The 57,671-nt window shown below is 47.0% G+C and carries 35 protein-coding genes (2 of these 35 only partly in view); 16 read left to right on the plus strand and 19 right to left on the minus strand.

Translation table 11 applies throughout. From position 1 onward, the window contains the following. Window positions 1-603: the beginning of an NB-ARC domain-containing protein gene (locus NDI44_RS11900; protein ID WP_348235281.1), read on the minus strand. The gene continues 744 nt to the left of window position 1, outside the view; the window shows 603 of its 1,347 coding nt (coding positions 1-603); it begins with the start codon at window positions 601-603; its stop codon lies off the left edge, out of view. 1,257 nt (window positions 604-1,860) lie between these two features. Between NDI44_RS11900 and NDI44_RS11905 the strand changes: the two genes are divergently transcribed. Continuing rightward, window positions 1,861-5,319 carry a lipoxygenase family protein gene (locus tag NDI44_RS11905; RefSeq protein WP_190414990.1) on the plus strand — a complete coding sequence of 1,153 codons (3,459 nt, stop codon included), beginning with the start codon at window positions 1,861-1,863 and terminating at the stop codon, window positions 5,317-5,319. Between the two features lie 126 nt (window positions 5,320-5,445). Here NDI44_RS11905 and NDI44_RS11910 read toward each other — a convergent pair whose 3' ends face one another. After that, window positions 5,446-5,595 carry a hypothetical protein gene (locus tag NDI44_RS11910; protein ID WP_242037165.1) on the minus strand — a complete coding sequence of 50 codons (150 nt, stop codon included), beginning with the start codon at window positions 5,593-5,595 and terminating at the stop codon, window positions 5,446-5,448. On the opposite strand from NDI44_RS11910, the gene NDI44_RS11915 reads away from it, so the two are divergent. The 3 genes from NDI44_RS11915 (at window position 5,555) to NDI44_RS11925 (ending at window position 7,918) form a co-directional block, all read left to right on the plus strand. Then, window positions 5,555-6,340, plus strand: coding sequence for an SDR family oxidoreductase (locus NDI44_RS11915; RefSeq protein ID WP_339380793.1), 786 nt, complete (start codon window positions 5,555-5,557; stop codon window positions 6,338-6,340). The genes NDI44_RS11910 and NDI44_RS11915 overlap by 41 nt on opposite strands. 468 nt (window positions 6,341-6,808) lie before the next feature. Continuing rightward, entirely contained in the window at window positions 6,809-7,030 is a 222-nt protein-coding gene (locus NDI44_RS11920; protein ID WP_190414992.1) for a patatin-like phospholipase family protein, read from the plus strand. Window positions 7,031-7,339: 309 nt separating this feature from the next. Beyond that, complete coding sequence (locus tag NDI44_RS11925) at window positions 7,340-7,918, plus strand: hypothetical protein (protein ID WP_190414993.1); 579 nt, start codon at window positions 7,340-7,342, stop codon at window positions 7,916-7,918. A gap of 224 nt (window positions 7,919-8,142) precedes the next feature. Here NDI44_RS11925 and NDI44_RS11930 read toward each other — a convergent pair whose 3' ends face one another. After that, window positions 8,143-8,724, minus strand: a complete 582-nt coding sequence (locus tag NDI44_RS11930; protein WP_190414994.1) for a TIGR00730 family Rossman fold protein — start codon at window positions 8,722-8,724, stop codon at window positions 8,143-8,145. 362 nt (window positions 8,725-9,086) lie between these two features. After that, window positions 9,087-11,657, minus strand: a complete 2,571-nt coding sequence (gene leuS, locus NDI44_RS11935; protein ID WP_190414995.1) for a leucine--tRNA ligase — start codon at window positions 11,655-11,657, stop codon at window positions 9,087-9,089. Between the two features lie 428 nt (window positions 11,658-12,085). Between leuS and NDI44_RS11940 the strand changes: the two genes are divergently transcribed. Next, window positions 12,086-12,499: a gamma-glutamylcyclotransferase gene (locus NDI44_RS11940; RefSeq protein ID WP_190526719.1), complete on the plus strand. Its 414-nt coding sequence runs from the start codon at window positions 12,086-12,088 to the stop codon at window positions 12,497-12,499. 56 nt (window positions 12,500-12,555) lie between these two features. Here NDI44_RS11940 and NDI44_RS11945 read toward each other — a convergent pair whose 3' ends face one another. The 5 genes from NDI44_RS11945 to NDI44_RS11965 all read right to left on the minus strand — a co-directional run bounded on the left by NDI44_RS11945 (window position 12,556) and on the right by NDI44_RS11965 (window position 15,302). Continuing rightward, the gene (locus NDI44_RS11945; protein ID WP_242030352.1) at window positions 12,556-13,119 is read right to left on the minus strand and encodes a Fis family transcriptional regulator; all 564 of its coding nucleotides are present in this window, start codon (window positions 13,117-13,119) and stop codon (window positions 12,556-12,558) included. A gap of 386 nt (window positions 13,120-13,505) precedes the next feature. Continuing rightward, window positions 13,506-14,165, minus strand: coding sequence for a sigma-70 family RNA polymerase sigma factor (locus NDI44_RS11950; RefSeq protein WP_190414997.1), 660 nt, complete (start codon window positions 14,163-14,165; stop codon window positions 13,506-13,508). 334 nt (window positions 14,166-14,499) lie between these two features. Next, on the minus strand, window positions 14,500-14,670 hold the full coding sequence (locus NDI44_RS11955; protein ID WP_339380794.1) for a hypothetical protein: 171 nt from the start codon (window positions 14,668-14,670) through the stop codon (window positions 14,500-14,502). Continuing rightward, window positions 14,663-15,034 carry a hypothetical protein gene (locus NDI44_RS11960; protein ID WP_199304963.1) on the minus strand — a complete coding sequence of 124 codons (372 nt, stop codon included), beginning with the start codon at window positions 15,032-15,034 and terminating at the stop codon, window positions 14,663-14,665. Before NDI44_RS11960 ends, NDI44_RS11955 begins: the two co-directional genes overlap by 8 nt. A gap of 100 nt (window positions 15,035-15,134) precedes the next feature. Continuing rightward, entirely contained in the window at window positions 15,135-15,302 is a 168-nt protein-coding gene (locus tag NDI44_RS11965; RefSeq protein WP_199299415.1) for a hypothetical protein, read from the minus strand. A 435-nt stretch (window positions 15,303-15,737) separates the two neighbouring features. Between NDI44_RS11965 and NDI44_RS11970 the strand changes: the two genes are divergently transcribed. After that, entirely contained in the window at window positions 15,738-16,583 is an 846-nt protein-coding gene (locus NDI44_RS11970; protein WP_190414998.1) for a hypothetical protein, read from the plus strand. A 27-nt stretch (window positions 16,584-16,610) separates the two neighbouring features. On the opposite strand, the gene purU is transcribed toward NDI44_RS11970, so the two are convergent. The 5 genes from purU to NDI44_RS11995 form a co-directional block, all read right to left on the minus strand. Then, window positions 16,611-17,465 carry a formyltetrahydrofolate deformylase gene (gene purU, locus NDI44_RS11975; RefSeq protein ID WP_190414999.1) on the minus strand — a complete coding sequence of 285 codons (855 nt, stop codon included), beginning with the start codon at window positions 17,463-17,465 and terminating at the stop codon, window positions 16,611-16,613. Then, window positions 17,462-18,517: a DUF4340 domain-containing protein gene (locus NDI44_RS11980; protein ID WP_190415000.1), complete on the minus strand. Its 1,056-nt coding sequence runs from the start codon at window positions 18,515-18,517 to the stop codon at window positions 17,462-17,464. Before NDI44_RS11980 ends, purU begins: the two co-directional genes overlap by 4 nt. 47 nt (window positions 18,518-18,564) lie before the next feature. Continuing rightward, on the minus strand, window positions 18,565-20,430 hold the full coding sequence (locus tag NDI44_RS11985) for a Gldg family protein (RefSeq protein ID WP_190415001.1): 1,866 nt from the start codon (window positions 20,428-20,430) through the stop codon (window positions 18,565-18,567). A gap of 244 nt (window positions 20,431-20,674) precedes the next feature. After that, entirely contained in the window at window positions 20,675-21,478 is an 804-nt protein-coding gene (locus tag NDI44_RS11990) for an ABC transporter permease (protein WP_190415002.1), read from the minus strand. Then, entirely contained in the window at window positions 21,479-22,531 is a 1,053-nt protein-coding gene (locus NDI44_RS11995; RefSeq protein WP_190415003.1) for an ABC transporter ATP-binding protein, read from the minus strand. It lies immediately after the preceding gene. 99 nt (window positions 22,532-22,630) lie between these two features. Between NDI44_RS11995 and NDI44_RS12000 the strand changes: the two genes are divergently transcribed. Both NDI44_RS12000 and NDI44_RS12005 read left to right on the plus strand, forming a co-directional pair. Continuing rightward, window positions 22,631-24,688, plus strand: coding sequence for an S-layer homology domain-containing protein (locus NDI44_RS12000; protein ID WP_190415004.1), 2,058 nt, complete (start codon window positions 22,631-22,633; stop codon window positions 24,686-24,688). 199 nt (window positions 24,689-24,887) lie between these two features. Next, on the plus strand, window positions 24,888-25,598 hold the full coding sequence (locus NDI44_RS12005) for a hypothetical protein (RefSeq protein ID WP_190415005.1): 711 nt from the start codon (window positions 24,888-24,890) through the stop codon (window positions 25,596-25,598). A 48-nt stretch (window positions 25,599-25,646) separates the two neighbouring features. On the opposite strand, the gene NDI44_RS12010 is transcribed toward NDI44_RS12005, so the two are convergent. Further along, window positions 25,647-26,207, minus strand: a complete 561-nt coding sequence (locus NDI44_RS12010; RefSeq protein ID WP_190415006.1) for a phycobiliprotein lyase — start codon at window positions 26,205-26,207, stop codon at window positions 25,647-25,649. A 137-nt stretch (window positions 26,208-26,344) separates the two neighbouring features. Here NDI44_RS12010 and NDI44_RS12015 point away from each other — a divergent pair, with 137 nt between their 5' ends. Further along, window positions 26,345-26,869 carry a hypothetical protein gene (locus tag NDI44_RS12015; RefSeq protein ID WP_190415007.1) on the plus strand — a complete coding sequence of 175 codons (525 nt, stop codon included), beginning with the start codon at window positions 26,345-26,347 and terminating at the stop codon, window positions 26,867-26,869. Window positions 26,870-26,933: 64 nt separating this feature from the next. Here NDI44_RS12015 and NDI44_RS12020 read toward each other — a convergent pair whose 3' ends face one another. Then, window positions 26,934-27,605: a HEAT repeat domain-containing protein gene (locus NDI44_RS12020; RefSeq protein ID WP_190415008.1), complete on the minus strand. Its 672-nt coding sequence runs from the start codon at window positions 27,603-27,605 to the stop codon at window positions 26,934-26,936. 66 nt (window positions 27,606-27,671) lie between these two features. Here NDI44_RS12020 and ptsP point away from each other — a divergent pair, with 66 nt between their 5' ends. From ptsP to NDI44_RS12035, 3 genes are all read left to right on the plus strand, one after another. After that, window positions 27,672-30,179, plus strand: a complete 2,508-nt coding sequence (gene ptsP / locus NDI44_RS12025; protein WP_190415009.1) for a phosphoenolpyruvate--protein phosphotransferase — start codon at window positions 27,672-27,674, stop codon at window positions 30,177-30,179. 21 nt (window positions 30,180-30,200) lie between these two features. Continuing rightward, window positions 30,201-30,566: a Lin0512 family protein gene (locus NDI44_RS12030; RefSeq protein ID WP_190415010.1), complete on the plus strand. Its 366-nt coding sequence runs from the start codon at window positions 30,201-30,203 to the stop codon at window positions 30,564-30,566. A 161-nt stretch (window positions 30,567-30,727) separates the two neighbouring features. After that, window positions 30,728-32,002 carry a styrene monooxygenase/indole monooxygenase family protein gene (locus tag NDI44_RS12035; protein ID WP_190415011.1) on the plus strand — a complete coding sequence of 425 codons (1,275 nt, stop codon included), beginning with the start codon at window positions 30,728-30,730 and terminating at the stop codon, window positions 32,000-32,002. 118 nt (window positions 32,003-32,120) lie between these two features. Here NDI44_RS12035 and NDI44_RS12040 read toward each other — a convergent pair whose 3' ends face one another. The 3 genes from NDI44_RS12040 to NDI44_RS12050 form a co-directional block, all read right to left on the minus strand. Next, the gene (locus tag NDI44_RS12040; protein WP_190415012.1) at window positions 32,121-33,440 is read right to left on the minus strand and encodes an MFS transporter; all 1,320 of its coding nucleotides are present in this window, start codon (window positions 33,438-33,440) and stop codon (window positions 32,121-32,123) included. A gap of 109 nt (window positions 33,441-33,549) precedes the next feature. Continuing rightward, window positions 33,550-34,392, minus strand: coding sequence for an iron-siderophore ABC transporter substrate-binding protein (locus tag NDI44_RS12045; RefSeq protein WP_199304965.1), 843 nt, complete (start codon window positions 34,390-34,392; stop codon window positions 33,550-33,552). Between the two features lie 385 nt (window positions 34,393-34,777). Continuing rightward, window positions 34,778-35,731: a sucrase ferredoxin gene (locus NDI44_RS12050; protein WP_190415014.1), complete on the minus strand. Its 954-nt coding sequence runs from the start codon at window positions 35,729-35,731 to the stop codon at window positions 34,778-34,780. Between the two features lie 831 nt (window positions 35,732-36,562). On the opposite strand from NDI44_RS12050, the gene NDI44_RS12055 reads away from it, so the two are divergent. From NDI44_RS12055 to NDI44_RS12070, 4 genes are all read left to right on the plus strand, one after another. Further along, window positions 36,563-42,127 (plus strand): non-ribosomal peptide synthetase, encoded by a 5,565-nt coding sequence (locus NDI44_RS12055; protein WP_190415015.1) that lies wholly within the window; start codon window positions 36,563-36,565, stop codon window positions 42,125-42,127. Further along, on the plus strand, window positions 42,120-46,766 hold the full coding sequence (locus NDI44_RS12060; protein WP_190415016.1) for a type I polyketide synthase: 4,647 nt from the start codon (window positions 42,120-42,122) through the stop codon (window positions 46,764-46,766). Before NDI44_RS12055 ends, NDI44_RS12060 begins: the two co-directional genes overlap by 8 nt. A gap of 285 nt (window positions 46,767-47,051) precedes the next feature. Then, a complete protein-coding gene (locus tag NDI44_RS12065; protein ID WP_190415017.1) occupies window positions 47,052-53,897 on the plus strand; it encodes a non-ribosomal peptide synthetase in 6,846 nt (2,281 codons plus the stop codon). 3 nt (window positions 53,898-53,900) lie between these two features. Continuing rightward, on the plus strand, window positions 53,901-57,671 hold the 5' portion of the coding sequence (locus NDI44_RS12070; protein ID WP_190415018.1) for a non-ribosomal peptide synthetase. The gene runs 1,053 nt beyond the window's last position; only the first 3,771 of its 4,824 coding nucleotides appear in the window; the start codon lies at window positions 53,901-53,903; its stop codon lies off the right edge, out of view.

Raw genomic sequence — 57,671 nt, forward strand, 5'->3', positions numbered from 1 at the left:
GAATACCAATAGACAGCGAGAAAGCTTTAAATAACGAATCAGTAGCGAAATTCTCCCGTCTACCGTTGCCGGTAAATCAGTTTCCCGCTCATTTGATAGAAATCGGATTAGCTCTGCTAGCATCTCGTTGATGGGCGGAGCATTGCGTAGACTTCGCCAGATCGCAAACTCGAATCGATCTTGAATTTGATGGCCTAGTTTCACCGACAAACAGGTTTTTCCGATTCCGCCGATTCCTAACAGCGTTACCAGTCGGCAGCGTTCCGACAAAATCCAGTGCGTTAAGGTTGCCAGTTCTTCCTCTCGTCCTGCGAAAACGCCACACTCAGGGATCTCGCCCCAATCTTGTCGAACATTAGCAGTTGCACCTACTCTCTCCTCAACTGCCTCAATCTGAGAACCTGCTAAACAGTAATCACTTTGTTCCAGCTCTAAATCAAAAGCTCTGAAGCAGCGACTCAAGGTTCTCTTGTCAACTCCAACTTCACAAGCAAATACTTTCATCAGCGTATCTGAATCTAAGCCAGTGCGACGACTTAAAGCTTCGAGGGTGTAATGTTTGTCCGAGTTTTTGCAACTTTCCGCTTCAGATTTTGCGGTCACAAGTTTCTCAAAGCCTTGAGCGGTTAGAATTACGCCGCGCTTGCGTTTCTGTTTCACTGAATTTTTCATGCTCATTTGTTATGGCTATATATCTATCGGGCAAGGGAAACGAAGTGGTTGTGCTATTGCTGCAAAATGCCAAGTCTATTTACCCGAATCAGATATGCAGGGTACTGACACAACTGTTCGCGCTTATCTCTAGCTTGAGATAAACGATAGATATGGCTAGAAGATAGACGTTTTATTCTCCTGACAACATAAAATATAATAACAAACGCCCTAACGTGTAACTTTTAAATCAGTTGGAAGAGTAAGTGGCTCAAATATTATTGGTGTAATACTTTTCCTCAAGTTTCATCTCAAAAAAATAAGAATAGCAGGAAAAATAGGGTTTAGTTTTTCTGTCCGGACTGACTCAATTGTTAGAGCCAATACAAAAGCTTAATTAAAAAGATGCGGGGCGAGTATAATAAAAAACCCCAGTTCCGCCTATTGTCTGTAGAGTCGGAGGGATTTGTTAGCAGCAGCTCTTGTTAACTATAAAAAAATTAATAAAAAATCTATCTAATGATTTATAAAAGTTAATAACTTACCATACTGACTACAAGCTCAGCAAAGTTATTTAAGAATTTTAAAAACTTAAAGATTTTTTAAGCTTCTAACCAGTTAACCTTTGCTAATTGCTCAATTTTGAAAAAGCTGAAATCAATACTGGATCTGGCTTTTGAAAGTTTATTCCCAAAAATTCTTAAGTTCGGTACTTAAGTTCCTAAACTTCGGTTGCACAGACTGGTTTGAAAAGCCATGCTGAACTTAACCTAAACGCAAGCCGCATCTGCCTAAAATATGAAATTTTTGCTTGATTAGGCTCGCAGAAGTTATTAAGTGGGTATTGTAGTTGCGAGTCTGGAAACGATATCAACTTCGTTTGCGTACCCGCATCTGTTCTCATCACCGCGATACTTTGCTTTACAAATGAATGCCCTAGCAGATCGGGAAACTAGTACTAAACCCAGACAGTTGTGCTGACCTTTGAAAAAGACAGGAGTTAGAACAAAAGAGGATAAATCAACTGTTTCAACCTCCCAGTATAGATCGTAGCCAAGGAAACTTATAGTTTCCTCGTTGGTGCGCTCGAATAAGTGTGTAAGAAAAGCGAAAACCAAATCACAGGTTGTGTAGCTACCTCAAGAATGTTGAAATTATGACCTTTGCTGTTATAACCAGCCCATCGCAATCGCTTATGGAGACATCACCATGACCTTAGCAAGCAACTTGAATTCAACAGACGACCTAGAGTTCGGCAAACACGTCTCGCGAACAAGTGTCCAGAAAATACCCCTTTCGGTAAACCAGTTCTGGTCAGGGTTCGACGACTACCTCTCGTTACAGAAAGTTCTGGGCGCACACGAGAATACCGAACTGGAAACTGATAATGGAAAACCGCAAAACGGCGTAGGAGCCATCATCCGATTCGAGTTTGGGGGTGGGATCACTCGCGAACGGCTGGTTGTCAAGGACGATCAAAACCACGTGTGGAAGATCGAAATTCCAGAGCCGAATGTGCTGTTCACGTTCTACGAAGCTACCGCACGTGTCTACGACACTGAGACGGGTCCAGAAGCGTCGCTGACTTTCGACGTCGTGATGCGGAGCGAGAACCGAGAAGAGCGGGCAAAAGCACTCGAAATCATGGAGCACTTTCTGCCAACCCGCATTCCTGAAGTCACCAATTTCGTTCTAAAAAGAGACGGCATTAAATGTTCCTTCGAGTTTGATGTCCACTGCCCCGTAGATAAGTTGTGGGCTGTTGTTGGCAATTGGCAGGATGTCTCGTGGGTACAATACGCCACCGGGGTGAACATGGGACCGGGCAATAAGCGGCAGATCCTCTTCCCGAACGGTGGAGTTGTGGAGGAGACCCTTGTGTCTCGCTCGGACGAAGAGCGAACCTTGGTTTACGAGATGACTAAGAGTGTTTCAATGCCTGTCAATCTCTACAGGGGTACGGTAAAGCTCACTAAGGTGAATGCCGAAGTCACTAAGGTGAACTATGACAACATCTTTATCCCACAAGAGGGGGTAGATGCTCAGCAGCTCAAAGCCAACATCGAGAAAATGTTCAACCAGCGATTTGAGTGGATCAAATCACAATTTGACACTAGAAACAAGGAAGACACTAAAAAAATGACTTACAGCGCAGATGTAACAGGTATAGTTCGCGCCCCCATCGACAAAGTCTGGGATGTCTTCAAATCCTTTGGTGAGGAGATTATGAAATGGTGGCCCATTTATGAATGGGTTAAATTGGATGCCCCCGGCAAAGATGAAGTCGGGGCTGTCCGCTCCTTCAAGACTTTTACAAACCGCGAATATAAAGAGCGTCTGGAGATGCGCGACGACCAAAACCACATCTTGAAATACTCCTTTGTCGAAGTCAAACCCAGTTTCCCCATCACAAGTGCCCTCACCACTGTCGAGATGTCAGCTAAGAGTCCGACCGAGACTGTGGTTCATTGGTCTGCCCAAAGTGAAATTAGCAACCCCTTGTTTGCCGGAGTAATCACCAGCGGTCAGGAGAAAACTTACTCCGAAGCCATTAAATCACTCGATAAGTTCTTTAATCCCAGTATTGGCAAGCTGGAAGTTGAACTGATTAGCGGCAAACATTTGCATAAAACAGGCTTGTTTAATCCCGATCCTTATGTCGTAATCGATCTTGACGAGGCAAAGCCACAAGCATCCAAGACTCATTTCCAGAGTTGCAACCCCTCATGGAATCAAAAGTTCACCTTGGACGTGGTGAGCATTGAGGGCATGCTGCGTTTCACCGTTTGGGACGCCAACCTCGGTAAAGATGACTTTATTGGCTATGCCGAAGTTAATCTGCACGAGTTGAAATCCGGTGAAGTAACGCGCAAAACGCTACCACTACAGCGTACCGAGAGTGGAGAGATTGTTGTTTCCTTGCAGATGAACCTGGAATCAGGGGAAAAACTGCCCGACACCAAAGAGATGGAGCAGCAACACTGGATCGCATTCCTCACCAACATTTTGAACGAGGTTAAGGACCAAGCTTTGGAAATCGTGCAGCAGTATGCTGGCGGTGAAGATCAAAAGTATGAATATCAAAGGTATCCTCGTCGGAAGGATGCACCAGATGTGGCAATGGAGAACTTGCCACGGATGGTGAAAGGTCTACCGCCAGGAGAAGCACTACCACCACAGAAACTGGGATTAATTACGCAGCGTGCCCACGAATACCTCTATTCGCAGGTAGGATTTTTACAAAGGCTACAGAAGATCAAGCAGGAGGGCGGCGATCCCTGGACAGCTTTCTACGATGGCTGGATCAAGTCCCCATATAACCTTCCCAAAACTTGGAAGGACGATCTGGAATTCTGCCGCCAGCTGATCCAAGGGGTTAACCCGATGTGCATTACACTCTGCACGGACGAAAGTGTTATCCCCAAAGACATGGCACACCTGACGGCGCAAGGAAAAACTATCCCGGAGCTGATCGCCCAAAAACGGTTGTTCTTGCTGGATTACGGATATCTAGAAGATATCCCTCAACTTGGCAGTAAAGTTTTCTATCCCGCATTCGTGTTGGTATACCGGGAACTATTGGAAGATGGTAAGTCCCGACTTAACATTCTCGGTATCCAACTGACGCGCCACAAAGATCGTAAAAACGAGGTTTACACTCCTAACTCGTCTAATCCCAACAAGTATTTGTTAGCGAAGATGCATGCAACCTGCGCTGACAACCAGTACCACCAGTTTATTTACCACTTGGGCTTCACGCACTTGGTTGTAGAGCCTTTTGCTATCAGCTATCACAACGCTTTCCCTAAAGATCACCCGATTGGTCAACTGCTGAAGCCCCACTTTGAAGACACCATCGGCATCAACTTCTTTGCTCGTCAAACTTTAGTTTCTTACACTGCTGCTTTTACCAATGAAACCTTCGCCACGGGCACGGCGGGAGCGATGCAGCTATTTCTGAAGGCATTGAAGAAGTGGGACTTTTTTGGGATGAGCTTCCCGCAAGAACTCTTATCACGCGGATTTGATGAGCAGGGTTCGGACGGCGTTGAAAACTACTATTTCCGCGACGATGGCTTTAAAATTTGGAATGCCTATACTGAGTATGTTGGTGATGTCGTAGCAGCTGTATATCAGGATGATGCCGCAGTCGCAGCCGATAAAGTTATCCAAGCTTGGGCACAGGAAACTGCCGATCCGGCACGTGGAGATGTTCCCGGTTTCCCGGTTGCTATTGAAACGCGGGAGCTGCTGGTGAAAACCTTAACCAACATTATTTTTCTAGCCAGCGCCCAGCATTCGGCAGTCAACTTCTCTCAAGAGCAATACTTATCGTATATCCCCAACCGACCCAACGTCCTAGATAAGCCAATGCCTGAGACTGAAGGTGACATCACAATGGAATACGTGATGGATGCTTTACAGAACCTTGCAATCTCTCACTTTGAAGTTTCTTTCTCTTACCTGCTCACAACCCCATCGTTAAATCCACTGTTCCAACTACCGTTAGAAAACGAGCAGTTCTCGGATATCCACGCTATTTTTATGGCGAAGCTCAATCTTATAGACGTGGAGATTGAGCAGCGGAACCATCGGTTGCAAAAGGAAGGCAAAACTCCCTATCCCTACCTGTCACCCAAGCGAATTGCTGCCAGTATCGATATCTAGAACTTAGGTAAATAGCACAAAACCTTAGTAGAAGGCACTTAAGCGCCTTCTACTAAGTTGTGCAATGAAGCTATGTCGAACTGGATTAGGGAGATTAGACTAACTAAGTCAGTTTGATTATTATCGTTAGCTGGCAAACAAAACGGGCAGTAGTATTACGGATTCACGGAGGAAAATAATGAATCGGATCGCACTCATTACAGGCACATCATCGGGCGTCGGATTGAGTACGACGGTGTTGCTGGCACAGTCAGGCTTCACCGTCGTTGCAACCATGCGTAACCTTGAAAAGCGTAATCCTCTTGAAACGCGAGCGAAGACGGAGAATGTTACGCTCGACGTGCGTAGACTGGATGTTCAGGACGCAGCCTCCATTGCCGAGTGCGTAAATTCTGTTGTCCGCGATTACGGTCGGATCGATGTGCTTGTCAATAACGCGGGCGCTGGCTACCTGGGAACCCTTGAGCAAACATCGATTGACGATCTAAATCAAACAATGGATGTCAATTTTTTCGGCGTCTGGCGTGTCACCCAAGCTGTCCTACCGCTGATGCGCTCTGCCGGTTCGGGGCGAATCATTACAGTTACCAGCGTCGGCGGTCTCATTGGGCACCCATTCAACGATGCGTATTGCGCCGCTAAATTTGCGGTCGAGGGTTTTATGGAGAGTCTTGCTCCCGTTGTTAAACGCCTCGGTATCTGTGTGTCGCTGATCGAACCGGGCGCGATTAACACGGAGTTCGTCGCATCCGTCCTAGAGACTAGGGCAAATTTGCAGCAACCCGTTCCCGAAGCATATAGTAAGATGCTCGATGCATACCTCGCGGCAACGGAGCAAGTCTTTGCCACAATAGGGCAGACAGGTGACGATATCGCAAAAGTCATTACCGAAGCTGCCACCGCCGATGTGCCACACTTCAGATACCAGACATCCGACCTCATCCGTGGTCTTGTCTCAAGCAAATATGTCGATCCCACGGGCGATTCGGTGGTCGAGTTTTCAGGCGATCGGCTCCCTTGAAGAGGATTTCAAACACCACCTGCGACGCAATTCTTCCCTCGTTCCATGATTGGTAGAAATTGCGATCGCGCCACCGTCACACGATAACTTCAACGAACTTTAATCTGACTGGCATAGCCAGAGCAGGTCTGCAATGTGGTTAAAATCAATCCTTCTTTTAGTGGCTAGTAATAGGTAATTGGTTTCCTTAATGACCCATTACCTATTCTCGATTACCAACATCCAGAAGTGATGTTTAGTTACCGCTCAAGAGGAAATGCTTTTTAGCAACAAGAGACAAGGTATAAGCCGAGATAAACTTAATTTAAAATATTTTTTAGGACTCAGTTAAAACGTTGAAAATTGATAATTTAATGGCTCTAAAAACACCAATTATAACCGAATACATATGCAATCTAAAGCCGTGGGATATTATTTTTTTCACTTGACTTTTAAAAAAAATCCTTAAATAAGGAATAAGCAATAACCTTGAACAAATTGAATTTAAAACGACCCAAGCGCTTAGTGTCAATGGATGGTGGCGGTATTCGCGGATTGATCGTTGCTGAAATTCTAATTAAGTTAGAAGACATACTCTGCAACCAACCTAACTCGCCTTGGAAGTGTTTGGCTGATTACTTCGACTTCATTGGCGGCACGAGTGCAGGTGCAATTTTAGCAGCAGGACTCGCTAAAGGAATGTCAGCGTGAGCATTGCGTGATATTTTTTATAACGATGCTCAGACAATGTTTAGTAAACGTTGGCTGCTCGGGCAACTGTGGTCAAAGTACGATTCAGGGCCGCTAGAGCAAAATATAAAGTCTATTCTAGGTGACATCACCCTTGGATCGGATCAACTGAAAACACTCTTGATGATTGTTTCCAAGAATGTAACAACTGATGGAGCCTGGTTCCTCGTTAACCATCCAAATAACCAATTCTTCAAGAGTAATAGCAAAATTCCACTCTGGCATATCGTTTGAGCAAGTTCTGCTGCACCAACTTTTTTCCCGCCTCATATGTTTGCTGTCGGCAATCAAGAGTATGAATTTGTTGATGGTGCTGTGAGTATGTTTAACAACCCATCATTCCAGTTGTTTGTGGAAGCAACTCAAAAAGAATATGGAATTGGTTGGGAAACGGGTACCGATAACCTCTTGCTGATTTCAATTGGTACAGGGTTCAGTAACCAGTCGATTAAGTTAGGTGAGGCAAAAAAATATACGATGCTCAACTGGGCGGGCTATGCAATCGGAGACTTAATGGAAGACACAAACGTACAGCAAAACGTTTTAATGAAGCTGATTAGCTATACACCTAGATCCGAGCAGATTAATCGTGAGCTGTCAGATGTTTCCGTACCTTCCATTAACGGAATGCAACCGTTAGAAACAGGTAGCTCAAGTCCTGAAACGTCACCCTCCCAGGCGGTTGAGGACTTCAACCGCAAGTTGCTCACCTATCACCGCTATACAACCTCATTTACAAAGAAACGCTTCAAGCAGCTGAAATTACCGCCAAACATCGACCCAAACTCAGTGACATCTATCGACTGCGTAGATCAAGTTGAAGCCTTAGTTTCCCAGTTCCAGCGCTGATGAGGGGGTGAGGGGGTGAGAGGGTGAGGAGGAGAATTTCACCCTCTGGGTTATTTCTGCCACCTTGGTCTAGTCGTCTTCTCTTTCCAACGCTCTAGCCCCACTCCCTAGTGCATCACGGCAGAAGTAAGTGATCAGTTGATAGTCACCCCCTCACCCCCTCATCCCCTCGTTTCCAGGAAGTGGTCAGTTACTTTGCTGTCGCTGCACTAGCGCCTTCTTGGTCAAGTCTCGTTAAGACCAATCCACTTATCGATTAAGAGCGGTTGATATCCAGCCAGCGTATCAAGTAGTAGCATCGGTTCCTGCTCTTCCAGCACAAGCGAACGGTGCTGAGGACGCAAAAACGCTTCGCCAACTGCGCGATCGAAGAACGCAATCAGGTGGTCATAATAACCCTCGATATTCAGCAGACCGCATGGCTTTTGGTGTATGCCTAGTTGTGCCCAAGTCAGCACCTCGCAAAATTCCTCAAACGTTCCATAGCCTCCTGGTAGTGCCACAAAAGCATCCGACAGTTCTGCCATTAAGGCTTTGCGCTCGTGCATTGAACCAACAACTCGCAGATCGGTTAGACCCCTGTGAGCAATTTCCTTGTCCACTAAGGCTTTAGGAATCACACCAATGACCTCACCTCCTGCTGCTAGTGCCACATCGGCAACTATTCCCATTAATCCAACATTTCCACCACCGTAGACTAGACTAATTCCTCGGAGTGCTAGCGCTTCACCCATTTGCTGGGCTGCCTCCGCGTAGGCGGGTCGTAAGCCTTTATTGGAACCGCAAAAAATGCATACGCTTTTCATCCCGATCGCTACCCCAACTCCTAATAAACCTTACCAAAACATTTGATGTGACATCGTGCCTTGCGTAACACCAAATTCTCTTATCCCAGACACTCGAGTACTTCACCCAGCTGACTTACCTGAATGGGTGATTTTTAGACTTGCAACCAGTTATCAAAACTTTCTTCTGATTCCAGAGCAATCTAGTCCAGAGCAAGATTGGTCAGGCAGCTGCTGAAGAACAAGTTTCACCCAAAGACTTTGAGCAGTTCAAGCACGAAGATTATTGAAGAAGACTGGAAGCTTTGATAATTGAATGGAATTGCGATCGCACTCTTTTTCTGAACCGAGATGGCAAGAGGGCGATCGCGTAGCCTCTCTTTTCAACCGACCACAAAATTCACTAACTTTCCAGGCACTACAATCACCTTTTTAATTTCCTTGCCTTCGATGAACCGCTGAGCAACTTCTGACTCGCGGGCATACTGTTCTAAAGCTTCCCGATTCGCATCAGCGGGCACTTGAATCGCCCCACGGGTTTTGCCCATGACTTGAATCACCAGCGTGATTTCATCGACCACCAAGGCAGCCGGATCGACGGTAGGCCAAGTTTGGGTGTGTACCGAATCGCTGTGACCGATTGTGTGCCACAGTTCTTCAGCAATGTGAGGGGCAAAGGGAGCCATCAAGTGAATCAGAGTTTCTATCCCTTCGGCATATACTGGCGAGTCTTTGCATTTGGCGTCAGCTAAAGCATTGCTCAACTTCATTAACTCGGAAATCGCTGTATTGAATTGATACTCGCCTTCTAAATCTTCCGTAACGGCTTGAATCGCACCGTGAATTGCCCGTCGCAAGTCTTTTTCGCCCTTATTCATCTCCCCGCCTTTGTCAGGGGAGCTAAGGGGGATCTGCGCGACAAATTCTGCCACTAGTCGCCAGACGCGGTTGAGGAAGCGAAATTGTCCTTCAACGTCGGCATCATCCCATTCCAAATCTTTTTCTGGGGGTGCCTTGAACAAGATAAACATCCGCGCTGTATCTGCCCCGTACTTGCCGAGGACTTCCTCTGGATCGATGCCGTTGTACTTCGACTTGGACATCTTTTCATAGAAGACTTGCAACGGTTCCCCCGTTTCTGGGTCTTTTGGATCGGCTGGATCTACCTGTGCCGCTGGAATGTATTTGTCAGTGGCAGGATTTTTGTAGGTAGTGCCCTGCACCATGCCCTGAGTTAGCAGGCGTTGGAAGGGTTCGTCAAAGTTTAAAAGACCGCAGTCTCTCAAAACTTTGGTAAAGAACCGCGAGTATAACAAGTGCAAAATCGCGTGTTCAATCCCGCCCACATACTGGTCTACGGGCATCCAGTCATTGGTTTTTGCTGGGTCGAAAACTTGCTGTTCGTTCTTCGCATCGGGATAGCGCAAGAAATACCACGACGAATCAATAAATGTATCCATCGTGTCCGTCTCCCGCTTAGCTGGGGTGCCGCAAGAGGGACAAGGAACATTAACAAAAGCTTCCATCTGCGCCAATGGAGACGCCCCGCGACCCGTGAATTCTACCTCTTCCGGCAATCGAACCGGCAAGTCTTCATCCGGAACTGGCACCGTACCGCAGTTGAGACAGTGAATTGCCGGAATGGGTGCCCCCCAATAACGTTGCCGCGAAATTAACCAATCCCGCAGGCGATACTGCACCCGCGCTTTCCCCCAATCCTGTTTTTCTGCGTATTGAACAATCGCTGTTTTCGCTTCCGTTGAATCCATCCCATTAAATTGGTCTGAATTCACCACAATTCCTGGTTCGGTATAAGCCTGCTGTAAAGACCCAAAATTTCCCGTCTCTACATCATCCCCTGGCGGCACAATTACAACCTGAATGGGGAGATTCTGCTCCTTAGCAAACCGGAAGTCCCGCGTGTCGTGGGCTGGAACACCCATCACCGCGCCAGTTCCGTACTCGTACAATACATAATCGGCAATCCAGATGGGAATTTCTTCTCCCGTAAAAGGATTCATCGCCTTCCCGCCAGTCGGAATACCGCGCTTTGGCTTATCCTCTGCGGTGCGTTCCAATTCGCTTTGTTGGGCTACTTCTTGGATAAATACTTCTACCGCCTCTTCTCGGTCTGGAGTTGTCACTTTGGCAGTCAAAGGATGTTCTGGCGCTAGCACCACGTAAGTCACGCCATAGACGGTATCGGGACGAGTGGTGAAAACCCCAATTTTTTCATCCAACCCGACAATCGGAAATTCTAGGTAAGCGCCAGTGGATTTACCAATCCAGTTCGCCTGCATCAACTTGACTCGTTCGGGCCATCCGCTCAATTTGTCCAAATCGTTGAGCAATTGCTCGGCGTAGTCGGTAATTTTTAGGAACCACTGCCGCAACATTTTCCGTTCGACTTTGGCACCGGAACGCCAAGATTTGCCGTCGATGACTTGTTCATTTGCCAGCACCGTCTGGTCGATGGGGTCCCAGTTGACGGCGGCTTCTTTCTGGTAAGCTAGTCCGGCTTTTAAAAACTGCAAGAAGAGCCACTGCGTCCACTTGTAATAATCCGGCGAACAGGTAGCAACTTCCCGGTTCCAGTCAATTGAAAGCCCTAACTGCTGCAATTGATGCCGCATCTGAGCAATATTTTGATAAGTCCATTTTCCGGGAGCAATGCCCCGGTCAATAGCAGCATTTTCGGCTGGCAAACCAAAGGCATCCCAACCCATCGGATGGAGTACGCGATACCCTTGCATCCGCTTGAGTCGGGCAATCACATCCGTGATGGTGTAGTTGCGGACGTGTCCCATGTGCAGGCTGCCCGATGGATAGGGGAACATGGACAGAGCATAGAACTTGGGCTTAGTGCTATCTGTGGGGGTTTGATCTAAGCTTTGTTCTGCCCAAGTCTGTTGCCACTTTTCCTCGATTGCTGCTGGGTTGTAACGGGACTCCACGGAAAAAACTCCTGCTGGATTAGTAATCGTGTTTGCCTCAATATTCTGACATAATTGTTCACCATAGTCTGGACGGTAGGCTACACTATCGATTTAAATTTTTTTGTTTTTTGCTGACGCCGAAGATATCCACATCCTACGCAGATAGGAGCTGAACTGTACTAAGGATAATCAGTGTTTATCGCGATCCTATTTGATTGAGTGGAGATTTTTTGAAAAAACTGTGTTTGCAGAGCCTGCGCTTTGCCCTTAGAACCCACTAGCGATCGCGTTGCCATGCTCGAAGAGCTATAGTCATGCGTGTTAGCGCTCTGGAACGCCAAGAAAGAGAAAGAATAGAATTTAATCAATCATTTGAGATTGTGATATCCAGGAAGAGTAATATTTTTTTTAGCAGCAATCTTTCACATATCTATCACAAGTACATTTTGAATAATTTACAAGTTTTTGTTTACGGCACTTTGAAACCGGGAGAGTGCAATTACGAGCGATACTGTGCTGGAAAGGTGGTGGAAGAAAAAAGAGCGATCGCATTCGGCGAACTTTTTTCCCTCCCAGCAGGGTATCCCGCAATGATCCCTGGCAATGCAAAAATTCACGGGTTTGTACTCACTTTTCCCGATTCAACTGTGTTACAGAAATTGGATAATCTGGAAGGCTATGACCCTAGCCGTCCAGAGGCACAAAATGAATATAACCGGCATCAAATTGAGACCTATAAACCATCTGGGCAGCCACTAGCAATAGCTTGGGCTTACTTGATGAGCGTTGATCGGGTTAGACGCCAAAAAGGGATTCTGCTGACCTCTGGATGGTGGAGCCGCTTAAAAAACAATGAGTGATGAGTTCATTCCAAAACTCATCACTCATTGCTCAATATTTTTTAAGTCAAAGCGGATTAATTCTGATATCCCTTGGCGTCAGATCCATCTACTGATGGCTTCACAAATTTTTCTGGAGCCGCGACTGCTGCTTTGGGAATCTCCACTGCGGGATGATTCAGGGCAACCATCAAAGGCTCTGCTGCTGTCTCTGAAATGGGAGCTTTTGCTAGTTGGGGACTCAGGGAGTGATTACCCGGAAGAATTCCTGACAAAGCGCCGACAAACAAAGCTGCGATCGCTGCGCCACCCCATGCAGCAACCCGTTGGGAGCGGCGGCGGTTGATGCGTCCGAAAACTTGATTAACAGCCTGTTCTGCTGATTGCTCGGACTCTGGAACGGGAATTGTTTGTAAACCCTGGCGTAATTTCACCAGTCTGGTATACAAACACTGCATTTTGGGGTCACTTTTAAGCCATTCCTGAACTTGTTTGCGCTCGTCAGCGGTTACTTCACTATCTAAGTAGGCACTGAGCAATTCAAAGCGATCGCGTTGCAAAATATCCATCTCCTTAGAGACTTGTGCGTTTGCAGGGCACCGCTGTCCAGAATCCTTACGATTGTTCAAATCAGAGGTCATTTTCACATCACCAGCAAGTCACACAATAGGAAAGCAGAGCAGTCACTAATCTTTGCCACATTCAGTATATACGTAGAAACTTGTATTTCATTACAATCTTAACTGTTTTGCCAAGAAGTAAAACACAAGTAATGGGGAGCTGACTTAATCCGTGACAACCAAGGGTGAACTTAACGATTTACGCTTAGTCTAGTTTTTAGCAAGCGATCGCACCCAGTAAAAATCTACCCTTTTTTCACGACCTATCTGAAATCGTTTCTTGGAAGCCACACCTTGCAGCACTTCAGCGAACAAGGAAGGCTATCCTACTGCTTTAAAGATAATCGGCAACCCCGGAGGTACGAATCCACCGAATAGCTGAAACCAGATTCTATCCCTAAGTTAGATTAATTTCCGTCTAGGTAGTTTTGCAGCTGAGATTGCAGGCGCTGACGCGCTCTAGCAATTCTAGATTTTACCGTTCCCAGGGAGACACCTGTGATTTCGGCAATTTCTTCATAAGCCATGCCTTCGATTTCTCTCAGGACGATGGTAGTGCGAAACACCTCTGGCAGATCGGCGATCGCTTCATGCAGCTGTTCATAAAATTCCCGCGTCGTCATGTCTTCGTCGGGACTTGGATTGTCAGATGCAATTTCCCAATCCATTTCGCCGTCATCCATCATGCGAGGTGCATCTAACGACAGCGGATGAGACACCCGTTTGCGTTTACGCAGCTCATCATAAAACAGGTTCGTGGCAATCCGGCTCAACCATCCCCGGAACTTGACTGGCTCCTGCAACCGCTTAATATTGCGGTAAACCCGAATCCAGACTTCTTGAGCTAAATCTGCCCGATCCTGCCAATCTGGAGCCAGATGGTACAAAATCTTATCGACATGAGACTGATACCGGCGCAAAAGTTCGGCAAAGGCAGCGCGGTCAGGACGCAGCCCCGCCTGACAATGCAGAATTAGATCGTAGTTTGACAGTTTTTCAGGTTGCACCGGCGCTTGAGAAACCGTTGCTTCAGCTGTTGACCAGGATACAGGAATCGATTGAGTCATGGATGGATATAGGGGTTAAAACATCCTAACCCTCCAAGACGCTGCCACTTTGACAATGGTTCCCGCTTGCGGCGGAATGCTAAATGGCGTTCTACACCAATCTAGCGAATCGAAGGATACAACGTCGGGAGTTATTCATATAAATACGAACTTGTAACACTTCATCCGGAAAAGAGGGGCAAACTGGCAGAAGGACAGGGGCGATTTAGGAGAAAGTCATTTCTAATTGGGTTTAGAGGCGAATATAATTCACGCAGTATTTCAGAGAATGAGGAAAATATCATTCCAACGCTACTGCCGCCAGCGCTTTCAGCATCGCTTTCTGCGCGTCTGTTCAACCTGTAACACCAGTAATATTCATGCCTTCGTAGGGTCTTTCACTTGTCAAGGTGTTCAGGCACTCGCCTGTCGCTACATCCCAAAGCTTAATCATTTCATCTTGTCCAGCACTCGCGAGTATTTGTCCATCTGGGCTGAAGCCAACTGACCAAACTCCATTAGATATATCCCTGGAAAGCTTTTAGGTATTTACCGCTACTAACATCCCACAACTGCACAGTGCGATCGCCACTGCCAGTCGCCAAAGTCTTTGCTTCCGGATTAAAAGCAACTGACCAAACCCAGTTGGTAGACACCTGTAAGGTTTGGAGACATTCACCGCTACTGACATCCCACAACCTGACAGTGCGATCGCTACTACTCGCCAAAATTTGATTATCTGGACTAAACGCGACTGACAGTACCCAATTGGGAGATCCCTGTAAGGTTTGGAGACATTCACCGCTACTAACATCCCACAACCGCACAGTGCGATCGCAGCTAGCACTTGCTAGAATCTTACCCCCAGGACTATAGGCAACCGACAACACCCAGTTGGTATCGGCATATTTTCAGGCAATTACCGTCCGAAACATCCCACAATCTCACGGTAGAATCCCCACTGCCACTCGCTAGAATCTTACTCCCAGGTCAATAGGCAACAGACCGCACTCGATTTGTATACCCCCACAAAGTTCTCAAAGCTTGACCCGTGTGGACATCCCATAGCTTTATCGTTCGGTCGTCACTGCCACTCGCCAAGGTGCGACCATCGGGACTAAAGGCAAGTGCCCAAACCTGACTCGCGTGCCCTTGCAAAGTTCTGACACAGCGCCCCGTACTGACATCCCATAACTTTACAGTGCAGTCATCACTGCCACTGGCTAGCTGTATAGCTAACTTGCTGCGAGCTTATTCTTTACCTTTGGTAGTAGACTTCTTACCTACTCTTTCTGGTTGTTTATTCAACCACAATCGGTCTTGCCTGTATGTGGATAGCTAACTTGCTGCAAGCTTATTCTTTACTTTTATCAGTAGACTTCTTACCTAAACCAGGTTAAAACTGTTGTCAAGCAACGACCAGCGTAACAGTTTCAGGCACAAAACGTTGCCAGGAAACCGCTTGTAGGAACGCGATCGTATCTTTTGTACAGTATAAGAGCGAGAAAAATTCAATCGCCTTTAACACAAAATTTACAAGTTTAAACAGGTAACTTAAGCACGATACCTTATACTTTTACAGAGGTTTTAAAAATGACACAAACTAATAAGTTAGACAATCAACAGCTAGAAGCAACTTCCATCAAACAAAACGAAGAAAAAATTTCAACGCAGAAAGGAAACCGTTTCCGGCAATTTTTTTTAAAAAAATTTGAAACCGGTGCAAATCAACAACCAACTCTCTTGGGACATCTCTTGCTCACAAGTAGCTTGCTAATGCTAATTGGCATTGGTTACTTTTCAATGCAATGGTCTGCGAGTAAAAAGGCAAATGAATGGCTGGGAGCTACACAGAATTTTACTCCACTTAGTGAAGGAATAAAAAATGCTTCAGAAGATGAAAAAACGAGGCTAAAGCAGCAATTTGAAGAAATTCAGGCACGAAGTCATCGATACGCGACTATTATGACTTTTTTCTACCAGCAATACTACGTCTCAATTTCCTTGACATCGGCTTCAGCTTTAGTTGCAGGAATTTGTTTGTTCTTTATTAGTAAAAAGGGCTGGGATAGAGTCAATAATGCTGTGATTAACGTCTTTATTGTCGCCTCTGGTTCTGTAATATTTTTTGGTGATTTACCGGGAATTTTTAGGCAAAATGAAAATAGTACGGCAAGCCGGGATTTATATATCGCACACGTCTCTCTAAGAAATAAGGTACTCAGCTATTTAGCAACTGGTGCAACAGTTGGTGCAGAACCGGAAAAGCCGAATGAGTTTAGTCGCCCAGAAACCAGTCGGTTTATTCTTTATGTTGACCAAAAATTAGCAGAATTGAATCAAGTACCGATTGGCTTCGATCCTACAGGAATCAGAGATGTAGAACGGAAGTCAAGATTCGGTCTTCCTGAAAAGCCTCAATCTGGGAATAAACAGTAAAATTATGGTGTTTGAGTAAGCAATATCTTACTCAAACACTACTGTCCGATTCCCGTATACCAGCACACGATTTCGCAAATGCGATCGCACTGCTCTCGCTAATACCACTCGCTCTAAATCTTTGCCTTTGCGAATCAAATCGTCAACCTCATCCCGGTGACTGACTCGCACTACATCTTGCTCAATAATTGGGCCTGCATCCAAGTCGGTGGTGACATAGTGAGCCGTTGCCCCGATAATCTTGACGCCGCGTTCGTAGGCTTTGTGGTAGGGATTAGCTCCTACAAATGCAGGTAAGAATGAGTGATGAATATTAATAATTTGCGGAAATTGACTAATAAAATCAGGGCTGACGATTTGCATATATTTTGCCAGCACAACTAAATCAATGTTGTATTGCCGCAGTAATTCTAATTGTTTGGCTTCCTGCTGTGATTTTGTTTCTTTGGTAATCGGAATGTGATGATAGTCGATGCCAAATTGAGCGGCTACATCTTGTAAATCGGGATGGTTGCTGATAATTAGTGGAATTTCGGCGGAGAATTCTTTTGCTTTATGACGCCAAATTAGGTCAAAGAGACAATGATCTTGTTTGCTTACCCAGATGGCAATCCGGGGTACTGTGTCGGAAAAGTGCAACTGCCAGTTGGCTTGTAGAGGTTGCGCGATCGCGTTAAATGCTGGGCCAATCAACTCACGCGGTAGATTAAAATCTTCTAACTGCCACTCAATTCGGGTGAGAAATAACCCAGCCGCAAAATCGGTGTGCTGATCGGCATGAATAATATTACCGCCATTAGCGTAGATAAAATTAGCAATTTTTGCCACCAATCCTCGTCGATCGGGGCAGGAAACTAGCAGCGTTGCGGTGGGGCTGTTCATGGTGAGAGAGAGGGGCTAGGTTGAGGTGACTTTTCGGTTTTTGAAGTCTCAGTTTTACTATTTTTTGGTGAAGGAGAGGGGCTGGGCTGAGGTGACTTAGCAGGTGTTGCTTTGTCAGAATTTTTGTCCGCAGTATCTTTCTGACTTGCTGGGGAAGGAGAAGGAGTCGGCTTATCTGACTTAGACGGTGTTGCTTTTTCAGCAGGCTGGTTTTTAGTAGTTTTTGGAGAGGGGGAGGGACTAGGTTTATTGGACTGAGAGGGTGTTGCTTTGTCAGAATTTTTGCCGGAAGTATCTTTTTTACTTGCTGGGGAAGGAGAAGGACTCGGCTGAGGTGACTGAGAGGGTGTTGCTTTGTCAGAATTTTTGCCGGAAGTATCTTTTTTACTTGCTGGGGAAGGAGAAGGACTCGGCTGAGGTGACTGAGAGGGTGTTGCTTTGTCAGAGGTTTTATCCGGACTATTTTTTTGAACCGCTTCCTTGGCTTTCCATTCTGACAGAGGGCGTTTTACACCATACTCGAAGTCTATCGGGACTAAAAGCACCTCTAGCTGCTGAGGGGTCTGGGCGGGGGGGTCAACTTGAGCATACAAGAAACTACTATTGAAGTTAGGCTTCCCCAAAATTATCTGATGAGTTTGCTGATTATTTAGCCTTACTTCTACCGTCGCTTGGGGTTTGTCGAGTCCATATTCTTGTAGCTGGTTAGGGAAGATGGAGAGGGTGCGATCGCTCTTGCCATCTACCAGTAAATTTAGCAGGTATGAAACAGATGGATCGCTGGCTGGGACGTCGCTGGGCGATTTCATCTGCCATTGAGAAATACTCGTCTTGTCCACAGCTTCCTGCGTGACTCGCTCAAACTTCAACGTTTGTTCCTGACTTTTAACTGTCAAAGCCTGTATCTGGTCTTTTTCAAAAGAAAAGATTTCCTTTTGTTTTGCCTGTGCTGCTTCTCGCTGGGGGGCACCTTTAATTTCATAAAAATAAACGAATCCCCCCAAACTCAGCGCCAATAGTATCAGAATCCAAGTTGTTCGTTTTAGCTTCATAATCAACACGCGAGTTGATTTTAGATTAAATCCAAAATCTGAAATTACTAACGTCTGAACCACCAAACCAGTCCGGCTGTAAGGAACCCGATTAAGGGCATAATCAACACAGCTATCCAACCCACTAGATTGGCTTGGTCTTGGGACAAGTTGATGCGACGGTCTTTTACTTCTTTGGGACGGATGGATAAAAGTTGCTCATCCTGTTTGCTTAACCAGCTGACGGAGTTGAGAAAGACATCTCCATTTAGTTGCTGCTCAAATAAACCATCGCTAGCAAAATCAGAATTACCGAGGACAACTAGACGGGATTCTGCTGGTTTTTGGTCAGCATTTGCCGTCTTTGCCGGTGAGTTGGTTGGGCTTGGGGACGCGCTAGGGCTAGCAGTTGCGGTTGGGCTGGGAGAAGCTGATGTCGTCGCCGTTGGAGTTGGGGACGCGCTAGGGCTAGCAGTTGCGGTTGGGCTGGGAGAAGCTGATGTCGTCGCCGTTGGAGTTGGGGACGGGCTGGGGCTAGCAGTTGCGGTTGGGCTGGGAGAAGCTGATGTCGTCGCTGTTGGGCTTGGGGACGCACTGGGGGTGGGGCTAGCGGTTGCTCCTGGAGTCGCCCCTGGAGTTGCTGTTGGAGTTGGGGATGGTGCAGACACACTTTGGGGAGGATAGACGCGACTTAGGGCGACGCCGAGAATTAAAGGCCCTTGGCGATCGCTTTCGGGATCAAACTGCAAGCGATCGCTTTCGGGATTGCTCTCAGCCCAACTCTGGTCATTTGTCACCAGCAAAGGCGTCGCCTGGATACCGGCGATGGGAGTCACTTCAATCGGTCGTGCAAACGGGTAGAAAGAACGACCATCCTGAAAATCTTTAGTAATCGGATGTTGACCGTAGCGCGTCACCATAATCACCGCCGGACTCAGTCCCGCCTGACCGCCGGACAAGTCAATGGCAAGACGATTATCCAGCCTCACGCCCCAATCTTTAAGCAAGTTATCCAGACCGGGATTGGTATTCCGGTCTACCATCACCAGTAGCCTACCGCCGCGCTTCAGGTAATCGCTCAAAGCGGTGACTTCAGCTGCAAACAGTGCCCGTTTGGGGCCAGCAATGACGATGAGGTCAGCATCTTGGGGGATTCCTGGAGTTTTCGCCAAATCTAGGGGTTGAGTGGTGTAGCTTTTCTCTCCTAGGCTAGTCACCGCCTGAGAGATGCTTCCTTGCGCCGCTTGTAAGGGCCGTTCGCCGTGACCTTGGAGGAAGTAAACCTTGCCAACGCGATCGCTCGTAATTTGGGCGATCGCATTCGTCACCACTGTTTCTGAAAGGCTCTCCCCGCGCTGCGGATTCACTGTCTGGATGAGCTTTCGTCGTCCCTCCGATTCCAGATAAACTTCCCCTAGAGATTGAAGGTTAAACCTTTGAGCCAGTCCGGGTCGCAGTTGCGGATCGACAAATTCAAAACTAAATTGAGAGCCATATCGTCGGTAATTTTCCAACAATTGTTGGTCTTGAGGATTCGGATTTTCTTCAAATACCCACAACTTGACTGGCTGCGATAAATTTTGCACTAATTGCTGCGACTGGGGGGCAAGGGTAAATAGCTGATTTTCCGTTAAATCCACTCGCACAACACGGCGAACACCCAGAAAATTAATCAGCCCCAAAATCACCAAAACCGCCAGTGTTGCTGCTAGAGCATTGGTTCCCGCCTGAGTTGACCGGCGTCCCCAAAAGCCATTTGGCGAACCGCCCAAAGATAGCAGCCATAACCCAATAATTACAACTCCAGCAACGATTAAACCTACGGGCACAGAACCCCAGCTACTGGATACCAATCCAGCAACTAGACCCGTAATTGTTAGAACTGGGCCAAGCAAAAAGAGATATTTTAAATACTTCCAATTAATGGTTTTCATGTTGGCTAATCAGTAATTGGTAATTGGTAATTGCTGCCAATAGATTTTAGGTAAGTGTTTAGCTTAGGTAACAGTTCATCAATGATAGGTTTGCGGGTGCCGATCTGTTCAATCGAGATGCAGGAAACCTCGAAGGCGGTCTTTGTAGGCGCAAGCCCCACCCTTTAAGGTGTGGGCTACTTGCATCTCACGCATTCGGTCTTCTCATCGCAACCACTCCATTCGCGATTCGCCATTCGTCAATTTAAGAACGCTGATAGCGCAAGGCATCGATAGATTGAGCAGTCAGAAACACGCCTAAGATAATGTAGCTTGCAAACATAATCAAACTGCTGGTATCAACCACACCTTGTACTAGGGTGTTGTAATGTTTGACTAAGGATAAATGATTCCATGCTTCTCCTAACACGCCGCCGGTCAGTTTCGCTAAAAGCTCGATCAGCGAGAAGCATAAAATTAGCACAAAGGTAAGAATTGCTGCCAAAATTGTGCTTTCGGTGAGGGAAGAAATAAACATTCCCAAGCTAAGAATCGCAGCGGCAACCAAGATTAATGCTGCATGACCCAATAGCGGCACCGCCGGGGGTAGGGGTGGGCTTGATGCATTAAAAGCGATCGCTTCGTATGCCAGCAACGGCAGCACCATTGTGATAAAAAATGTCACTACCCCCAACAATTTACCCACCGCCACCGCCCAGTTGGTGACTGGCGAAGTGGCTAATAGCTCTAAAGTCCCTCGCTTGCGTTCCTCGGAATACAGCCCCATTGAGAGAATGGGCAAAATAAATAACGATAAAAAAAACATTGCCCCCAGAAAGCTTTGGAGGGTGTTATAGGCGACATCGATGGGGGGAACGGGTGCGCCAATTTGCTGTCCTTGAAAATAAATATCCAAAGCGCGATCGCTCTCACTTTGCAATGCAGTGAGGAAGAATAATCCAGCTAAAAACCAGAAAGCACCCGCGACGATATATGCCAGCGGCGAAGCGAAATAGCCCTGCAATTCCTTGCGATAAATCGCCAAAATATTACTAATAATTACGCCCATTTATTCAACTCCTCCAGATTGCTCATCTGTGGCAACAATGGCAGCAGCTTCTGCTGGCGAGGGAGGGGATGTCCCATTGCCATCGGTTTCATCCGTATCCATATCGACGACCTTTTCTTGGGTTGTCAGTTCGATAAACACGTCCTCAAGACTAGCGCGAGTGCGTCGCATTTCATACAATGCCACCCCCGCCCCAATTAAAACCGCAGCAATATCACGCGCCGGTTCTGTACCCGGTTCTGATACTACACGGATAAGAGTGCGATTGGGCGGTAATTCCTGGCTGGGGATGGATTCGACAAAACGAACTCCGGGCAAAACTAAGAGCATATGTTGCACAGCTTCTACATCCCCGTCGATTTCCAACTCATAGCCCGATCCGCCCGCTAGCTGTGCTACCAGATTTTCTGGGCTATTCGTTGCCACAAGCCGACCGCGATTGATAATTGCCACTCGGCTGCAAGTCATGCTAACTTCCGGCAAAATATGGGTAGAGAGAATGATTGTGTGGCTACCGGCAAGGCTTTTAATTAAGTTGCGAACCTCGATAATTTGGCGAGGGTCGAGACCAACCGTGGGTTCATCTAGAATAATCGCGGGTGGGTCATGGACGATCGCTTGGGCAATGCCAACCCGTTGGCGGAAGCCTTTAGAAAGCTTGCGGATGAGTACCTTGCGTTTTTCGGTGAGGTTGCAGCGTTCCATTGCTGAATTTACTTGGGATTTGCGATCGCGTCCGGGAACCCCCTTTAGCCGCGCCACAAAATGCAAAAATCCCTCCACGCTCATGTCAGGATACAAAGGTGGCGTCTCCGGTAAATATCCAATCCGCCGCCGTACCGCCATTAAATCTTCATGCACATCGTACCCAGCAATCCGGGCAGTCCCACTGGAAGCGGGTAGATATCCCGCCAAAATCCGCATGGTTGTCGTTTTTCCGGCACCATTCGGCCCCAAAAAGCCCAAAATTTCCCCAGGTTCCACATTAAAGGTGACATCCTGAATGGCTGGGGTCGCGCCATAGATTTTGCTTAAATTTTCAACTTCGATCATTATGGGTCATCGGTCATTGGTCATTGGTTATTGGTCATTGGTCAAAAGCAAACAACTAAGGACAAATGACAAAGGACTAAATTCAAAACTCTTTACTTTATGGGTCAACCAATGCTTTATGTCAACCCAGCAACTGGCAAAGATAACAGTGTCGGGAACTCATCTGCCCCACTGAAGACGCTGACTCGTGCCCTGAAGCAGGCTCAAGCCGGAACTTCGATTCAGTTGGCATCTGGGATTTACAATGCGGCAGGGGGAGAAGTATTTCCTCTGGTAATCCCGGCTGGGGTGACGGTGGTAGGGAATGAATCCAGCAAAGGCAAGGGAATTCAAATCGAAGGCAGTGGGGAATATATTAGCCCAAGCTTTGGCTCCCAAAATATTACCCTGCGGCTGGAAACGGATGCCCAACTGCGGGGAGTCTCAGTGACGAATCGGGGGGCGAAGGGGACAGGGGTTTGGATAGAATCGACATCGCCAAGGCTGGCGAATAATACCTTTACCAGTTGCAGTCGCGATGGCGTCTTTGTCACGGGTACTGCGAAACCGGCAATTTTAGATAATGTATTTACCCAAAATGCCTCCACAGGTCTTTCTCTCGTCCGCAATGCCAAGGGGGAAGTGCGTCGGAATGTGGCAGAGAGAACGGGTTACGGAATTTTGATTGGAGATCAAGCGGCTCCCCTAATTACCGATAATAAGATTTTTGCGAATCGGGCGGGGATTTTTCTGTCTCGTGACGCGACCCCGGTGCTGCGTCGCAATCTCATTGAGAAAAATACACAAGCGGGGCTAATTATCAATGATGGGGCAAAACCGCAGCTAGGGAGCCGTCAAGAGCCAGCAGGTAATATTTTGCGGGATAACGGGGAAGTCGATCTGCAAAATCTGACGCGGTTCGCCGTCGTCTCAGCGGGAAATCAGCTGAATCCAGTGCGGGTGCAGGGAACGGTGGAATTTGTGGCGGCGACGGTTGCCGCTACTTTTACAATGGGGCCTGCCCAGTTTAGCGATGTTGCCGGTTATTGGGCGGAAGCGTTTATTCAGGCGCTAGTGGCGAAAAATCTGATGAGTGGCTTTCCGGATGGGACGTTTCAGCCAGAAGCGGCAATGACTCGCGCCCAATATGCCGCAGCGATCGCGAAAACCTTTAACTTGCCGCCACGACCGGGAAATCAGAGCAGTTTCAAGGATATTCCAGCAGATTTTTGGGCGGCGGGGGCGATCGCAAAGGCGGCATCGATGGGTTTTATTTCTGGGTTTCCAGATAACACCTTTCGACCGGGGCAAAATCTGACGCGGGTGCAAGCGATCGCATCTTTAGTCAGTGGTTTGGCACTTACGGGGGGCAATTCTAGCGTCTTGGGAGTTTATGGCGATCGCGCTCAAATTCCCAGCTACGCCACAGATGCCGTCGCTGTTGCCACCACGAGGCGCATGGTGGTGAATTATCCCCAGGTTCAACAACTCGAACCGATGCGAGACATTACCCGCGCCGAAGTTGCTGCACTCATCTATCAGGCATTAGTCACCACAGGGGAAGTCAAGGCGATCGCTTCTCCCTATATTGTCAATCCGGAAGTGAATCCCGACTCCTCCCTTCCCAGCTTCAGCGACATTCAGGGACACTGGGCAGAGAATTCTATTCGAGGATTGGCAAATCAAAACCTGCTGGGTGGCTTTGCCGATGGCACTTTCAAGCCAGATGATCGACTCAATCGGGCGGGATTCGCGGCTTTATTAGTTAAAGCCTTTAACCCCACTTCCAAACGCCCAGGCATTCAGTTTACCGATATCCCCCCGACTTTCTGGGCGCAGGCGGTGATTCAACAAGCTTATAGCGGTGGCTTCATTACCGGATTTCCCGACCAAACCTTCCGCCCTCAGCAGCCGGTTCTGAGAGTCCAGCTGATTGTCTCTCTGGTGAGTGGATTGGGCTTTGCCTCTGGGGATGAAAAACTATTAGACAAGTACGAAGACCGCGCAGCGATTCCAGCCTATGCCCGCCCTGCTATTGCTGCTGCTACACAAAGAGGTATCATTGTGAACCACCCGGCACCCGCACAACTCAACCCAAATCGAGAAGCCACACGAGCCGAGGCAGCTGCTATGGTTTATCAAGCATTAGTTGCCACTGGGCGATTGCCTGCTTCCTAGGGGCTTTCGCCTTCGGACAAAAAATCTTGGGCGATCGCCATAAATTATCGCCCGTAGGCAAATGCCCTTTTTGTCCAATACTTCTCCTGAACGAGTGCTGAGAGTGCAAGATATAAATATCACCACTGACTAATGACCGATGACAGCTAAACGCTAATCTGCGATTAATATTATTTCTGGTCTGCCAAGTTAACTTCTGATGACAGAGTCAACACAAGACTCAGCTACTGCCTACGCAACGACGCTGCTTCTTTACTATTGTTTTGAACTGATTAGGGGTTACACGGCTGAGGAATTGGTAGCCCATTGGGTTCGCGACTTTGGTGCCGACTGGGTGCCTCTAGCCGTGATTGAGGCGCTTTATCAGGGACGTTACAAAGCGATTTCTGTCGAGCAAATCTTAAATTTCTGGTCTCGGCGCGGTCAAGCCCTGTATCACTTTAACTACGATTTTGAGCGCTTAGTTTGCCGCAATTTTCCCCAAAATTTGACGGAAGCAGCCGAGCCGCTACCGGCAACCTTCGCGGCTAACCCGGAGCCGAGTCTAGAGCGAATCAAGGTTAAAGAGGCGATGAATTCAGTTGAGTCATCCTCAACGGAAGCCGCCACTGCCAGTAACGAGGCGATCGCGATCGCCCACCCAATTGCGATCGCCCAGACGCCTTCCCCAGAGGAGGCTGCTGCTTCCGTCCTGTCAGAACCGACAAACACGGACAACCCTAGGGACGTTGCCAATTCAGAAGACGCCAACGCCAGCCTTGCGCTGCGTTCTAGCCACAAAAATTATCAAGCAAATTGGTCGCGCTGGGATGTCAACAAGCGACCAATACACCAATTCATCCCAACGGCAGATGACTCAGATTTTTACCAAAAACTCAAAGCCGTTGCCCAGAGTGATGAAGAGACTTAAGCCCTTGAAAACAGAAAATTAAAAATGAACAATCCTCATTTTTAATTTTTAATTGTTGGCGACGGTGTCAGCAGCTTTTTCTTGTGGTTTTGCGACGCCCATGCGAATTTCCGAGCAAAAAGAAGCCATTGAGAAGCCGCCAAATCGCTTTAAAATGCTGGCTCGTAGCCGCAAGTTTTCGCTAGCAAACCAGATGCGTTCTTCCGAGTACATCGTTTCATACTCGGTAATCAGCGTGAATGAATTATCGCTACCGATGACATAGCGACCGGCGACCGATGCTTTCTCGGCATAGCCCATGTCGCGCAGCAACTGACCTTCATTCGGCTTCTCTGGGTCGGGAATCGGGACGAGAACGCTAGAACCCGCGTGCTTTTCTTGATCCCATTCCATCGTGCCATCCCAGCTTACGCGAGCGCCTCCCCAAGCTAAGCCTGGGTCAACTTCGTACTGTTCGCAGAGCTTGATCACTTCCGGATCTTCTGCCGAGAGCATCTCGATCTTGATGTCTGACTTGCCACTTTCTGCTTGCTTGAAAGCCAGATGGTGACTAGTACGCTGGGAAAACCATTTGCCTGCACTCAGCTGGAAAAACTCTTGAATATCCATGAATCAAACTCTTCTGGACTAATAATTTTTAACATCACTTTCAATATCTTAGATTGACCAGTCGCTAGAGAGAGTGATAACCGCTGACCTCTACTTTATAAAAGGTTAAAGAGTTTTCGGATGAGTAAACCTGCATCATGTCTAGAATTCATGGCACTCCCAGCGATGACTACATTGAAGCCACCCAGTGCGACGATGTTATTTTTGGGTATGCTGGCGACGATACCCTGGTTGGCAAGTCAGGCAACGATATCATCCACGGTGGGCAAGGAAATGACCTGATTCAAGGGGGAGAGGACGAGGATTCCCTGTATGGCGAAGGTGGGGATGACTTTTTACTGGGGGGTTCGGAGCGCGATCGCTTATTCGGAGGCAACGGCGACGATGTCTTGGTTGGCGGCGAAGGGGACGATCGCTTAGATGGCGGTCCCGGCAATGATGTCTATATTTACGCTCCCGGCGATGGTTTTGACACCATTGAGGATGAGTCGGGAATCGATATCCTACGATTAGACGAAATCTTCTCGAATGAGATTACGGTTGATTTCGTCATCGGTGGTTGGCTGTGCGTATCTTATCAGGGTCAGCCCATCGTCAAGATGCGCGGTGTGGAGCATATTCAGGTAGAAGATGGCTTGTTTTCCGTCGCTCACTGGCTGTAAGCAATTAAAAATGTTCCCATTAAAAATTAAAAATGGAGAATCCCCCATTTTTAATTTCTAATTTTTAATTGTTTTCAGATAGCCGCTTCAGGGAGATGGTGGCAGCGGTAGCAACGTGGGGATGACGGTCTTTTTCCAGGTAATTGAGGGCTGATATACTCTTCGCGCTGGGCAAGTGTCCTAAAGCTTCGGCAAGCCGCTGACGGACAAGCCAATCCTCAGCTTGGGCAAAGCGAAGAATTTGATCGACGGCTCCTACTGCTTTAATTTCACCGAGTGCCGCGATCGCTGCCTGTTGCAACACGACTTCTTCGCTATCTAATGCCCGAACCAGTACGTCGAAAGCGCGGGGATCTTTTAAATTGCCCAAACTAACGGCGGCGCTGAAACGCACCAGCCAATCGGTATCTTCGTAAAACGCTCGCACCAAGGGTTCAAATCCTCTGATATCGCACAGGTAACCTAAGGCACCAGCGGCGTCGGCGCGAATCCCGTAGTCGGGGTCAGTTTCTAGCAATTTCACGAGAATCGGAAAGCATTCTTCGGTCGGTTTAAGACCCAGTGCAAACACCGCCATTGAGCGAATTTGCAGGTTTTCGTCGTCTAAAACCTTTTTGATCAGGGGTACAGCGTCATCTGCCGATACTTCACGCAAAGAGGCAAGCGCCAACATGCGATCGCGTGAATTCGGACTTTCTAGCTGGGCACCAATATTTTCTAAGCTGGGATGAGTCATAAAATCCTAAGCTCTTTAATAAATCTTAACATAATTGAGCGAGTTATCTCAGGAAGTGGTGGAGAGATGGTAGGAATTGTCATCGTATCGCATAGTCAAAAGCTGGCAGAGGGAGTGCAAGCGTTAGTGCAGCAAATGGTTCAAGGTGCCGTGTCGCTGGCTCTCGCCGCAGGAATTGACGATCCGGAAAATCCCTTTGGTACGGATGTAATGCAGGTTTATCAAGCGATTGAGTCGGTTTACAGTGAGGATGGCGTCCTCATCTTGATGGATTTGGGGAGTGCTGTACTGAGTGCGGAAATGGCATTGGAGTTTCTGCCAGAAGAACGGCGGCATCCGGTGAGACTCTGCGAGGCACCGCTGGTAGAGGGAGCGATCGCCGCAGCGGTAACAGCAGCATCCGGTGCAAATATTGAGCAAGTCATCCGCGAAGCACGAGGAGCATTAGCAGCGAAAGCCTCCCAGTTATCCGGTATTAATCTTTCGGAGTCCGCCGGGGCATTGGTAAGTGCCCCAATAAGTGCCCAAAGTCAGGTAATCCATCTCACCGTCCGAAATCAGATGGGTTTGCACGCCCGTCCGGCTGCCAAATTTGTTGCTACCGCTTCCCAGTTTCAATCTGAGATTACGTTACAAAACATCACATCTAGCAGCGGATCGGTCAATGCTAAAAGCATCAATCAAGTCGTTACGCTGGTCATCCGCCAAGGGAATGAGATAGCGATCGCTGCCTCTGGAGCGGATGCCCAAGCCGCCTTGGCAGCCTTGCAACAGCTAGTAGAAGCCAACTTCGGGGAATCAGTCGCAGACGTTCGAGGTGGGGAAACCCCGCTTCCGGAGCAACCCCAATTCCCTATTTCCAATTCTCAGTTTTCTGGGATTCCTGCCTCTGCGGGTATTGCCATCGGCAATATTGCGATCTATCAACCCACCGTTCTCAACGTACAACAGCAGCAAGCAGACAATCCCGAAGCAGAATGGCAACAGTTACACACAGCAATTGAGCAAACTCGTCATCAAATTCAAACCCTCCGCCACCAAATATCTGCTACGGCGGGAGAAGCACAAGCGGCGATTTTTGATGCTCATTTGCTTTGCTTAGAAGATCCCTTTGTAATCGATCGCACGCGCCAGCTGATTTTCGATCGGAATTTTAGTGCCGCCGCAGCTTGGAAGACTGTTATCGATGAGACAGTTGCAGCTTACGAAGCATTGCCAGACTCGTACTTACAAGCACGCGCCGCTGATGTCTTTGACGTGGGACAACGAGTGATGCGATCGCTTACAGGTACGGTACCCGCTTCTATAAATTTGCCAGAACCAGGGATTTTGGTGGCGACTGACTTGACTCCTTCTGAAACGGCACAATTAGATCCCGGCAAAGTTTTGGGAATTTGTACGGTTGCTGGCGGTGCAACTTCTCACAGTGGAATTTTAGCGCGATCGCTCGGCATTCCGGCGGTCGTGGGCGTGGGTGCTGAGTTGCTGCGCTTGCAGAATGGCACGCTCATCGCCTTGGATGGGGAAACTGGCGAGGTGTGGGTGCAACCAGACGACACGCAGTTGCGGGAATTACAAGCAAAACGCAATCGCCAGCAGGCGCAACAACAAGCGTTACAAGCTGCTGCACAGCAACCCGCTATCACCCACGATGGACATCAAATTAAGGTGATGGCAAATATTTTGACAATACAAGAGGCCAAAATTGCTGTAAATATGGGTGCAGAAGGGGTGGGATTGCTGCGGAGTGAATTTTTGTATTTCGATCGAGTCAGCGTCCCGACTGAGGAAGAACAACGAGAAGCGTATGAAGCGATCGCATCCATCCTATCTCCGCATCCCCTAATTATTCGCACTCTCGATATTGGCGGAGACAAACCCCTCCCTTACCTGGATTTGCCACCAGAAGCCAATCCCTTCCTGGGATGGCGGGGAATTCGCTTTTTACTAGATTCCCCAGATTTACTAAAAACTCAGCTACGGGCAATTTTACGCACCAGTCACAAACACCCCATTAAGGTCATGTTTCCGATGGTGGCATCCGTGAGAGAAATCCGCGCCGCCAAAGAGATTTTAGCTGCCGCTAAGACAGAATTGCGCTCTTTGGGGATGAGTTTTGATGAAGCAATGGAAGTCGGAATCATGGTGGAAGTGCCAGCAGCGGTGACGATGGCTGACAAACTAGCCGCAGAGGTAGATTTTTTTAGTATTGGCACCAATGATTTGAGCCAGTATGTCATGGCAAGCGATCGCACAAATCCCAAAGTTGCGACTCTCGCCGATGCCTTTGAACCAGCAGTGCTGCGAATGATTCAGCAAACTGTTACCGCTGCTCATCATGCTGGGATTTGGGTGGGAGTGTGCGGCGAATTAGCTTCATCAGAGTTAGCAACACCCATTTTAGTCGGATTGGGCGTTGATGAATTCAGTATGAACTCCCCAGCCATTTCTACGGTGAAAGCAGCGATTTCAAAGTTGAGGATGGATGAAGCGGAAGCGATCGCATCTGCTGTCTTGCAGCTAGAGTCAGCCAAAGAAGTCAGAGAATATATTGCAGGTCAGTTGAAAACATAAAGTGTCGTCAGAGGAGCAACGGTGGCTCGTAAACGCTTAATTATCGAGATGGGGATGGGAATCGATCAGCACGGACAGGAACCCACTGTCGCCGCAGCCAGAGCTGTCAGGAATGCGATCGCTCACAATGCTCTACCGGGTGTCTGGGAAGTTGCAGGTTTAAGCGACCCCGATCAAATGATCGTTGAAGTAAAGGTGGCAGTGCCTTACCCAGAGCAAGTGCGGGAAGCGGAGGTATTAGCTGTGTTACCTTTTGGTCGCAAAACTCTCACCGTCGAGTCTGGCGGAATGGTCGTTCAAGGTCGAGCAATTGCCTCACTCAATGATAAGAATGACGAAATGCTGATCGCGGTTGCGGCTGTTACCGTTTTGGTGGAAACCGATTAGTTGCGTAGGAAGTGGAAGCGTTTGCCACGCTTCGTTTTAGAAGCCTGCGTCCCGATATTAGATAGATTCGTATCGGCTAATTTATTAAAGTAACTTGCTGAGTTCTCTTTGAAAGCGATCGCGATTTAAACTCAGACCGACTCAACTCCGGAGGATCTCCCATGAAACGAATTGCAATTATTGGCGCTGGTCAAGCAGGTCTTTACTTAGGCATTAGTCTGGTGGATGCAGGCTATGCAGTGACTCTATTTAGCGATCGCACTCCAGAAGCTATCCTCAATGGCAAAATCATGGCAATGCCATTGTTGTTTCCAGATGCGCTACAACTTGAGCGTGACTTGGGACTCAATTTCTGGGATGAGCAGTTTCTGGGTTGCGACCAATTTCATAACAACCTGTGCGACCCACAGGGCAATGTTGCCTTAGTTGTCTCCTCCACTCTAGAAAAGCCTTGGCGAGGTGTGGATCAACGCCTCAAATTATCCGTTTGGATGCAGGAGTTTGTCCGCAGAGGCGGCAAATTAGTTGTTCAGGCAATGACGTTACAAGACTTGGAGGATTACGCTCAAAACTACGATCTGGTCGTGGTATCTGCTGGTCGTGGCTCCTTCTCGACCTTGTTCGAGCGGGACGAGCAAAAATCCCAATACGACCAGCCAAAGCGCCATTTAGCTGGCGGAATTTACACCGGACTCAAGGGAGATCCGATGAAGGGACGCACCTTTCAGGTCAGTAATATACCCGGCGCTGGAGAGATGCTCCAGTTTCCGTTTTATACCAACAGCAAAGATTCCGCTTACACTGTTGCCTTTGAAGCCTACCCTGGTGGAGCAATGGATCGGTTTGGCAAGGTCCAATCCGGTCAAGAATTAGTGGAACTCAGCAAACAAGTCATCCAAGAATTGACCCCGTGGAACTACGAAACAGTCAAGGATATGGAATTAACCGACGAGCAAGCATGGGTTCGTGGGGCAATTACACCGACTGTGCGTAAGCCGATTGGTCGTTTGCCATCAGGTGCAACGGTGATGGGGATTGGCGATACAGTGATTTTGCACGATCCCGTTGGAGCGCAGGGAGCGAATAACGCGACGAAGATGGCACATCTGGTCGCGCAACGGATTGTCGAACATGGCAACCAACGCTTTGATGAGTCATGGATGCAGGGAGTCTTCGATGAATTCTGGCAATATTGTCAGCATGGGCACGCCTTAACGGATTGCTTGTTGACGCCTCCAGCTCATCTGCAAGAGATTGCGATCGCAATGGCTCAAAATCCAGAAGTTGCCAAGGATTACTTGAACGGTATCAACAATCCACCCAATCTGTCTCCGTGGTTTTTCGATCCTGAAGAAAGTAAAAAATATTTAGCGAAGAAGACGTTGCTGAATTCGATAGAACCAGAAGAGCGACCAGTAGCGCCGATCGCTGGGTAGCGCTGAGGTAAACAGCTAGCGACTAGCGCCACAAGTTCTAATAATGCAGCAATACTGAGAGCGGAAGCGGTTAATGAACGCTTCCGCTTACCTGGCTTGCACCTAAAAAACCTCACCCTCAGCCTCCGCATCTGGAGTCCTCAACTTCTGGCTCAACATCATGGTCAGGTAAGCTGATTTCCACGTCGCGCAACACGCGGAAGCCATACCCACCCAAACCAATCAGCAATAAGCTGATGGAAGTGATGACATACAAAAGCGCCATCCCTGCACCCGATCCCGTGCCGAATAGCCTGCCGAGGATGGGTACAAGAACACCTCCTGGCATCATCGCTGGTTCAAAAACGTGGTCGGCAAGTGGCCCAGCGATTAATAGAGCGATCGCGCTAACAACTTGCTTAATTGCCGATCGGGCAGCGAAAACCCGTCCTTGCACATCCGGTCTTACCTTGCTGAGCAAGATTGCTGTGTTGGAACTGCTCAATAAGGGAAAATTCAGCGATGAGCAGAACTGAGCAGGAAGCCAAATCATTGGCATCTGACCCAACCCAAAGACGGTTTTACTCAGACCCGCCCCCACCATTGCCAGTAAAAAACCGTGGATGCGGCGCTTAGAGCCGCCCCAGGCACTCAAAAGAAACGCTCCCGTTACCCCACCGAATCCGGCTGCTGAACCGATGCTGCCTAAGACCCTGGCATCATTTCCCGTGCGTGCCAAAATTATCGGTGCATACAAGGCAGCGCCCAGATCGTGGGCAAACCAGAACAAGGACGCCGCGACTACAATGGCGAGCAGACCGGGACGCACCAGAATATACTGGAAGCCGAAGATAATCGGCTGGAAGATCCCTTTATCGTGAGAGGATGTCTCGCTACTCGTGGGTTGGGGGATATGGATCTTGAGAACGGTGCCGATCGCGATCGCAAATGTAACGATATCGATGAGCGAGATCCCGGCAAATCCAATCGTGTAGTAGAGTACACCCGCCAGCGCGGGAGCAATAATAATCGAACTGTAATGAATCGCAGAATCCAGACTGGTAGCACGGGTGTAATGCTGTTTGGGCACCAGCATTGCAATCGATACTGAATACGCCAGCGCTTGAATTTCGCTAAAAGCACCGCTAACCGCGCCACTCACATAAAGATGCCAGATTTGCAAATGGTTGGTCAGGTACAGCCAAAGAATTACCAGGGTACACAAAGCTGTCACTGTGTCGCCAATCATCATCAGGAATTTGCGGTTCCAGCGGTCTACAATTAGCCCAGCAATGGGTGTAATTAAGATACTCGGCAATAGAGTAAAGAAACCCACTAAAGCAAGTGCCGTCGCCTGACCAGTCAGTTCCCACATCCAGATTTGGATGGCAAAACTGGTCATATAGCTACCGATCGTTGAGACTAGCTGACCGATCCAAATGATGAAGAAGGTTCGCATATTAGTTTTGTTAAGGCGGTTTCCATCCGAGTGGAATATCCCTCCTGTGGCTGAATGTGGTGTTTACGTCCTGGGAGCGGTTCTGGGTGAATCCCGATTAGGGATTAAACTATTGAGTCAAAGCTGCAACTTTAGGGAATTCCTTGCCCTTGCTTGATTTCTCTGTTACCAAATATTTAAACAAGTCATCGAGAACTCGATTGGCTCCGATAATGCCCCAACTGCTAATCCAGGCATCGCTATTGACTTGGTATACCTTACCTTGTTTAACCGCATTCAATTGGAACCAAAGAGGATGATTTGTAAATTGGTTTAACTTAGATTCCTTACCTTCTCCGAGTACTAAGAAAATCGCATCACCTTCCATTTTAGGAATTAGCTCTAATGAGAGATTTTCCGAGTTTTTATCTTTATTCTGCGCTGATGGACGAAGCATACCAATCTCGTTGAGAATGAGTCCGCTGAAGGAACGCTTCATGTAGATTCGGACTTTATCTGCCCAAAAATTAACCACAGATACCTGAATTTGCGAGAAGCGATCGCCCATTTGCTCTTTAAATGTTTCGACGCGCTGATTATAATTCCTTAAAAGCTTTTCGGCTTCTGGCGTCTTACCCAACGCTTCGGCAAATGTTCTCAGCCACTCTTTCCAGGTAATACTCCCTTCAACAAAAACTGTCGGGGCAATTTGTGATAGCTTCTCATAGATTTCTTCATCCCAAGACCAACCCAAAATCAAGTCTGGCTTCAAGAACAAAATTTTCTCCAGGCTTGGTTGCCCATTTATGCCAAGTTTTGTAATTCCTTCGGTTTGATTTCGGAGATAGGAGAGAAACTCCCCATCTCCTAAGGTTGTGGCACCTACAGGTTTGATACCTAAAGCTAAGACGTTCTCCAAGTTTCCCAGCACAATTACCCGCTGCGGATTAACGGGAACCTTTGTTTCTCCCATTGCGTGCTTGACTACTCGTACAGCTTGAGAAGGCAAGTTTAGAGAAACATTAATACTGTTATTCGTCCCATTCTTTTTGGCATTATTCCCACAGGCAGAAACGATACAAATTGTTAAAATTGTTATTAATAATAGTCTGATATTGCGCTGACTATAGTTATTCGTTAAATTCCAAATTGGATAACGGTGGAGAATAAAAGAATAAAAATAAATAGCAATTTTACTTAAAAAACAAGCTAATTTTTTGATTGAAAACATAAATAATTTAAAAAATTTTTAACCACAAAGACGCTAAAAACACCAAACAATAAGATATAGAAATAATTTGCAAATCCAAGTAAAATCTCTATGCCTTAAAAGCATATCTTTAGGAATTCACTTATTACTACGAAATGCTTACCAGGTTTTTCGTAATATATTGGTTGAATTCATACAATTCATTGCGGTCACATTCTCCTTTTAAATGAAGAGTTTTATGTTTATCTTCAATAATGTCGGCTCTATAGACACTCAGAACTCCATTCGGAGTTTTAAAAGTTATTTCAACTTGATTAAAACTTTCATCTTCGCTTCGCTCAATTATCTGATAGGCAACCTGATAGTTAAACCAATCCCAGCCATATTTGAGGATGAGTTCTTTTTCTAAGATTTGAGCTGCCCAAGGTAAAAGTCCCCAACCACGATAGACATTGTTCAAGCACTGAATGTCACCCGTTCGGGTCAGAATGGCAGCAAATGATTTTTGGTTGAGCCTGCCATAATATCTTCCCTCTGGAAAATCAATTGCAGTAGGGGCAAAGCGATGACCGCCAATGTGGCTGGCTTGCCATACGCGGACACGATCGAGTGATAAGTCAGAGACAGTGGCTAAGGCAGCTTTGTAAAAAGGATTTCCATACTTAGCGCAACATTTATCATGGCTACCGTGAGTGCATACTAAAATATCTCTGGTTTGAATATCTATCGCCTCCTGTTCTGGAGTGTTTCCTGTTAAACAGTCCTTCAGTAAAGAGGCTATATCATTAATATCTGAAACCAGAAACTCTTGCTTCGTGTAACCTGCCGAAAGCCCGGTGTTTGCTCGGAAAATTATCAGGCGTTTGGAGCGATCGCGCTTAGTTTGGTCGCTATGAATCAATACAACCCGAACAAAAAGTTCCTCTGTATCAATTTCCTCCTTTAAGGCTTTTAAATTAGCCGGGAGGAATTTTGAATCAAGTGGATCGGGTGTCCAAGGCGGTGGACACTCAATCAGTACATAGATTTTGTGATTCGTTGCACACCCGATAATCTCTTCTCCCGCTTGGCGTGACTCTTCGGCGCAAAAGAATCCATTCATCGCTTGATTACTTGCGGTGTAACAATTTGTTTGCTTCAAATTTCCTCACGCCCAATCGATGCGCTCACTACGACCTAGTTGGTTATTGAAAGTTATTATCACTAGGTCAGCAACATATAACGTCTTATCTGCCAATGTCAAGGGTATAAAAAAAATTAGTCTATTGAGAACTCATGTCAGTTTTTTCTGAAAATACCCAGTTCAGCGTCCAGAAAAATTTGCACGCCTTGACCGGGAGAGCATGAAACCATAACGGTTTTCCGTTCGCTCATATACAAAGCCTAACCCCCAGCCGCATTCCGTGATAGGGAAGCGGAGCAAGTCTCGTTCCTTGTAGGAGAAGGGCTGGGGTTATGTCAGACTCTACTGCACAAGCGTCGGGGGAAGCTTTCCGGCTAGTTTAAGTCATGCTTCCCGCAACCCTAGAAGAGCAAAAGCCGGAATTTTATTTCTGAAAAAATTTTGCGATTGCTACTTGCCAAACTTGCAAGCTTTGTACTAAGGTTATCCAAGCTTATTAAAAATAAATGTCAATAGCAGTGAAAAGTTGCCGCTAAGAACCCTCTTGAAGAGGAGCGTTGACCCTAACGCCAACACCAGGATTTGTGAGGTTTTTTGCCCTGCCGAGGGTTCCTAAAACTCCCAAAAACGTCGATTTAACAGCAAATACAGATGAAGCGCTCAGTTTTTAATCCAACCACCCGGATTGGAGCTAGAGATGGGCGGTTTCCGTTCGGCAATGCGAATCTTTGACGAGAGAGTTTGAACTAGAGAGTTTGAACTTTGTGGTCGGATTCAACAGTTCAGGGTTGAAAAAGCAGAAAAAGTAACATGGTCGATTTTTGCCAAGATTTTCCAGAAAACCCGTCCAAGAAAATTGCCACTCTAGCAGACATTCTGCGCTACAGAGCCGTAAACGAACCGGAAAAACTGGCGTTTACCTTCTTGCAGGATGGGGAAACACCAGGCGAGAACCTGACTTATCGAGAGTTGGATCGGCGCAGTAGAGCGATCGCATCCCATCTGCAAGCGATGGGTTTAAGTGGCGAACGTGCCTTATTGCTTTATCCACCGGGTTTGGATTATCTAGCAGCATTTTTCGGTTGTTTGTATGCAGGCGCGATCGCAGTTCCCGCTTATCCGCCTCGCAACCAACGCAACACGCCGAGAATTCAAGCAATTTTGCAAGATGCACAGGCGAAAATCGCGCTCACCACAACAGCGATTTTTGCGAAAGTGCGATCGCTTCTCGCTCAAAAAACTGACTCAGATGCTTTAAATTGGCTCACCACAGACAACATTGCCAACGGCATCGAAGAGTATTGGGAACCGCCAAGCATTCATCAAGACACATTAGCTTTTCTGCAATACACCTCCGGTTCTACAGGGATACCGAAAGGAGTCATGCTCAGTCATGGCAATCTACTGCACAATGCCGCCATGACTTACCGACTCATGGAACATTCGCCCAGTAGCAAATTTGTCTCCTGGCTGCCGATCTATCATGACATGGGACTTATCGGCGGTGTCCTGCAACCCTTGTATGGCGGGTTCCCTTGCTACTTAATGTCACCTGCGTCTTTTCTGGTAAGTCCGTATCGCTGGCTGAAAGCGATTTCTGACTACCAAGGGACGACTAGCGGTGGCCCGAATTTCGCTTATGAACTGTGCGTTCAGAAAATTACCCCCGAACAAAAAGAAACCCTTGATTTAAGCAGATGGAGTGTCGCTTTTAACGGTGCAGAACCCATCCGCCAAGATACTTTAGAGCGGTTTGCAGATGCCTTTGCTTCCTGCGGCTTTTTAAAAACCGCTTTTTATCCCTGTTACGGGATGGCGGAGGCAACCCTAATCGTTTCTGGTGGCGTTAAGGCAGCAGTCGCGGTAACGAAAACCGTTCAAAAAACGGCATTAGAACGCAACCAAGTCATTGATGCTGATGACGACGACAATTCCCAGCCGCTCGTCGGTTGCGGGAACACCTTACCAGAACAGGAGATTGCGATCGCAAATCCTGAAACTTTAACCCAATGTGCGCCAGATGAAATCGGTGAAATTTGGGTTTCAGGTCCTAGTGTCGGTCACGGCTATTGGAATCGACCAGAGGAGACGGCGCAAACCTTCCGCGCCTACCTGGTAGATACAGACGAAAAGCCTTTTTTAAGAACAGGCGACTTGGGCTTTTTGCACAATGGGGAACTGTTCATCACAGGTCGAGCCAAAGATTTAATTATCATCCGGGGTCGCAACCTTTATCCGCAAGACATTGAACGAACGGCAGAATGCTGCCATCCAGGATTACGTGCAGGCAGTGGTGCAGCTTTTGCGGTAGAAGTCGGCAATGAAGAACGACTGGTCGTGGTGCAAGAGGTAGAATTTCGCGCGAAACCGAATGTTGAGGAAGTCACCGCCGCCATTCGTCAGGCAGTTGCAGAAGAACATGAGATACAAGTTTATGCGGTAGTTCTGATTAAAGGTGGCAGCATTCCCAAGACTTCTAGCGGGAAGATTCAACGCCGCGCTACTCGTGCGGAGTATCTTGCAGGTGAATTGGATGTTATTGGTAGCAGTATTTTAGAGAATTCCTATCCTGTCGAAAATGAAGATAATCTCACCCGCGAGGAGTTGCTGGCTGTTGAGTCGGAAGAACGTCAGCAGCGATTGGAGGCTTATCTGCAAAGGCAAGTGGCGCGGGTGCTGGGTGTTGCGTCGTTTGAATTAGATTTTGGGAACGAACCGCAGAGGACGCAGAGAACGCAGAGGAAGAATCATCGAGGAAATATTAGTATTGAGCAGCCTTTGAGTAGTTTTGGTCTCGACTCGTTGATGGTTTTCGAGTTGAAGAATCGGATCGAGGTTGATTTAGGGGTAGCTGTATCGATTGCGGACTTGTTTGAGGGGGTTAGCATTACCCAACTGGCAACGCAGATACTCGACCAACTGACTCAGGCGATTCCGTCTGGATCGATACCTTTGTGCAGAGTTGAGAAAACTACTGACGAGTATCCGCTTTCTTTTTCTCAAGCTAGATTGTGGTTTGTCAATCAACTGCAACCGGGAACTCCGGCTTATAACATTCCCATCGCGGTTCGCCTGACAGGACGGTTGGATGTGCCAGTGCTGGTTCGCAGTATTCACGAAATTATCCGGCGACACGAAATCTTGCGGACAAGCTTTGCCCTAGTGGAGGGCGAACCCGTGCAAGCGATTTCTGGGGAAAGCTGCGTCACCTTAAATTTACCAGAGGTGGATCTGCGGCAATTGCCCGATGCTGAGAGACAAGCGCAAGCGCAACAATTTGCGATCGCAGAGGCTCAAACGCCCTTCGACTTGGCACAACCCCCGTTATTCCGGGCAAAACTGCTGCATCTAACCGCAGAAGAGTCGATGCTGCTGCTCACACTGCACCACATTGTTGCCGATGGTTGGTCGGTTAAAGTTTTAGTCCGAGAATTGACAGCACTTTACGAAGCTTTCTCGACCGGAAAGCCTTCGCCACTCGCTGAACTTCCCATCCAATATGTTGATTATGTCGATTGGCAACGACGGTGGTTCTCCGGTGAGAGGCTAGAAATTCATCTGAATTATTGGAAGCAGCAGTTAGGGGGAGAACTTCCCGTATTAGAGTTGCCGACTGACCGAGCGCGATCGCCAATACAGACTTTTCGGGGGGCGCAGCAAACGTTAGTGCTGCCCAAAGCCTTGACTGAGGCAATCAAAATGCTAGGTCAGCAGGAGGGTGTCACCTTATTTATGACCTTGCTGGCGGCGTTTCAGACGTTGCTTTACCGTTATTCAGGACAGGAGGACATTTTAGTCGGTTCGCCGATTGCCAACCGCGATCGCGCAGAACTGGAATCCTTGATTGGGTGCTTTGTTAATACCTTGGTGTTGCGTACCGATTTGGCGGGAAATCCCAGCTTTAAAGAATTATTGGTGCGAGTGCGAAAGATAGCAATTGATGCCTATGTTCACCAAGATTTGCCTTTCGAGAAGCTGGTGGAATTACAGTCAAGTCGGGATCTGAGCTATAACCCGATATTTCAGGTAATGTTCGTCCTCCAGAATCCCGCATTATCGACGGTTTCATTACCAGAGTTAACTTTAAAAACTTCGGAAATTGAGAGTGGAACCGCCAAGTTCGATTTATTCCTATCAATGATAGATACGGAACAAGGATTGAGCGGGACGCTGGAATACAACACCGATTTGTTCAACGCGGACACCATCACCCGAATGTTAGGGCATTTCCAAACCTTACTGGAAGGAATTGTTGCCGATCCAGAGCAGTGTTTATCAGATTTGCCGCTATTAAATGCATCTGAGCATCATACTTTGCTGGTGGAATGGAATGACACTCAAGTTGATTACCCCCAAAAGTGTATCCATCAATTATTTGAGCAGCAGGTAGAAAAGACACCGGATGCGATCGCATTAATATTCGACAATGTAGAGACAGGATTCAGTGAGTCTCTAACTTACCGCGAGTTAAACAACCGAGCGAACCAGTTAGCGCACCACCTGCAACAGATGGGCGTGCAGCCAGATGTTTTGGTTGGCATCTGCATGGAGCGATCGCTGGAAATGGTAGTCGCTCTTTTAGGCATTTTAAAAGCGGGTGGTGCTTATGTACCTTTAGACCCCACGTATCCGAAAGAGCGCTTAGCGTTCATGTTGGCAGATGCCCAAGTGTCACTACTGCTAACTCAACAATATTTGGTTAATCAATTACCGCAACATCAAGCGATTATCTGTTTAGATACCGAATGGGAAACGATTACCCAAGAGGGTACAGAAAATCCTATTTCATCTGCTACACCAGAGAACTTGGCTTATGTAATTTATACCTCTGGTTCCACAGGAAAGCCCAAGGGAGCGATGAATACCCACCTGGGGTTAAACAATCGCTTGCTGTGGATGCAAGACACCTACAAATTAACAACAACCGACAGAGTTTTACAAAAGACTCCATTCGGCTTTGATGTGTCAGTTTGGGAATTTTTCTTGCCTTTGTTAACGGGTGCTAGCCTCGTTTTAGCTAAACCAGGTGGTCATCAAGATAGCGGTTATTTAGTCCAACTGATTGCCAAGCAAAAAATCACGACACTGCACTTCGTCCCCTCCATGCTGCAAGTATTTTTAGAGGAGTTGGGGGTAGTAAAATGTAACAGCATTAAGCGGGTATTTTGTAGCGGTGAAGCTCTGCCTTTTGATTTGCAAAAGCGCTTTTTTATACGTTTAGGCGCAGTAGAATTACATAATCTTTACGGGCCGACAGAAGCGGCAATTGATGTTACTTTTTGGGCTTGTCAGCGTAACAGCAAACGGCGAATTGTTCCCATCGGTCGTCCGATTGCCAATACACAGATATATCTCTTAGATTCGCATTTACAACCTGTCCCGATTGGCGTTCCGGGCGAGTTACACATTGGCGGTTTTGGTTTGGCTAGAGGTTATCTGAATCGACCAGAGTTAACCCAAGAGAAGTTTATTCAGAATCCTTTTAAAGACCTAACCCCCCAGCCCCCTTCCCTACAAGGGCAGGGGGAGCCGGAAGTCCCTCTCTCGCAAAAAGAATTTATTCCTTTTCCCTCCCCTTGTAGGGGAGGGTTAGGGAGAGGTAGAGAAGGGTTAGCGGAGAGCCGCCTTTACAAAACCGGAGATTTAGCCCGCTATTTGCCAGATGGCAACATTGAGTTTTTGGGGAGAATTGACCTCCAAGTAAAAATTCGGGGTTTCCGTATCGAATTGGGAGAAATTGAGGCGGTGTTGTTACAACATCCCCAGGTGCGAGAAACGGTGGTGCTTGCCAGAGAAGATATGCCCAACGACCGCCGCTTAGTCGCTTATGTAGTTCCGAATCCTGATGCTGTTTCGATTAATGAATTGCGCGATCGCTTAAAACAAACTCTTCCTGAATACATGGTGCCTTCGGCTTTTGTATTTCTAGATACTCTACCGCTGACACCCAATGGAAAAGTCAATCGTCGCGCCTTACCTGTTCCGGAAAATCAGTGTTTAGAGTTAACGGTTTATCAACCTCCTCAATCGGAGATTGAAAAAACAATTGCGACTGTTTGGCAAACGTTACTGAACTTAGAGAAAGTCGGGATTCACGATAATTTCTTTGATATCGGGGGACATTCATTACTGATGCTTCAGGTGAATCACAAACTGCGGACAGTTTTTAACCGAGAGATATCAGTCGTTACTTTATTTCAAAACCCAACCATTTATTCGCTGGCGCAATATTTAAGCCAACAACAGCCTGCTTTTGAAGAGATGCGCGATCGCGAAGTTGGACGCGATAGTGTCCAGCGCGCTCGAAAGCAAATAGAGGCTATCAATCGCCAAAAAGAATTATTGAGCAAGCAAGGTAGAAAGATTCATGGATAGCGCTACAAATTACGATTCTCTGGAAGGCATTGCCATTATCGGCATGAGTGGGCGCTTTCCCGGTGCTAAGAATGTCGAAGAATTTTGGCAAAATTTACGCGATGGAGTCGAATCAATTTCGGTCTTCACCAATGAAGAATTAATAGATGCTGGAATCGCTCCAGGTTTACTCGATAATTTCAATCATGTAAAAGCTGGTGCCGTATTAGAAGATGTTGAGTTTTTTGATGCTTCTTTCTTTGGTTTTAACCCCAAAGAAGCGGAAATGACCGACCCGCAACACCGGGTATTTTTAGAGTGTGCTTGGGAAGCGCTGGAAAATGCTGGTTACGACACCCAAAGATGTGAAAGTCGCATTGGCGTTTATGCAGGTGCCAGCCTGAATAATTATTTATCTTTTAATTTAAATCGCGACCAAATTGGGTCGGCGGACAGTTTCCAAAAGTTGATTAGCAACGATAAAGATTTCCTCACGACTCGTGTTTCTTACAAATTAAATCTTAAAGGGCCAAGCCTGACCGTTCAAACAGCTTGTTCTACTTCATTAGTGGCGACAACTCTGGCTTGCCAAAGTTTATTAAATTACCAATGCGATATGGCGTTGGCGGGTGGAGTTTCGATTCGGGTACCGCAAAAAACAGGTTATTTATATCAAGAAGGGGGAATATTATCTCCTGATGGTCATTGCCGCGCCTTTGATGCTGATGCACAGGGAACCATTATTGGGAATGGTGTGGGAGTGGTCGTTTTAAAAAGATTAGAGGATGCGATCGCAGATGGCGATCGCATTCAGGCGGTAATCAAAGGTTCCGCCATCAATAACGATGGTTCTGAGAAAGTCGGGTATACAGCACCCAGCGTCAACGGACAAGCAGACGCGATCGCAGAAGCACTCGCCCTCGCTGGAGTCGATCCGGAAACCATCACTTATATCGAAACTCACGGGACTGGAACCGTCTTAGGCGATCCGATTGAAATTACCGCGCTTTCTAATGTTTTTGGTGCCAATACCGAGAAAAAGAATTTCTGCGCCATCGGTTCCGTCAAAACCAATATCGGTCATCTGGATGCAGCTGCCGGAGTCACGGGACTCATTAAGACGGTTTTGGCACTAAAACACAAGTTAATTCCACCCAGCTTAAATTTTAAACAGCCAAATCCTGAGATTGATTTTGTCAATAGTCCCTTTTACGTCAATACCCATCTGACGGAATGGAAGGCTTCAACCCCGCGCCGTGCCGGAGTCAGTTCTTTGGGGATTGGTGGCACCAACGCCCATGTGGTTCTGGAAGAAGCGCCAACGGTAAAAGCATCGGGTTCTTCGCGTCCCTGGCAATTATTGGTGCTTTCCGCCAAAACGGAATCGGCACTGGAGACGGCTACGGCAAATTTGGTGGCTCACCTCAAGCAGCACCCCGATCTCAATTTGGCGGATGTTGCTTACACCCTGCAAGTAGGTCGTCGGGCTTTTGAACATCGCCGGATCTTGGTTTGCCAGACGGTTGAGGAGTTAGTAAACCAATTGGAAACCCCTCACCCTCAAAAAGTTTTAACTCACTTCCAAGAGCCTACTGAACGCTCCATCGCCTTCATGTTTCCCGGACAGGGAGCGCAGTATGTGGATATGGGGCGGGAACTGTACCAGACTGAGCCGATATTTCGAGAGCAAGTAGACCGTTGCGCTGCCCTTCTTCAACCTCATATCGGGATGGATTTGCGATCGCTACTTTATCCCAACCAGCCGAATCCTGAAGTAGCCGCAGAAAAACTCAAACAAACTTGCTTTGCTCAACCTGCATTGTTTGCGATTGAGTATGCCTTAGCTCAGTTGTGGATGTCCTGGGGCATTTCTCCCCAAGCGATGCTGGGTCACAGTATTGGCGAATATGTAGCGGCTTGCCTTGCGGGTGTCATGTCTGTTGAAGACGCTTTAGCTTTGGTGGCGATTCGTGGGCGACTGATGCAGCAAATGCCAGCCGGGGCGATGCTTGCCGTTTCCTTGCCAGAAGCGGAAATTAACAGCCTGCTGAATGAGAAGTTATCTTTAGCCGCCACTAACGCACCTTCTTTGTGCGTCGTTTCCGGAACCCTTGACGCTGTAGATGCAATTGAAGCGCAACTTACGGCTAAAGGGGTCGAGTGTCGGCGGTTGCATACTTCTCATGCCTTTCATTCTCAGATGATGGATTCTATATTGGAGCCATTCATTGAGGAAGTGAAAAAAGTTCAGCTGAATCCTCCTCAGATTCCCTTTATCTCCAACGTTACGGGAACTTGGATTACAGCAGCAGAAGCCACAGATCCCGATTATTGGGCAACGCATCTACGGCAGACAGTACGTTTTTCTGAGGGAATTTCTACATTACTGCAACAGCCAAATCGCATCCTCTTAGAAGTTGGTGCGGGGCGTAGTTTATGTACCCTTGCCAAACAGCATTCCCATGAAGCAATTGGGCAAGTGGTATTGCCTTCGTTACGCCACCCCCAGGAGCAAAACTCAGATATTGCCTTTTTACTCAATATCTTAGGGCGGCTTTGGCTAGCAGGCGTTTCGGTGAATTGGTCTGCTTTTTATGCTGGCGAACAACGTCACCGCGTACCTTTACCGACTTACCCGTTTGAACGTCAGCGTTACTGGATTGAACCCCAAACCCAAATTTCAGAAACCCAAGCCCCAGCAACCAGTACAGATGAAAGCAAGCTAGGGAAATCGAAGATTACTGACTGGTTTTATGTTCCTTCTTGGAAGCAAATTCCCCTAGTCAAAACAAGAGAGATTTCGTCTGCTTGTTACCTGGTTTTTGTTGATGAGTGTGGGGTCGGTTCTCAAATCGTCCAACGATTGCAACAAGCTGGACAGGATACGATTTCTGTTCGGGTTGGAGAGCAATTTAAGCAACTGGATAGCAACGCTTACACGATTAATCCGGCTTGCCAGGATGATTATCACGCCTTGATTCGAGCCGTGCGAGAACAAGGGAAAACCCCGAATGCGATCGCGCATCTCTGGAGTATCACCCAATCACCGCCTCAGTCCTTGGAAACTAGCCAAAATCTCGGTTTCTACAGTTTGATTTATTTAGCGCCAGCGCTAGGACAACAACCTGTTAGCAATTCCATTCAACTTCTAGTTGCCAGTAACAATCTTCATGACATTATTGGCGACGAGCTATTGTGTCCTGAAAAAGCAACCATCATCGGTTCATGCAAAGTCATTCCTCAAGAGTATCCTCACATCAGTTGTCGTCAAGTGGATGTGGCAATCTCGGAATCAGGAACGAACAACTTAGTCGAGCAACTGATAGCAGAATTAGGGGCAGATTCAAAAGACTCCATGATTGCCTACCGTGGCAATCATCGCTGGGTTCAGACATTTGAGCCAGTCCCGCTAGAAAAAGCCAGCCAAACCCGGTTACGACAAGGGGGAGTATATCTCATTACAGGTGGCATGGGAGGGATGGGCTTAGTCTTCGCCGAATACCTCGCCAAGACAGTACAAGCCAAGTTAATTCTAATCGGACGTTCTGCACTGCCTGCAAAAGAGCAGTGGCAGCAATGGCTAGCAACCCATGATGCGCTCGATCCTATCAGCCGTAAGATTCAGAAATTGCAGGAATTAGAAGTATTAGGTGCTGATGTCCTGGTAGTTGCTGCCGATGTTGCGAATGATGAACAAATGCAGAATGCGATCGCGCAATCCCTAGAACGCTTTGGTGAGATTCACGGGGTTATCCACGCTGCCGGAGTTGCGGGTGGTGGCATGATTCAACTCAAAACACCAGAAATTGTTGAGAGTGTTTTTGCTCCGAAAGTGATGGGAACTTTGGTACTAAATAATGTCCTCAAGGATGTCAATTTAGACTTCGTGGTTCTCTGCTCATCTCTTAGCTCAATCCAAGGCGGATTTGGACAGGTAGATTATAGTGCTGCCAATGCCTTTTTAGATGCCTTTGCTCACCGCAATCCTTTTAAATCTGGTCACACAATCTCAATCAATTGGGATGCGTGGCAAGAAGTCGGTATGGCGGTAAATACTGCTGTTCCTGAAAAGCTCAAACAGTGGCGCGAAGAAAGTTTGAAAAATGGGATTTTACCCACAGAAGGCGTAGATGCCTTGAGCCGAATTTTGGGAAATCCCCTTCCTCAAGTTATCCTTTCTACGCAAAATTTATCCGATGTCATTGAGCAAGCTTCTAACTTTTCTTTATCAAGTTATGACGCTCAAACATCAGATGAGTCTAGTCAATTATCGGCAACTAGACATCCCCAACCTCTCCAAGCAAATGCCTATGTTGCTCCTCGCAATGAGATTGAACAAGGGATTGCGAATATCTGGCAAGAACTCATCGGAATTGAAAAAATAGGAGTTTACGATAACTTCTTTGAGTTAGGCGGACACTCTTTACTGGCTGTACAAACGATTTCCCGGCTGCGTGAAGCCTTCCAAGTGGAATTACCGCTGCGTACTCTGCTTTTTGAAGCTTCTACAATTGCTGAACTCGCTACTGTGATTGCCGAAAAGCAGCCTAATCTAGAACAAATGGCGGAGATTGAGAAGATGTTAGTGGAGGTGGAAAATCTCTCTTTGGATGAAATACAAGCGCTGGTTGCTAAAGAATCACAAGCAAGCTTTCGTTAGCAAGCATAAAAATTAGATCGGTTATATCTGATTTGCGAACATTATCTTTGTGAACGAACCGCCAAGACGCAAAGAGCGCCAAGGAAGAGAGGAAGAGAAATGGAAAATCTTACAAATTGTTTATGGTGCTATATAGCAATCCTATTTGATTCGCGAACTCATCTTCTCTTTCCTCTGCGCCCTCGGCGTCCTCTGCGGTTCGTTAAAAAAATCTCACGAATCAAATGGAAATGCTATATACTCTCACTTCTTTTTCAAGCACTAAGCTTTTATAGGTGATTAATTATGAATAATATTTCTCAAAGAATTGCTGCTTTATCTCCGGAACAACGGGCGCTACTAGAACTACGACTTAAACAAAAGGGTTTGAGTCCTGTTAAAACTCAAGCAATTTCTCAACGGAAAGATTCCAACTCGTTGCCTTTATCTTTTCATCAACAACGGCTGTGGGTTCTTCATCAGCTAGAGCCAGATAGCCCTATTTACAATGTTCCCATTGCTATCCGATTGACAGGATTTTTGAATGTAAAAGCACTAGAAAAAAGCCTAAATCAAATTCGGCAGCGTCACGAAGTTCTGCAAACCCGTTTTATAGCGATGGGGGGGCAAGCCGTGCAGGAAAAGCTTTCAGATTTGGCGTTAAATCTGCCCGTAATTGATTTGCGGGATTTGCCTGAAAACGAACGGCAGCAGTTATTAGAAGATGTGAAAAAGGAGGAAGCGCAACGACCTTTTGACCTATCACAAGAACCACTGCTGCGAGTGAAGCTGTTGCATCTGAGTGAGACAGAACACCTGATGCTATTCACGATGCACCACATTGTTTCTGATGGTTGGTCTCGCGGTGTGATTATTCAAGAATTGGCAGAATTATATGAAGCTTTTTGTCAAGGAAATCCCTCACCTTTACCTGAACTTCCAATTCAGTATGCCGACTTTGCGGCATGGCAACGACAGCAGCTTGTGGGAGAAGTTCTAGAAACTCAGCTTAACTACTGGAAGCAGCAATTAACGGGTGCTTCCCCAATTCTGGAACTGCCTACAAATAGACCGCGACCAACTGTTAATACTTTTAAGGGCGCTAGGCAATTTTTCACCATTTCCCAACCGCTTGCCTTATCGCTGAGAACGTTGAGTCAGCAGTCAGAAAGTACGCTATTTATGACGCTATTAGCGGCTTTTAACACGCTGCTTTACCGCTATACGGGGCAGCAAGATATCTCGATTGGCACTCCCATGACCAATCGCACCCAAAAGGAAACCGAGCCTCTGATTGGGTTCTTTGTCAACACGCTGGTTTTACGCACGCTGCTGTCTGAAAACATCAGTTTTCGAGAATTGCTGGCGAGGGTGCGCGAAGTGGCACTACAAGCCTATGCTCACCAGGATCTGCCCTTTGAAAAGCTGGTAGAGGAACTACAGCCAAGTCGCGATCGCAGTTATACACCCCTGTTCCAGGTGATGTTTGCCCTCCACACTGCCCCTAAAACAGCGTTGCAGTTACCAGGTCTGAGTTTGAGCCTTTTGGAGGTGGAAACTGGCACAGCGAAGTTTGATTTGACGCTAGAGATAACGGATACCGAGCAAGGACTGACAGGGTCGTTAGAGTACAACACTGATTTATTTGATGAAGCCACGATTACTCGGATGCTGGGGCATTTTCAAACGCTGCTAGAAGGCATTGTGGCGAATCCCGATCGCCGTTTGTCGGACTTGCCATTATTGACGGAGGCGGAAAGATATCAGTTGTTGGTGGAGTGGAATCAGACTCAGACTGATTACCCCGCCGATAGCTGCTTTCATCAGTTGTTTGAACAGCAGGTCGAGAAAACACCGGATGCGATCGCGCTAACCGCACGCTCCGCGAACGCCCTCACATTTGAAGAACAACATCTCACCTACAAACAATTAAATGAACGTGCGAACCAACTGGCGAATTATCTACAAAAACAGAGGATAACAACCGAATCTCTGGTTGGCATCTGTGTAGAACGCTCTTTGGAGATGATGGTCGGACTCATTGGCATTCTTAAAGCGGGGGGAGCTTATGTGCCGTTAGACCCTTCTTATCCTCAAGAGCGCCTATCTTTCATGCTGTCAGACGCTCAGATGCCCGTGTTGTTAACTCAACAGCATTTGGTCGAAAAGCTCCCTTACCACACCGCTAAAGTTATTTGTTTAGATGCAGAATGGGATTGGATTGCCCAAGAAAGTATAGCCAGTCCAGCCAGTGAAGTTAACGCTGATAATCTCGCCTACGTCATCTATACTTCTGGTTCCACGGGTAAGCCAAAAGGAACCTTGATTCCCCATCGGGGATTGGTGAACTACTTAAGTTGGTGTTCGCAAGCTTATGCCGTCGAAGCCGGAAAAGGCGCTCCAGTTCACTCTTCCTTGAGCTTCGATATGACGATTACCGGATTATTTTCACCTTTATTAGTGGGGAATCGGGTAATCTTGCTTTCTGAAGCGCAGGGTATCGAAGCTCTGAGTATTGCGCTGCGTCAAGGTGGTGACTTTAGTTTAATTAAAATCACCCCGGCTCAGTTGGATTTGCTGCGCCATCAGTTAGTACCTGAGGAAGTCGCAGGTCGAACCAAAGCCTTTATTATTGGCGGCGAAAATCTTTTAGCTCAAAGCCTTGAATTTTGGCGAAAATTTGCTCCAGATACTGTGTTGGTAAATGAATATGGCCCTACAGAAACGGTTGTGGGATGCTGCATTTATCAAGTTCCTTTAGGCAAGCATCAATCAGGCTCGGTTCCGATTGGTCGTCCGATTGCCAATACGCAACTTTATATTTTGGATCGGCATCTGCAACCTGTTCCAATTGGCGTAATTGGTGAGCTACATATCGGCGGTGCAGGAGTGGCGCGAGGGTATTTAAATCGTCCAGAACTGACAGCAGAGAAGTTTATTCCGAATCCGTTTAAAGACCTAACCCCCCAACCCCCTTCCCTGCGAGGGAAGGGGGAGTCCGGCTCTCCTCTCCTAGCAGGAGAGGGGCTGGGGGAGAGGTCGCGCCTTTATAAAACGGGGGATTTGGCGCGTTACCGAACTGATGGCACGATTGAGTATCTGGGAAGATGCGATCGCCAAATCAAGCTCAGAGGCTTTCGGATTGAACTGGAAGAAATCGAGTCGGTGTTAGCACAACACCCCCAAATTCGAGACGTGGTGGTGCTAATTCGGGAAGATGAACCGGGACATAAATTGGTGGCTTATGTTGTTCCTAAGTCAGCAGCAGTCCCCACAGTTAACGAATTGCGCTCTTACTTACAACAGAAACTGCAAGAGTATTCGATCCCATCTGCCTTTGTAACTTTGGAGTCTTTACCGCTAACTCCCAACGGCAAGATAGATCGTCAAGGATTGCCATCTCCGGGGATAGCCAGACCCAACTTAGACGATGCGTTTGTGGCACCTAGAACGCCCGCAGAGCAAGTGTTGGCAGAGATTTGGCGCGAAGTTCTCAAGCTGGAGCAAGTTGGCATCCACGACAACTTCTTTGCTTTGGGTGGTGATTCGATTCGGAGTATACAAGTGCGATCGCTTGTCCAAAACCGAGGCTTAAACTTCTCTCTTCAACAACTCTTCCAATATCAAACGATTTCTGAACTTGCACCACATCTAGAAGCGAGTGAAATTGAAAAGACTGCTCCCGTTGCACCTTTTAGCCTCATTTCCGAAGCAGATCGCCAAAAATTACCCAATGAAATCGAGGACGCCTATCCCCTCACCAAGTTGCAAGCGGGGATGCTGTTCCATAGCCAATACAGTCCAGAAACAGCAGTTTATCACGACATTGTAAGCTTCCAGGTGCAAGCAACTTTTGACCTCGAAGCACTGCAAACAGCGATTCACCATTTAATCAGTCGTCATGCAGTGTTACGCACCAGCTTCGATTTAACTAGCTTCAAGGAACCCCTACAACTTGTTCATCAGACAAATATCCCTGGCGATTGCAAATCGCGGCTATACGAACAAAGTCCGCCTGCACGGACTATAGAACTCGCGCAGGCGGGTTTAGCCTGTGTAGAAACGAATTCCATTCGCCCTTCTGACAAAACTAGAATGCTCCCAGTTCCTCTGCAAGTAGAAGATTGGCGTCATCTTTCTGACACTGAACAAGTAGACGCACTCACGAATTGGTTTGAAATTGAAAAAAGCCGAAACTTTGATTGGACTCTTCCTCCTCTTCTGAAATTCCAGGTACATCGCCGTAGGGAGTCAACATTTCAACTCACTCTCAGCTTCCACCATGCTATTCTCGACGGCTGGAGCGTAGCTTCTTTATTTTCCGAGTTGTTTCAACAGTATTCTGCGTTGCTGAAAGGTGAAAAAACTTTGGCAACGCCATCACCTGTTAGTAATTTCCGAGATTTTGTATCTTTAGAAAGTCAAGCGATCGCTTCCGAGGAATGTCGCAATTTTTGGTGCGAGAAGTTAAAAGACAGTACCATTACCAAACTGCCTCGCTGGTTTCCTCGCGCTGAAGAAACGCATCAAAACAAACTTTGCGTAGAGGAAATTTTCCTTTCTTCTGAGACTTCCGCAAATTTAAAGCAACTCGCTGAATTTGCAAGCGTTCCCCTAAAAACTGTTCTACTTGCAGCACATCTACGAGTATTAAGTTTATTGAGTGGTCAATCAACAGTTTTAACTGGCTTAGTCTCCAATGGAAGGCTAGAAAAAAAAGATGGGGAAAAGGTTCTAGGACTTTTCCTGAACACGTTACCATTTTGCAAAGAATTGCCAGGAGGAACCTGGATAGATTTGGTAAAAGAAACTTTTGCCTCTGAGGGGAAATTGCTACCCTTTCGGCGCTATCCCCTGCCAGAGTTGCAGAAAGAGCTAAATAGAGAATTGCTTTTTGAAACGGCTTTTAACTTCACGCACTTTCATGTTTATGAAAGTGTTTTAGGGTTGGAAAATATTGAGATATTAGACGCGACCTTCTTTGAAGAGACAAACTTTGCTTTAATTGCTAATTTTGTTTTGAATCCAGTAAGCGATCGCGTTCAAGTAAAGCTGGAATATCAAGCCTCATTTTCTCAAGAAGAAAGAGAGGCGATTAGGGGATATTACGCTAAGACTCTTGAAGTCATGGCAAGCCAACCTTCGGCACGTTATGAGTTATCGACTCTGCTTTCTGAACCAGAACAACATCAGTTACTCGTAGAGTGGAACGAGACTCAGGTTGATTACCCGAAAGATGCGTGTCTTCATCAGCTGATTGAAGCTCAGGTAGAAAAAATACCAGATAATATTGCTGTTGTTTTTGAAAGCAAACAATTAACTTATCAAAAATTAAATCAACAAGCCAACCAAGTAGCGCATCGCTTGCAAAAGCTAGGCGTAAAACCAGAAGTTTTGGTTGGTATTTGTATGGAACGCTCCCTAGAAATGGTGGTGGGATTACTTGGCATTCTGAAAGCCGGTGGAGCTTATGTTCCACTCGATCCATCCTATCCCCAAGAGCGCCTAGCTTTCATGCTTGAAGATGCTGGGGTTCCCGTGCTGCTAACTCAACAGCATTTAGTCGAAAATCTTCCCAAACACAATGCTCAAGTTTTATGCCTCGATGCAGATTGGGAAAGCATTGCCAAAGAGAGCGTAGAAAATCCTTCTACCAGGGTGACTGCGGAAAATTTAGCTTACGTTATTTACACCTCTGGCTCCACAGGAACTCCCAAAGGGGCGATGAATACCCATCTGGGTATCTGCAATCGCTTACTGTGGATGCAGGACACTTATCAACTAACAGAAACAGACCGAGTTTTACAGAAAACTCCCTTCAGCTTTGATGTTTCTGTTTGGGAATTTTTCTTGCCTTTGCTAACTGGATCTCGTCTAGTTGTGGCTCGACCAGGAGGACATCAAGATAGCGCTTATTTAGTGGAGCTGATTGCCCAAGAGCAAATCACTACCATTCATTTTGTGCCGCCAATGCTTCAGGTTTTCCTAGAAGAATTGGAAGTACAAAAATGTCAATGTCTCAAACGAGTGATTTGCAGTGGCGAGGCTTTATCCTACGAACTTCAGCAACGCTTCTTTGCGCGGTTGGACGCCCAATTACACAATCTTTATGGCCCAACGGAAGCAGCCATTGATGTCACGTATTGGGCTTGTCAACGGGAAAGCGAACTCCCTATCGTTCCGATTGGTCGCGCGATCGCGAATACTCAACTCTATATCCTCGATCGCCACCTGCAACCCGTTCCAGTAGGTGTGGCTGGGGAACTTCACATCGGCGGCGTTGGCTTAGCGCGAGGCTATCTCAATCGTCCTGATTTAACAGCCCAGAAGTTTATTTCTAATCCGTTTAAAAACCTAACCCCCCAGCCCCCTTCCCTACGAGGGAAGGGGGAGAATTGCTTCCCTCCCCTCGTAGGGGAGGGGAGGGGAGAGAGTCGCTTATACAAAACTGGAGATTTGGCGCGTTATCTACCTGATGGCAACATTGAGTTTCTCGGCAGGATTGATAATCAGGTAAAACTGCGGGGTTTCCGCATCGAACTGGGAGAAATTGAAGCAGCGCTAATGCAGCACCCAGCTATTCGAGAAACAGTAGTTTTGCTGCGAGAGGATAACCCAGGTGACAAGCGTTTAGTCGCTTACATTGTGCCGAAAGAACAAGCAACCGGCATTCACGATCTACGCGACTTCTTGAAGCAGAAACTGCCGAGTTATATGGTGCCATCTGCCTTCATGTTTTTAGAGGCTTTACCTTTAACTGCAAATGGCAAAATCGAGCGTGGAGCATTACCTGTACCGGAAAATCTATCTTCATCGGCAGTTGTTTATATCGCTCCCCGGAATCCGGTTGAAGAAAAGCTAGCGCAACTTTGGACTGAAGTCCTCGACCTTGAACGGGTAGGCATTTACGACAACTTCTTTGAGTTGGGTGGTAACTCTTTAGTAGCAACTCAACTGATTTCTAAGGTGCGTCGCACATTTCAAGTAGAAATTCCTTTGCGAAATTTATTTGAGTTGCCAACAATTGCTGGACTTGCTGAAAGCATTTCCCAAACTAAAGAGAGTAACGCTGATGCTCAGAAAGCGGCGATTCAGCCAATTTCCAGAACGGCTCATCGCGGTTCCCATAATCAATCAAAAAAGGGAGAGTAAACAATGACATTGCATTCTTCCTGGGACGCTACAACAGACATTCAAGAAGACGATATTTTCGTTCTTCCAACTTCTTTTGCACAAGCAAGATTGTGGTTTCTGGATCAATTTGAACCAGGCAGTCCTTTCTACAACATTCCTGCCGCTGTCCGCCTTACAGGGAAGCTGAATGTTGTCGCTTTGGAGCAAAGTCTCAATGAAATGGTGCAACGCCATGAAGCTTTGCGGACGACGTTTGCGGTTGAAGATGGTCAGCCAGTGCAAGTTATCCGAGCCAGCTTGACTCTAAACTTGCCGATTGTAGATTTAACAGCGCTACCTGCAAGTGAGCGAGAAGCTGAGATTTATGCAAGAGCAAATGCGGAAATCCAACAACCTTTTGATTTAACTAAAGTTCTTCTGTGGCGAGTCACGCTGTTACGACTAGATGAAGCAGATCATGTGTTGCTACTGACCATGCACCATATCATCTCTGATGGTTGGTCTTTGGGGGTATTTCTGCGAGAAATGGCAGCACTTTACGAAGCCTTTTCTAATCGCAACCCCTCACCGCTTCCGGAACTTCCAATTCAGTATGCAGACTTTGCTGTTTGGCAGCGTGACTGGCTTCAGGGGAAAGTTTTGGAAACTCAGCTCAATTACTGGAAACAACAATTGAGTGGTTCTTTGCCAGTGCTGCAACTGCCAAGCGATCGCCCTCGACCTGCTATTCAGTCTTACACGGGTAGAAAACAATTCTTCACCCTCTCCAAGTCTTTAACAGCAGCGCTTAAATCTCTAAGTCAGCAAACGGGTGTGACTTTGTTTATGACAATGCTGGCGGCATTCAAGACGCTAGCACACCGTTACACAAACCAAGATGACCTGATTGTGGGGAGCGCGATCGCTAATCGCAATCGAGAGGAAGTTGAGGGACTAATTGGGTTGTTTGTCAATACCTTGGTGCTGCGAACCGATCTCAGTGGCAATCCCACTTTCCGAGAGTTGCTGAATCGCGTTCGGGAAGTAACGTTAGGTGCTTATGCTCACCAGGATTTGCCCTTTGAAAAGCTAGTAGAAGAACTCCAACCAGAACGGGATTTGAGCCAAAATCCTCTATTTCAGGTGTGGTTTGCCTTGAACAACGCTCCCATGCCAGCGATGCAACTGGCGTCGGGACTAACTTTGAGTCCCTTGGAAGTGGATAGCGGGACGGCACAGTTCGATTTGAGCCTGGATATGGTCGAACGGGGAGAAGAATTGATTGGCTCGTTTGAGTACAATACTGACCTGTTTGACGCGACCACGATTACTCGCATGGTGGGGCATTTTCAAACCTTGCTGGAAGGCATTGTCGCTGATTGCGATCGCCACCTATCACATTTGCCGTTGTTGACAGAAGTCGAACAGCATCAGTTGCTAGTTGACTGGAATGACACCCAAGCGAATTACCCTCAAAATCACTGTATTCATCAGTTATTTGAAGCGCAGGTAGAGAAGACCCCAGATGCAGTTGCCGTTGTATTTGAGAACCAACAACTAACTTATACAGAACTCAATGCCAAGGCGAATCAACTAGCGCATCACTTGCAAAAGCTAGGGGTAAAACCAGAAGTTTTGGTAGGCATCTGTGTAGAACGCTCCCTAGAGATGATTGTCGGAATTTTAGGCATTCTCAAAGCGGGTGGGGCTTATGTACCGCTAGACCCTGCCTATCCTTCAGAGCGCTTGACTTTCATGTTGTCAGATACCCAAGTGCCTGTGCTTTTGACTCAACATCTGCTGTTAAAGAGTCTGCCTCAACACAAAGCAAAAGTTGTGTGTCTCGATGCAGACTGGGAGGTAATTTCACAAAATAGTACCAAGAATCCACTTACCAAAGTGACTGCCGAGAACCTGGCATATATCATCTATACCTCCGGTTCTACTGGCAAAGCGAAAGGAGTGATGATTCAGCATAGCAGCCTGGTTAGTATCTATCTAGCTTGGGAAGAAACTTATCAACTTCGCGCTGCACAAAGTTGTCACCTTCAGATGGCGAATTTCTCCTTCGATGTATTTACAGGAGACTTCGTTCGCGCCTTATGTTCTGGTGGGAAGTTGGTTCTGTGTCCCCGCGAATTCTTACTAGAGCCGCCAAAGCTTTATGAGTTGATGATCCAGGAAAAAGTGAATTGTGCGGAATTTGTTCCGGCTGTTTTAAGGGGTTTAGTTCAATATGTAGAGGATAACAAAAAACGTCTCGATTTTATGCGGCTGCTAATTTGCGGCTCTGATAGTTGGTATGTACGAGAGTATGAAAAAAATCGCAAGTTTTGTGGAAGTCAGACGCGACTGATTAACTCTTTTGGCTTGACAGAAGCCACGATTGATAGTTCTTATTTTGAAGGAACGGCTAATTTATCTAGTGAGCAGTTAGTACCAATTGGGCGTCCCTTTACCAACACTCAGCTTTACATCTTAGACTCCCATTTACAGCCACTACCTGTCGGCGTTCCTGGCGAATTGTACGTTGGCGGTGCTGGTTTGGCGCGGGGTTATCTCAACCGTCCTGAGTTGACACAAGAGAAGTTTATTTCTAATCCTTTTAGAGTAAGAACCTCATCCCCTAGCCCTCTCTCCGCAAGCAGAGTAAGGGGACAAAAAATTTGTAATGAGCCAGAGTCCCGTCTCTATAAAACTGGAGATTTAGCGCGGTTTCTGCCTGATGGGAATATTGAGTTTATTGGCAGAATTGACTATCAAGTAAAAATTCGCGGCTACCGGATTGAGCTAGGAGAAATTGAGGGGGTGTTAAGTCAACATCCTGCGGTGCGTGGGGCTGTGGTTTTAGCTGGCGAGAATGAACCTGGAAACCAACGCTTGATTGCTTATATAGTGAGGAATATTAGTAATGTTGAATTAAGGCAAACGCACGGCTGCACGTCCCTACAAGATTCAGAATTAATTAAAGAATTGCGTGGTTTTTTTAAGGAAAAGCTACCGCATTATATGGTGCCATCGGCTTTTGTGGTGTTGGAGACTTTACCACTAACACCTAATGGCAAATTAGATAGGCGATCGCTTCCAGTTCCCGATCCCACCCGTTCCCAAGTCGAAGCAGCTTATACCGCACCTCAAACCATCACCGAGGAATTTCTCGCAAGAGTTTGGTCGCAGGTTCTGGGAGTTGATAAAATTGGCATTTACGATAACTTCTTTGAGTTAGGTGGAGATTCTATCCTGAGTCTTCAGATAATTTCTAAAGCGCGTGATGCAGGACTTCAGATAAGTCCAAAACAAATTTTTCAATATCAAACAATCGCAGAGTTAGCGGCGGTAGCAGGGACGACGCAGACGACGATTGAAGCCGAACAAGGTATCGTCACTGGATCGGTACTTCTGACACCAATTCAGCAATGGTTCTTTGAACAAAATTTACTCGATGTTCACCACTGGAATCAGGCAGTTTTGCTGGAAACCCGGCAACGCCTGGATGTCAATCAGTTAAAAAAGGTGGTACAGGCATTACTGAAGCATCACGATTCCCTTCGATTACATTTTGTCAAGGATGCATCCGGTTGGCAACAGTTTTACGCTGATGTTGATGAAGTAATACCACTCATCAAACTTGATTTTTCTAACCTGCCAGAAAATCAGCAAAAGCAAGCGATTGAAGACACGGCTAATGAACTTCAAGCTAGCTTAAATTTATCTAAAGGGTCACTGATTCGAGTTGTTTTATTCCAGCTTGGCGACAATCAGCCGAACCGTTTGTTGATTGTCATCCATCACTTAGCAGTTGATGGTGTTTCC

Source organism: Trichocoleus sp. DQ-A3, assembly GCF_039961975.1.
Taxonomy (GTDB): domain Bacteria; phylum Cyanobacteriota; class Cyanobacteriia; order Cyanobacteriales; family FACHB-T130; genus FACHB-T130.

What these genes read in the sequence shown, in the direction of transcription:
- NDI44_RS11995 (WP_190415003.1), bottom strand. Translation starts at nt 22,531, where the DNA reads ATGATCGAAGTTGAAAATTTAAGCAAAATCTATGGCGCGACCCCAGCC.
- NDI44_RS11910 (WP_242037165.1), bottom strand. Translation starts at nt 5,595, where the DNA reads ATGGTTGCAACGACGGTGAAGCCTGACTGTGCCAGCAACACCGTCGTA.
- NDI44_RS12020 (WP_190415008.1), bottom strand. Translation starts at nt 27,605, where the DNA reads ATGACTCATCCCAGCTTAGAAAATATTGGTGCCCAGCTAGAAAGTCCG.
- NDI44_RS12055 (WP_190415015.1), top strand. Translation starts at nt 36,563, where the DNA reads ATGGTCGATTTTTGCCAAGATTTTCCAGAAAACCCGTCCAAGAAAATT.
- NDI44_RS11945 (WP_242030352.1), bottom strand. Translation starts at nt 13,119, where the DNA reads ATGACCTCTGATTTGAACAATCGTAAGGATTCTGGACAGCGGTGCCCT.
- NDI44_RS11980 (WP_190415000.1), bottom strand. Translation starts at nt 18,517, where the DNA reads ATGAAGCTAAAACGAACAACTTGGATTCTGATACTATTGGCGCTGAGT.
- NDI44_RS11925 (WP_190414993.1), top strand. Translation starts at nt 7,340, where the DNA reads ATGTTTGCTGTCGGCAATCAAGAGTATGAATTTGTTGATGGTGCTGTG.
- NDI44_RS12005 (WP_190415005.1), top strand. Translation starts at nt 24,888, where the DNA reads ATGACAGAGTCAACACAAGACTCAGCTACTGCCTACGCAACGACGCTG.
- NDI44_RS12060 (WP_190415016.1), top strand. Translation starts at nt 42,120, where the DNA reads ATGGATAGCGCTACAAATTACGATTCTCTGGAAGGCATTGCCATTATC.
- NDI44_RS12050 (WP_190415014.1), bottom strand. Translation starts at nt 35,731, where the DNA reads ATGAATGGATTCTTTTGCGCCGAAGAGTCACGCCAAGCGGGAGAAGAG.
- ptsP (WP_190415009.1), top strand. Translation starts at nt 27,672, where the DNA reads ATGGTAGGAATTGTCATCGTATCGCATAGTCAAAAGCTGGCAGAGGGA.
- NDI44_RS12010 (WP_190415006.1), bottom strand. Translation starts at nt 26,207, where the DNA reads ATGGATATTCAAGAGTTTTTCCAGCTGAGTGCAGGCAAATGGTTTTCC.
- NDI44_RS11930 (WP_190414994.1), bottom strand. Translation starts at nt 8,724, where the DNA reads ATGAAAAGCGTATGCATTTTTTGCGGTTCCAATAAAGGCTTACGACCC.
- NDI44_RS11950 (WP_190414997.1), bottom strand. Translation starts at nt 14,165, where the DNA reads ATGACTCAATCGATTCCTGTATCCTGGTCAACAGCTGAAGCAACGGTT.
- NDI44_RS12035 (WP_190415011.1), top strand. Translation starts at nt 30,728, where the DNA reads ATGAAACGAATTGCAATTATTGGCGCTGGTCAAGCAGGTCTTTACTTA.
- NDI44_RS11990 (WP_190415002.1), bottom strand. Translation starts at nt 21,478, where the DNA reads ATGGGCGTAATTATTAGTAATATTTTGGCGATTTATCGCAAGGAATTG.
- NDI44_RS12015 (WP_190415007.1), top strand. Translation starts at nt 26,345, where the DNA reads ATGTCTAGAATTCATGGCACTCCCAGCGATGACTACATTGAAGCCACC.
- NDI44_RS11905 (WP_190414990.1), top strand. Translation starts at nt 1,861, where the DNA reads ATGACCTTAGCAAGCAACTTGAATTCAACAGACGACCTAGAGTTCGGC.
- NDI44_RS11985 (WP_190415001.1), bottom strand. Translation starts at nt 20,430, where the DNA reads ATGAAAACCATTAATTGGAAGTATTTAAAATATCTCTTTTTGCTTGGC.
- NDI44_RS12065 (WP_190415017.1), top strand. Translation starts at nt 47,052, where the DNA reads ATGAATAATATTTCTCAAAGAATTGCTGCTTTATCTCCGGAACAACGG.
- NDI44_RS11970 (WP_190414998.1), top strand. Translation starts at nt 15,738, where the DNA reads ATGACACAAACTAATAAGTTAGACAATCAACAGCTAGAAGCAACTTCC.
- purU (WP_190414999.1), bottom strand. Translation starts at nt 17,465, where the DNA reads ATGAACAGCCCCACCGCAACGCTGCTAGTTTCCTGCCCCGATCGACGA.
- NDI44_RS12000 (WP_190415004.1), top strand. Translation starts at nt 22,631, where the DNA reads ATGGGTCAACCAATGCTTTATGTCAACCCAGCAACTGGCAAAGATAAC.
- NDI44_RS12045 (WP_199304965.1), bottom strand. Translation starts at nt 34,392, where the DNA reads ATGGGAGAAACAAAGGTTCCCGTTAATCCGCAGCGGGTAATTGTGCTG.
- NDI44_RS12040 (WP_190415012.1), bottom strand. Translation starts at nt 33,440, where the DNA reads ATGCGAACCTTCTTCATCATTTGGATCGGTCAGCTAGTCTCAACGATC.